At 47.7% G+C, this 54,232-nt stretch carries 67 protein-coding genes and 3 pseudogenes (2 of these 70 running past the window's edge); 65 read left to right on the top strand and 5 right to left on the bottom strand.

All coding sequences use genetic code 11. The features are described from left to right. Window positions 1–522, bottom strand: partial view of a DNA mismatch repair protein MutS gene (gene mutS / locus A2F46_RS02470; protein ID WP_231867685.1) — the 5' portion only. The gene continues 2,082 nt to the left of window position 1, outside the view; only the first 522 of its 2,604 coding nucleotides appear in the window; the start codon lies at window positions 520–522; its stop codon lies beyond the left edge, outside the window. A gap of 163 nt (window positions 523–685) precedes the next feature. Between mutS and A2F46_RS02475 the strand changes: the two genes are divergently transcribed. From A2F46_RS02475 to rpoH, 7 genes are all read left to right on the top strand, one after another. Further along, window positions 686–1,996 carry a murein transglycosylase A gene (locus tag A2F46_RS02475; protein WP_066566159.1) on the top strand — a complete coding sequence of 437 codons (1,311 nt, stop codon included), beginning with the start codon at window positions 686–688 and terminating at the stop codon, window positions 1,994–1,996. 104 nt (window positions 1,997–2,100) lie between these two features. Next, window positions 2,101–3,588, top strand: coding sequence for a hypothetical protein (locus A2F46_RS02480; protein WP_082783544.1), 1,488 nt, complete (start codon window positions 2,101–2,103; stop codon window positions 3,586–3,588). A gap of 119 nt (window positions 3,589–3,707) precedes the next feature. Then, on the top strand, window positions 3,708–4,817 hold the full coding sequence (locus A2F46_RS02485; RefSeq protein WP_156471538.1) for a hypothetical protein: 1,110 nt from the start codon (window positions 3,708–3,710) through the stop codon (window positions 4,815–4,817). Window positions 4,818–4,838: 21 nt separating this feature from the next. Then, window positions 4,839–5,375, top strand: coding sequence for an ATP/GTP-binding protein (locus A2F46_RS02490; protein WP_066566164.1), 537 nt, complete (start codon window positions 4,839–4,841; stop codon window positions 5,373–5,375). Window positions 5,376–5,383: 8 nt separating this feature from the next. Beyond that, the gene (locus A2F46_RS02495) at window positions 5,384–6,040 is read left to right on the top strand and encodes a peptidase M23 (protein ID WP_066566167.1); all 657 of its coding nucleotides are present in this window, start codon (window positions 5,384–5,386) and stop codon (window positions 6,038–6,040) included. Window positions 6,041–6,067: 27 nt separating this feature from the next. Then, on the top strand, window positions 6,068–6,433 hold the full coding sequence (locus A2F46_RS02500; RefSeq protein ID WP_066566170.1) for a roadblock/LC7 domain-containing protein: 366 nt from the start codon (window positions 6,068–6,070) through the stop codon (window positions 6,431–6,433). A gap of 209 nt (window positions 6,434–6,642) precedes the next feature. Next, a complete protein-coding gene (gene rpoH, locus A2F46_RS02505; RefSeq protein WP_066566172.1) occupies window positions 6,643–7,488 on the top strand; it encodes an RNA polymerase sigma factor RpoH in 846 nt (281 codons plus the stop codon). Window positions 7,489–7,566: 78 nt separating this feature from the next. On the opposite strand, the gene A2F46_RS02510 is transcribed toward rpoH, so the two are convergent. Next, the gene (locus tag A2F46_RS02510; RefSeq protein WP_066566472.1) at window positions 7,567–8,403 is read right to left on the bottom strand and encodes a GNAT family N-acetyltransferase; all 837 of its coding nucleotides are present in this window, start codon (window positions 8,401–8,403) and stop codon (window positions 7,567–7,569) included. Between the two features lie 663 nt (window positions 8,404–9,066). Here A2F46_RS02510 and A2F46_RS02515 point away from each other — a divergent pair. After that, window positions 9,067–9,405: a P-II family nitrogen regulator gene (locus tag A2F46_RS02515; protein WP_066566175.1), complete on the top strand. Its 339-nt coding sequence runs from the start codon at window positions 9,067–9,069 to the stop codon at window positions 9,403–9,405. Window positions 9,406–9,444: 39 nt separating this feature from the next. Further along, window positions 9,445–10,767, top strand: coding sequence for an ammonium transporter (locus tag A2F46_RS02520; protein WP_066566473.1), 1,323 nt, complete (start codon window positions 9,445–9,447; stop codon window positions 10,765–10,767). Between the two features lie 124 nt (window positions 10,768–10,891). Here the strand turns inward: A2F46_RS02520 and A2F46_RS02525 are convergent, their stop codons facing one another. From A2F46_RS02525 to orn, 3 genes are read right to left on the bottom strand one after another with little or no spacing between them, the layout of a single operon-like run. Then, entirely contained in the window at window positions 10,892–11,362 is a 471-nt protein-coding gene (locus A2F46_RS02525; protein WP_066566178.1) for a CinA family protein, read from the bottom strand. Next, complete coding sequence (gene pgi / locus A2F46_RS02530) at window positions 11,349–12,998, bottom strand: glucose-6-phosphate isomerase (RefSeq protein WP_066566181.1); 1,650 nt, start codon at window positions 12,996–12,998, stop codon at window positions 11,349–11,351. Before pgi ends, A2F46_RS02525 begins: the two co-directional genes overlap by 14 nt. A gap of 46 nt (window positions 12,999–13,044) precedes the next feature. Beyond that, window positions 13,045–13,587: an oligoribonuclease gene (gene orn / locus A2F46_RS02535; RefSeq protein WP_066566183.1), complete on the bottom strand. Its 543-nt coding sequence runs from the start codon at window positions 13,585–13,587 to the stop codon at window positions 13,045–13,047. A gap of 192 nt (window positions 13,588–13,779) precedes the next feature. Here orn and A2F46_RS02540 point away from each other — a divergent pair, with 192 nt between their 5' ends. The 56 genes and pseudogenes from A2F46_RS02540 to A2F46_RS02810 all read left to right on the top strand — a co-directional run. After that, entirely contained in the window at window positions 13,780–15,057 is a 1,278-nt protein-coding gene (locus A2F46_RS02540; RefSeq protein WP_066566185.1) for a M48 family metallopeptidase, read from the top strand. 189 nt (window positions 15,058–15,246) lie between these two features. Beyond that, a complete protein-coding gene (locus A2F46_RS02545) occupies window positions 15,247–16,674 on the top strand; it encodes an MBOAT family protein (protein WP_066566188.1) in 1,428 nt (475 codons plus the stop codon). A gap of 113 nt (window positions 16,675–16,787) precedes the next feature. After that, the gene (locus A2F46_RS12875; protein WP_231867686.1) at window positions 16,788–17,726 is read left to right on the top strand and encodes a hypothetical protein; all 939 of its coding nucleotides are present in this window, start codon (window positions 16,788–16,790) and stop codon (window positions 17,724–17,726) included. Between the two features lie 23 nt (window positions 17,727–17,749). Next, window positions 17,750–18,079: a hypothetical protein gene (locus A2F46_RS12880; RefSeq protein ID WP_231867687.1), complete on the top strand. Its 330-nt coding sequence runs from the start codon at window positions 17,750–17,752 to the stop codon at window positions 18,077–18,079. Window positions 18,080–18,097: 18 nt separating this feature from the next. Beyond that, complete coding sequence (locus A2F46_RS02560) at window positions 18,098–19,297, top strand: GDSL-type esterase/lipase family protein (protein ID WP_066566193.1); 1,200 nt, start codon at window positions 18,098–18,100, stop codon at window positions 19,295–19,297. Between the two features lie 437 nt (window positions 19,298–19,734). Beyond that, window positions 19,735–20,814: a calcium:proton antiporter gene (locus A2F46_RS02565; protein WP_066566195.1), complete on the top strand. Its 1,080-nt coding sequence runs from the start codon at window positions 19,735–19,737 to the stop codon at window positions 20,812–20,814. Window positions 20,815–20,828: 14 nt separating this feature from the next. Then, window positions 20,829–21,695, top strand: coding sequence for a ribosome small subunit-dependent GTPase A (gene rsgA / locus A2F46_RS02570; RefSeq protein ID WP_066566478.1), 867 nt, complete (start codon window positions 20,829–20,831; stop codon window positions 21,693–21,695). 352 nt (window positions 21,696–22,047) lie between these two features. Next, window positions 22,048–22,692 carry a 50S ribosomal protein L3 gene (gene rplC, locus A2F46_RS02575; RefSeq protein ID WP_066566198.1) on the top strand — a complete coding sequence of 215 codons (645 nt, stop codon included), beginning with the start codon at window positions 22,048–22,050 and terminating at the stop codon, window positions 22,690–22,692. Continuing rightward, entirely contained in the window at window positions 22,692–23,312 is a 621-nt protein-coding gene (gene rplD / locus A2F46_RS02580; RefSeq protein WP_066566200.1) for a 50S ribosomal protein L4, read from the top strand. The genes rplC and rplD overlap by 1 nt, the downstream gene beginning before the upstream one ends. Beyond that, entirely contained in the window at window positions 23,309–23,623 is a 315-nt protein-coding gene (rplW, locus tag A2F46_RS02585) for a 50S ribosomal protein L23 (RefSeq protein WP_197457533.1), read from the top strand. The genes rplD and rplW overlap by 4 nt, the downstream gene beginning before the upstream one ends. A gap of 5 nt (window positions 23,624–23,628) precedes the next feature. Then, the gene (gene rplB / locus A2F46_RS02590) at window positions 23,629–24,465 is read left to right on the top strand and encodes a 50S ribosomal protein L2 (RefSeq protein WP_066566206.1); all 837 of its coding nucleotides are present in this window, start codon (window positions 23,629–23,631) and stop codon (window positions 24,463–24,465) included. A 5-nt stretch (window positions 24,466–24,470) separates the two neighbouring features. Next, a complete protein-coding gene (rpsS, locus tag A2F46_RS02595; protein ID WP_066566207.1) occupies window positions 24,471–24,746 on the top strand; it encodes a 30S ribosomal protein S19 in 276 nt (91 codons plus the stop codon). A gap of 10 nt (window positions 24,747–24,756) precedes the next feature. Then, window positions 24,757–25,086, top strand: coding sequence for a 50S ribosomal protein L22 (gene rplV / locus A2F46_RS02600; protein ID WP_066566209.1), 330 nt, complete (start codon window positions 24,757–24,759; stop codon window positions 25,084–25,086). Between the two features lie 10 nt (window positions 25,087–25,096). Beyond that, the gene (gene rpsC / locus A2F46_RS02605) at window positions 25,097–25,798 is read left to right on the top strand and encodes a 30S ribosomal protein S3 (protein WP_066566211.1); all 702 of its coding nucleotides are present in this window, start codon (window positions 25,097–25,099) and stop codon (window positions 25,796–25,798) included. Next, entirely contained in the window at window positions 25,782–26,198 is a 417-nt protein-coding gene (rplP, locus tag A2F46_RS02610) for a 50S ribosomal protein L16 (RefSeq protein WP_066566219.1), read from the top strand. Before rpsC ends, rplP begins: the two co-directional genes overlap by 17 nt. Beyond that, complete coding sequence (gene rpmC / locus A2F46_RS02615; protein ID WP_066566221.1) at window positions 26,198–26,389, top strand: 50S ribosomal protein L29; 192 nt, start codon at window positions 26,198–26,200, stop codon at window positions 26,387–26,389. Before rplP ends, rpmC begins: the two co-directional genes overlap by 1 nt. Then, window positions 26,389–26,652 carry a 30S ribosomal protein S17 gene (gene rpsQ, locus A2F46_RS02620; protein WP_066566222.1) on the top strand — a complete coding sequence of 88 codons (264 nt, stop codon included), beginning with the start codon at window positions 26,389–26,391 and terminating at the stop codon, window positions 26,650–26,652. Before rpmC ends, rpsQ begins: the two co-directional genes overlap by 1 nt. A 230-nt stretch (window positions 26,653–26,882) precedes the next feature. Beyond that, window positions 26,883–27,251 carry a 50S ribosomal protein L14 gene (gene rplN, locus A2F46_RS02625; protein ID WP_066566224.1) on the top strand — a complete coding sequence of 123 codons (369 nt, stop codon included), beginning with the start codon at window positions 26,883–26,885 and terminating at the stop codon, window positions 27,249–27,251. Between the two features lie 11 nt (window positions 27,252–27,262). Then, the gene (gene rplX, locus A2F46_RS02630; protein ID WP_066566226.1) at window positions 27,263–27,586 is read left to right on the top strand and encodes a 50S ribosomal protein L24; all 324 of its coding nucleotides are present in this window, start codon (window positions 27,263–27,265) and stop codon (window positions 27,584–27,586) included. Window positions 27,587–27,596: 10 nt separating this feature from the next. Further along, the gene (gene rplE / locus A2F46_RS02635; RefSeq protein ID WP_066566228.1) at window positions 27,597–28,136 is read left to right on the top strand and encodes a 50S ribosomal protein L5; all 540 of its coding nucleotides are present in this window, start codon (window positions 27,597–27,599) and stop codon (window positions 28,134–28,136) included. Window positions 28,137–28,138: 2 nt separating this feature from the next. Next, window positions 28,139–28,444, top strand: coding sequence for a 30S ribosomal protein S14 (rpsN, locus tag A2F46_RS02640; RefSeq protein ID WP_066566231.1), 306 nt, complete (start codon window positions 28,139–28,141; stop codon window positions 28,442–28,444). A gap of 16 nt (window positions 28,445–28,460) precedes the next feature. After that, on the top strand, window positions 28,461–28,853 hold the full coding sequence (gene rpsH / locus A2F46_RS02645; protein ID WP_066566232.1) for a 30S ribosomal protein S8: 393 nt from the start codon (window positions 28,461–28,463) through the stop codon (window positions 28,851–28,853). Between the two features lie 11 nt (window positions 28,854–28,864). Next, the gene (gene rplF, locus A2F46_RS02650; RefSeq protein ID WP_066566233.1) at window positions 28,865–29,398 is read left to right on the top strand and encodes a 50S ribosomal protein L6; all 534 of its coding nucleotides are present in this window, start codon (window positions 28,865–28,867) and stop codon (window positions 29,396–29,398) included. A 13-nt stretch (window positions 29,399–29,411) separates the two neighbouring features. Further along, window positions 29,412–29,765 carry a 50S ribosomal protein L18 gene (gene rplR / locus A2F46_RS02655; protein ID WP_066566234.1) on the top strand — a complete coding sequence of 118 codons (354 nt, stop codon included), beginning with the start codon at window positions 29,412–29,414 and terminating at the stop codon, window positions 29,763–29,765. A gap of 23 nt (window positions 29,766–29,788) precedes the next feature. Next, window positions 29,789–30,307, top strand: coding sequence for a 30S ribosomal protein S5 (rpsE, locus tag A2F46_RS02660; protein WP_066566237.1), 519 nt, complete (start codon window positions 29,789–29,791; stop codon window positions 30,305–30,307). After that, window positions 30,300–30,485 (top strand): 50S ribosomal protein L30, encoded by a 186-nt coding sequence (gene rpmD, locus A2F46_RS02665; protein WP_066566243.1) that lies wholly within the window; start codon window positions 30,300–30,302, stop codon window positions 30,483–30,485. Before rpsE ends, rpmD begins: the two co-directional genes overlap by 8 nt. Before the next feature lies 1 nt (window position 30,486). Then, window positions 30,487–30,921 carry a 50S ribosomal protein L15 gene (gene rplO / locus A2F46_RS02670; RefSeq protein ID WP_066566245.1) on the top strand — a complete coding sequence of 145 codons (435 nt, stop codon included), beginning with the start codon at window positions 30,487–30,489 and terminating at the stop codon, window positions 30,919–30,921. Between the two features lie 13 nt (window positions 30,922–30,934). Next, complete coding sequence (secY, locus tag A2F46_RS02675) at window positions 30,935–32,242, top strand: preprotein translocase subunit SecY (protein WP_066566248.1); 1,308 nt, start codon at window positions 30,935–30,937, stop codon at window positions 32,240–32,242. 6 nt (window positions 32,243–32,248) lie between these two features. After that, window positions 32,249–32,467: a translation initiation factor IF-1 gene (infA, locus tag A2F46_RS02680; protein ID WP_037585332.1), complete on the top strand. Its 219-nt coding sequence runs from the start codon at window positions 32,249–32,251 to the stop codon at window positions 32,465–32,467. A gap of 18 nt (window positions 32,468–32,485) precedes the next feature. Next, complete coding sequence (rpmJ, locus tag A2F46_RS12015) at window positions 32,486–32,599, top strand: 50S ribosomal protein L36 (RefSeq protein ID WP_003697674.1); 114 nt, start codon at window positions 32,486–32,488, stop codon at window positions 32,597–32,599. Between the two features lie 56 nt (window positions 32,600–32,655). Next, entirely contained in the window at window positions 32,656–33,018 is a 363-nt protein-coding gene (rpsM, locus tag A2F46_RS02685; protein ID WP_066566251.1) for a 30S ribosomal protein S13, read from the top strand. A 17-nt stretch (window positions 33,019–33,035) separates the two neighbouring features. Then, window positions 33,036–33,428: a 30S ribosomal protein S11 gene (rpsK, locus tag A2F46_RS02690; protein ID WP_066566253.1), complete on the top strand. Its 393-nt coding sequence runs from the start codon at window positions 33,036–33,038 to the stop codon at window positions 33,426–33,428. Between the two features lie 17 nt (window positions 33,429–33,445). Then, window positions 33,446–34,066 (top strand): 30S ribosomal protein S4, encoded by a 621-nt coding sequence (gene rpsD / locus A2F46_RS02695; RefSeq protein ID WP_066566259.1) that lies wholly within the window; start codon window positions 33,446–33,448, stop codon window positions 34,064–34,066. Between the two features lie 24 nt (window positions 34,067–34,090). Then, window positions 34,091–35,077 carry a DNA-directed RNA polymerase subunit alpha gene (gene rpoA / locus A2F46_RS02700; RefSeq protein ID WP_066566260.1) on the top strand — a complete coding sequence of 329 codons (987 nt, stop codon included), beginning with the start codon at window positions 34,091–34,093 and terminating at the stop codon, window positions 35,075–35,077. Window positions 35,078–35,095: 18 nt separating this feature from the next. Continuing rightward, the gene (rplQ, locus tag A2F46_RS02705; protein ID WP_066566261.1) at window positions 35,096–35,479 is read left to right on the top strand and encodes a 50S ribosomal protein L17; all 384 of its coding nucleotides are present in this window, start codon (window positions 35,096–35,098) and stop codon (window positions 35,477–35,479) included. A gap of 120 nt (window positions 35,480–35,599) precedes the next feature. Continuing rightward, window positions 35,600–36,013, top strand: a complete 414-nt coding sequence (locus tag A2F46_RS02710) for a hypothetical protein (protein ID WP_066566263.1) — start codon at window positions 35,600–35,602, stop codon at window positions 36,011–36,013. Window positions 36,014–36,016: 3 nt separating this feature from the next. Continuing rightward, window positions 36,017–37,345 (top strand): tRNA (N6-isopentenyl adenosine(37)-C2)-methylthiotransferase MiaB, encoded by a 1,329-nt coding sequence (gene miaB, locus A2F46_RS02715; RefSeq protein WP_066566266.1) that lies wholly within the window; start codon window positions 36,017–36,019, stop codon window positions 37,343–37,345. Window positions 37,346–37,504: 159 nt separating this feature from the next. After that, the gene (locus tag A2F46_RS02720; protein WP_066566269.1) at window positions 37,505–38,818 is read left to right on the top strand and encodes an NCS2 family permease; all 1,314 of its coding nucleotides are present in this window, start codon (window positions 37,505–37,507) and stop codon (window positions 38,816–38,818) included. Between the two features lie 123 nt (window positions 38,819–38,941). Continuing rightward, window positions 38,942–39,514, top strand: coding sequence for a carbonic anhydrase (locus A2F46_RS02725; protein WP_066566273.1), 573 nt, complete (start codon window positions 38,942–38,944; stop codon window positions 39,512–39,514). After that, window positions 39,511–40,154: pseudogene (gene nadD, locus A2F46_RS02730) on the top strand (nicotinate-nucleotide adenylyltransferase). Before A2F46_RS02725 ends, nadD begins: the two are co-directional and overlap by 4 nt. Before the next feature lie 50 nt (window positions 40,155–40,204). Continuing rightward, a complete protein-coding gene (rsfS, locus tag A2F46_RS02735) occupies window positions 40,205–40,594 on the top strand; it encodes a ribosome silencing factor (RefSeq protein WP_066566275.1) in 390 nt (129 codons plus the stop codon). 15 nt (window positions 40,595–40,609) lie between these two features. Beyond that, window positions 40,610–41,056: a GNAT family N-acetyltransferase gene (locus A2F46_RS02740; protein WP_066566276.1), complete on the top strand. Its 447-nt coding sequence runs from the start codon at window positions 40,610–40,612 to the stop codon at window positions 41,054–41,056. Then, a complete protein-coding gene (gene rlmH, locus A2F46_RS02745; protein ID WP_066566277.1) occupies window positions 41,053–41,523 on the top strand; it encodes a 23S rRNA (pseudouridine(1915)-N(3))-methyltransferase RlmH in 471 nt (156 codons plus the stop codon). Before A2F46_RS02740 ends, rlmH begins: the two co-directional genes overlap by 4 nt. A gap of 167 nt (window positions 41,524–41,690) precedes the next feature. Beyond that, window positions 41,691–43,589, top strand: a complete 1,899-nt coding sequence (gene dxs, locus A2F46_RS02750) for a 1-deoxy-D-xylulose-5-phosphate synthase (RefSeq protein WP_066566278.1) — start codon at window positions 41,691–41,693, stop codon at window positions 43,587–43,589. 56 nt (window positions 43,590–43,645) lie between these two features. Continuing rightward, entirely contained in the window at window positions 43,646–44,389 is a 744-nt protein-coding gene (locus tag A2F46_RS02755; RefSeq protein WP_197457534.1) for a beta-ketoacyl synthase chain length factor, read from the top strand. Then, window positions 44,371–45,155: pseudogene (locus A2F46_RS02760) on the top strand (lysophospholipid acyltransferase family protein). Before A2F46_RS02755 ends, A2F46_RS02760 begins: the two are co-directional and overlap by 19 nt. Then, on the top strand, window positions 45,152–45,421 hold the full coding sequence (locus tag A2F46_RS02765; protein ID WP_066566283.1) for a phosphopantetheine-binding protein: 270 nt from the start codon (window positions 45,152–45,154) through the stop codon (window positions 45,419–45,421). Before A2F46_RS02760 ends, A2F46_RS02765 begins: the two are co-directional and overlap by 4 nt. 24 nt (window positions 45,422–45,445) lie before the next feature. Then, the gene (locus A2F46_RS02770; protein WP_066566286.1) at window positions 45,446–45,709 is read left to right on the top strand and encodes an acyl carrier protein; all 264 of its coding nucleotides are present in this window, start codon (window positions 45,446–45,448) and stop codon (window positions 45,707–45,709) included. Window position 45,710: 1 nt separating this feature from the next. Beyond that, window positions 45,711–46,253 carry a hypothetical protein gene (locus A2F46_RS02775; protein WP_066566288.1) on the top strand — a complete coding sequence of 181 codons (543 nt, stop codon included), beginning with the start codon at window positions 45,711–45,713 and terminating at the stop codon, window positions 46,251–46,253. Next, window positions 46,246–47,952 (top strand): AMP-binding protein, encoded by a 1,707-nt coding sequence (locus tag A2F46_RS02780; protein ID WP_066566289.1) that lies wholly within the window; start codon window positions 46,246–46,248, stop codon window positions 47,950–47,952. The genes A2F46_RS02775 and A2F46_RS02780 overlap by 8 nt, the downstream gene beginning before the upstream one ends. After that, on the top strand, window positions 47,949–48,671 hold the full coding sequence (locus tag A2F46_RS02785) for a glycosyltransferase family 2 protein (protein WP_066566292.1): 723 nt from the start codon (window positions 47,949–47,951) through the stop codon (window positions 48,669–48,671). Before A2F46_RS02780 ends, A2F46_RS02785 begins: the two co-directional genes overlap by 4 nt. Beyond that, window positions 48,668–49,618, top strand: coding sequence for a glycosyl transferase family 2 (locus tag A2F46_RS02790; RefSeq protein WP_066566294.1), 951 nt, complete (start codon window positions 48,668–48,670; stop codon window positions 49,616–49,618). Before A2F46_RS02785 ends, A2F46_RS02790 begins: the two co-directional genes overlap by 4 nt. Continuing rightward, window positions 49,596–50,060 (top strand): thioesterase family protein, encoded by a 465-nt coding sequence (locus A2F46_RS02795; RefSeq protein WP_066566295.1) that lies wholly within the window; start codon window positions 49,596–49,598, stop codon window positions 50,058–50,060. Before A2F46_RS02790 ends, A2F46_RS02795 begins: the two co-directional genes overlap by 23 nt. A 60-nt stretch (window positions 50,061–50,120) precedes the next feature. Then, window positions 50,121–50,711, top strand: coding sequence for an outer membrane lipoprotein carrier protein LolA (locus A2F46_RS02800; protein WP_066566480.1), 591 nt, complete (start codon window positions 50,121–50,123; stop codon window positions 50,709–50,711). Further along, window positions 50,686–53,085, top strand: coding sequence for an MMPL family transporter (locus A2F46_RS02805; protein ID WP_066566297.1), 2,400 nt, complete (start codon window positions 50,686–50,688; stop codon window positions 53,083–53,085). Before A2F46_RS02800 ends, A2F46_RS02805 begins: the two co-directional genes overlap by 26 nt. After that, window positions 53,078–54,232, top strand: a pseudogene (locus A2F46_RS02810) (NAD(P)/FAD-dependent oxidoreductase) (it continues 92 nt past the right edge of the window). Before A2F46_RS02805 ends, A2F46_RS02810 begins: the two are co-directional and overlap by 8 nt.

Genomic DNA, 54,232 nt, shown 5'->3' on the forward strand with positions numbered 1-54,232 from the left:
AATTTCGGCGGCTTGAAGTCGGGCCAACTCATTAGCCAGCGCATTGATATGAATCAGCTTGGTTTTGAATTCGCCACTTTGCAACGAGAGCCATGCCAGGCCCAATTGCTTTTTGGTGGGGCAAATGGCCACTATGCGATTGATTTCTTTATCAGCCAAAAGGGCGTTGTCGGTGAGGGTGCCGGGGGTGATGATGCGTACGACTTTGCGTTCCACTGGTCCTTTGCTGGCACCTACTTCGCCAACCTGCTCACAAATAGCGACGCTTTGCCCCAGTTTTACCAGCTTGGCCAAATATTGCTCTACCGCATGATAGGGTACGCCCGCCATTTTGATGGGTTGCCCATCGATTTGGCCGCGGGAGGTGAGTGTGATGCCGAGCCATTTTGCGGCCTGAACAGCGTCATCTAAAAAGAGTTCGTAAAAATCACCCATGCGGTAAAACAACAGCTTATCGGCATGTTCGGCTTTGATGGACAGATATTGTGCCATCATGGGTGTTAAGGTGGGTTTGCTGCTCATAGGGGGAAAGGTACGTGCTCAGATGAGCCTATTGTAGCAGAGTCAAAACTGGGTAGATGACTTGCAAATGAATGCAAAAAGCGCTTTGCGTAACCGGCAGTGCTGGTCGCCAAGAACGGTAATCGGTAATATGTGGGGTTGTTGACACGTGAATGGGTATCCGATGAAATCAGCTGTGCAAATTCGATATGGGTTGCTGGGCGGGGTGGTTGCGCTATTAGCAGCGTGTAGCAGCACTACGCCGACAACATCTTCAACTTCGATTGGAACGGGCTCTTGGTTACCCACGGGCCAGTCTTTGCCACTTAATTATGTGTATGCTCCTGGTAAAGGTGGGGTCAGCTATCGGGTGGTTGATTATCGCGAGTTACCACAATGGCAACAGCAATCTTTTGCGGACAGTTTGAAATCATTTAAATCGGGCTGCCTGAAATTGCAAAATATGCCATCTTGGCAGGTTGTTTGTCGGCAGGCGCAGCAAACGGCTGCTCGCAATCATGACGCTAAATATTTTTTTGAACATTACTTCACCCCTTGGCAGGTTAGTCAAAATGGCCAAGTTGCCGGTACGGTAACGGGTTATTACGAACCCATATTGTTGGGCGATGCAAAAGCCACAACACAAGCCAGATACCCTATTTATGGGATGCCCAATGATTTTGTGGTGGTGCCCTTATCGGCCAATCAACGACAAGGCGTAGTGCGTATCCGTTTGACGGGCAGTAACAGCGGCGTCATCAGCAGTGATGGGGCTTATGCTGCAGACCTGTCTACATTCCCCCTTAATGCCAAAACGACCAGTTTGAAAGGGCGTGTATCTGGGAATCAGTTTGTGCCGTATTACACGCGCGCTCAAATTAATGCAGGCGCATTAAATGGCAAAGCACCCATATTGGGTTATGCCAATGATCCAGTAGAGCTCTTCTTTTTGCACATACAAGGTTCTGGTCGCCTGAAGACACCGGATGGTCGCTTAATCCGCTTGGGTTTTGCTGCCAAAAATGATTATCCTTATGTGTCAATCGGGAAATATATGGCGAATAAGGGGTATTTGCCTTTGGCTCAAACATCCATGCAAGGCATCAAAGGATGGTTACAAAAAAACCCGCAAAAATTGGGAGAAGTATTAGGGCAAAATCCGAGCTATGTTTTTTTTCAAGCCCAATCGGAAGGCAATGATGGCCCAATCGGCGCTTTGGGGGTACCTTTGATGGGCGGTTATGCTGGCGCGGTAGATCGGCATTTCATTAGCTTGGGCGCGCCACTGTTTTTGGCTACTACACACCCAGTCAGTGGTTTTGGGCTTAATCGCTTGATTATGGCGCAAGATACAGGCAGCGCTATTAATGGGGCCGTGCGGGTGGACTATTTTTGGGGGTATGGTGATGATGCAGGTGCAACAGCTGGTAAGATGAAGCATACGGGCTATGTTTGGCAATTGCTGCCCAAAGGTATGCTTCCTGAAGTAAAATAACAAAGTACTCGAGATTTGCAATATAGATAACCATCTATAATGGATTTGAGTTGATTGTTTTTATGGAAAAAATATGAATTTAATAACACGAGCAGGGAAGTGAAATGGATAGTTACTTACTCATCCCACTTTTACTGGTGTTTTTGGTTGTCCTGATTGTTGTTAATAAGCGACAAAAGGCAGGTGGATCAAAAGCGGCGCCAGCAGCACAGCAATCGCGCTCGACAGTGGGAAAAAAGAGCAAAAAGAGCAAAGCTGTCAGTTTGGCAACAGAGCAGCCCGCCATTGATGCTGATGGCGTTAGTCAAGCAACAGCTTCTGCTGAAGCGCCACATGAATCAGATGATTGGAATTGGCAAGCACCCGCTTCAGAGGCCAATACCGTTTCTGTAGAAACGGTTGATCACTTGACTGAATACAAAGTCTATAAGCAATTTGGCTATTTTCAAAAAGCAGCTGATTCATTGTCTATATATTTAAAAGGCAATGCTGTAGGGTTAAGCCAAGGTATGCGAAATACTCTGGTGTTGGAATTGGCAGAACTTTACTTGGATGCGAAAAATCCTGACCAATTAGCTGAAGTCGTTGACCATTATCGGGATGAATTAACCCCAGAAAATCACGAAGATCTGATTCGACGCGGGTTACAACTGGATAATAATAATTTGCCATTGCGTGTTTTGGCGGAAGATTTATTGGGCTGGGGTGTGCACAAGGCGGAGCAGGAGGTCGGCTTGGTGGATGATGTGCTGAGTGCAGAAGGAGAACAAGCACCCAATCATCCAGAAAACAAAGAGATTGGTTCTGCATTCGATGAGACCGAGTCACGTATTCCTCTGGTTGAAGGGAATGTAAATTTCTTTCAAGTGCATGGTGATGAACAAGAGGTACTGCTGAGCTTCACTAAGCCCGAACAAAGCTATCAATTACTCAAAGGGCAATTGCCTTATGATGCAGCCGTACGCTGCCTGAATAAGGCCATCAAACAAGTAGACAAGCCTGCCAGTCTGATTATTGACGCTTTGGCGTTGGATTACAGGCATCATAATGTTAGTGTGTTTGCACAGCATTTGTGGCGTTTGTATTACTCTCTTGGGCAGTATGGTCAAAAAGTCAAAGATCGTATGCTGGGCTGGGGTTATAACTTGGGCCACCATCCTATGTTTGATGAATTGGCCAGTCAGCCTACTGAGGTCCAATTGCGCGAAATTGGCATTAATCAAGGCTTTTTACAGGTTGGCAGCAGTGCCATGAAGGCGAAGAGGTTGCCTGTGGTCGATGCCGTAGGACAGGAAAATGGCGAAGCCAAAACACCTGCCGATCTGGTACTGAGAGATGCAGAAGCCTTGTTAACCTATGGCCAGTTAGATCAAGCATTTGATTTGCTGGAAGAATCTATTCTCAAATATCCACAAGAATCACAGTTGTACATCACGTTATTTGATTTGTATGAACGTGCGGAAGACTGGCCCCGTTTGCAGAAAATGCTACAGACCATCCGTGCTGAAATCAAAACGCCTCCCGAAGAAGTGGTGCTGGCGATGAGTCAGTTATTGCAACGAATTAACCACAATGGTGTGCAAAACAAATGATGAATTCGGACTTACCTAAAGTTAAAACTGTGGGTGTTTTGCTTGTCAATGTCGATGATCGGCAATTTGCGATGTTGCGCATGGCATTCAAAATGCACAACACCATTAGCTACCAGTTATTGAATGATGGTGCTACCAGCACACCTGACTTGATTTTGGTGGATGGGGACTCCACTGGCGGCAATGAACAGTATCAATTGGCTAAACAGCGTTATCCTAGCGCTCGTGTGGTGTATTTTTCGCGTAAGCCACCCGTTTTTACTGCGCCGTATTTGGCGAAACCCATTAAATTTGACACGTTATTCGCAAACTTGCGCAATCTGCAACAGGGGAATGGCGTTTGGCTGCCGAATGGGCGGCACCCAGCTGAGAGTGAGTTGCCCCCTTCTGAACCACCTTTGATTAAAACTGCTTCAGTGCATGCTCAAGGTATGCATATTTTTCAAAGGCAAGATAAAGAATTTTCATTTACGCAGGAGCGGGAACATCCAATACGAGGGGAAATAAAGCAACAACAAGAGAGTGGAAATCTTACTGAAGAGCCTCACTTTACACACAACCAATCCATATCCATCACGCGGTTCAATGTGCAACCTACTTTGCTGGGGCATTTATTAGAGGTGTCTCGCCAAGAACAAGATATGGCTCTGATGGTAGATGGTAAACCTGTGTTGTTGGTATTTCCTAGTGTCAAAAAAGTCTTGTTGGCTGCGGAAAGTGATGTGCTGCAGCGCTTATGCGAAAAAAATGCCCTGGTAGCAACTACGCGCCCAGTTCCAGAAAATGGGCAATTACAAGAGAAAGCAAAAATATCTTTACAATCATGTATTTGGCAACTTGCTATTTGGACGTCTCAAGGTCGTCTTATTGAACCTATTTTACCAACTACGGTGTTGAGATTAAAAGCTTGGCCTAATATGACTCGATTGGCATATTTACCAGATGCTATCCGACTTTCAGCTTTTTTGGTGCGTGCACCTGTGACATTGGCTGCTTTGTACAAGTTGTTACCGATTGATATGGGTAATTTACTCAATTACGTTACTGCCACTTATACCACGGGTTTCTTGGATATAGAGCAGTCCCTTGATCAGAAAATTCGAGAGTCTGATTATAGTGAGTCCGTAGTAATGACCAGAGGACAGCAACAGGAGCAACAGACTTCTGGCGAAACCAAGCAAGTTAAAGGTTTATTATCACGTCTGATGAGCCATCTTAAGGGTAAGTAATGAAAAACAGAGATATGAGTCATGATAGAAAATAAAATTATATTTACCGGCCCTGTGGGTGTGGGGAAAACAACTGCGATTGCTGCCTTATCAGATGATCCGCCAGTACAAACAGATGCCAGCGCATCTGATATGACACAAGTGCGGAAAGGGTACACTACTGTCGCTATGGATTATGGTGTTATTCGTCTGGATGACCAAACGAAAGTGCATTTATATGGAACGCCGGGACAGGAACGATTTGATTTCATGTGGGGAATTCTCAGTAAAGGAAGCATGGGTTTAATTCTCCTATTGGATAATACTCGACCTAATCCATTGAAAGATTTAAAATTTTTTCTAACTTCGTTCAGTGATTTGATTCATGATGCACCAGTAGTAGTGGGGGTGACGAAAATGGATTTGCATAATCAACCCGGAGTAGATGTATATCAGCAGTATTTAGCACAACATAATTTAAATGTGCCAGTTTTTGAAGTTGATGCGCGTAACGCAGATGATGTTAAGCAATTGGTTACTGCTATGCTTTATAGTATAGATCCTGGTTTGGAAGGGTAAGAGCAGACATGGAATCCACATTATTATTGCACAATAACTTGTACCCGAAAGTAACACCTGCTGGTGCTTATTACGCGGTTTCAAGCCCCAGTCACAGTGCTAGTCGTATGCTGTTGGCGAATCTTTTGCAGGCAGGTGTTGAAGAAGTGTTGACCGAAGAACACTTAAAAAAATGGGCGGAAACCGAAGATGCTTATACCGCCTTAAATTTGCTTTATCGTTTGCAGCGCTTGGAGTTTCTCTATGGAGAAGAAACGCCCAGCTCTCAGTTAATCAAGGTTACTTCAGATGCGTTTGAAGACATTCTTGGGCAATTGTCAGACACGCATAAAGCGCTTTTGGTTGATCAGGATGGATTTTACTTTGCTAATATTGGTTTTAACCATGAAACCGCTGAAGAAGTGGCTAATTTGGCCAGTGAAGCCACGAGATTAACGGAGAAGCACAGCTTATTGATTAAAAACAACTTGAATATATACAACACAGCATTGGGTATTTGCGATCCTACTGGGCAAAGTGAATTAACATTCTTTCCTTTGTATGTAGGGAAGGCCAAAAATATTTTGGTCACCGCCGGACAGCCTTTGCTAAACAGCGAATCATTTGTGACCCTAGTTCGGGGGCTGTATGTGTTGGCTGGTGAAGATATCCATCTTGATAAATAGGCTGATTGAATAAGGGAAAATTCGAGAATGCAAGAAAAATTATTAACGTCTATCTTAAGTGATTTAAACAGTTCCTCTACTGATATTACAGCTTCTGCTGTTATTTCTACCGATGGGTTGCCAATCGCGGCATTGCTACCAGGAGGAGTAGATGCTGATCGTGTGGGTGCAATGTCTGCTGCACTACTAGCACTCGGAAATCGAACATCTCGAGAGCTGCAGTGTGATGAGCTAGAGCAGGTGATGGTGAAAGGCAAGCATGGTTATATTCTGTTGATTCAAGCAGGGGATGATAATGTATTGGCAGTGACGGCTAAAGAGAGTGCCAAATTGGGTTTAATTTTATTGGATGCCCGACGCGCTGCTAAAAGTATTGTGGATGTCTGTCGTTAAAATGTTGTGGTTTTGTGTTTCTAGGTATGGCAGTCATGAAATAAATTAGTTACATAAAAATATAAAACTTTACTTGCTATAAACGAACATCAAAATTATTTTGCTGTCTATAGCAATAGAATAAAGAAAATATCCCTATCTAGAAATACCATCAAGTAATGATTGTATAGCTGGATATGGCACACAAATACATAATAGAAAGGAAAGGTATGAATAGCATTTTGTCATTGCCAGTACCAAGTGGAAATGGGAGTTTAGAGCAATACATTCATACCGTTAATAGCATCCCAATGCTGACGCCTGAACAGGAATACAGCTTGGCTGAACGGCAGCTTGAAGGTGACTTGGAAGCGGCAAAGCAGTTAATTTTATCTCACTTGAGGGTAGTGGTGTCGATCGCTCGTGGCTATGATGGTTATGGTTTGAATCAAGCCGATTTGATCCAAGAAGGGAACATTGGCCTTATGAAGGCCGTGAAGCGATTTCAGCCAACTCGCGGCGTGCGCCTATTCTCGTTTGCGGTACATTGGATTAAAGCTGAAATCCATGAATTTATTTTGCGCAATTGGCGGTTGGTCCGTGTAGCCACTACGAAGCCACAGCGGAAATTATTTTTTAATCTACGCAGTATGCGTAAGTCTATGTCTGCTTTGAGCGATCAAGAAGCACGAGAGATTGCCGATGACTTGGGTGTTAAAATGTCGGAAGTGCTCGAAATGGAGCAACGGATGACAGGCAAAGACATGGCATTGATCGCAGAGAATGATGACGATGATGGTTTTGCGCCAATTGATTGGTTGGCAGATAATGACACTGAACCCATGCAAATGATGGCTCAAAAAGCCCATTATGAGTTACAGACAGAAGGCTTGCAGCAGGCATTGGCTAAGTTGGATGACCGTAGCCGCCATATTGTCGAAAGTCGATGGTTGGCTGATGATAGTGGTTTAACCTTGCATGATTTAGCTACCGAATATGGTGTATCGGCAGAGCGTATCCGGCAAATCGAAGTAAAGGCAATGCAAAAATTACGTGGTTATTTAAATCAAGATTAAAATCATTAATTTATTAAGACAGAAGCCCATCAATAGATGGGCTTCTGTCTTAATACTGGGGTATAAAAATTAGAAGATTTATCCTGGTATATAGCTGAAATGGTGGCAGCTAATCATAAAGCCATGTTTTAAATATAGTCGATGCGCATTATTCCTGCTCGGGTCAACACGTGAGTCTGCATGCACAGAACCGCATCCTTCTGCGCTGGCAATGTTTTTAATTTCTTCAAGCAGCTGGCTGGCATAACCTTTACGAACTGAGTCTTCACTGGTGACAAGGTCGTCAATGTGTAAATAGCGCCCAGATGCAAAGTTGGTGCTGATGCGAAAGCCACAAACAGCGACTGCACTTTGCTTTCCTTCTTCAAAAATCCCCAATAGGCGGTAACCTTCTGCTTGTTGAATAGTAACCATATCTTGGAATTGGGCCAAATCTCGAATATTGGGACGCAATACATGCATGACACCAAAAGCCGTACTGATTTCGTTGGGCAATAGCTCGCGAATTTGGGTTTGGAGTGCTGGTATTTCTGCGTTTTTGCTTATTTCTATCGGAGGCAGTATTGGTTGCTCTTTTTGTTGAAGGGCCGCTTCTAGAGAAACGGGTTGATCCTCTTGGCCTTGTTCTTCCAAAAGTGATTTGCAATCAATAATTCGAAGATCATTGTCATGGGCAAAATCCATGAGGAAATGAAACATGGCGGGGTTAATTTGTTCCAATTTTCTGTCTACAGCAACACATCGAATTTGTTCAACCAAGATAGGACGAACCCATTGATGATAAGAAAGACGATGTCCTTGATCAAATGAGGAAAGGACGCCACACAGACGCTCAGCCCAATCGCTGGGGCGAAATTTTTTACCACTCTGGGTAAGGCCTTGAATCACGATTTCATAAGGATTGCAGATTAGCATATTGCCCTCTTGGTCAATCGTCAGCATGTGCATGAGGCACACTAGAAATTAAATATCCTATTATACCCGAATGATGGCGCAATTTTATGCTTCAGGCTATGGGCTTGTGATTCCTTCTCCCAACTTTGCTTGAAATATTTTTATGTAGCTGATGTTAAATCTGTATTTGGGAAATGATGGTATTGATGAAGACTACTTTGGTCTCATGCCGAGTTGGTTTAATTTCATGTTTTAAAATGGATTTATAAGATATTGGTGAAAGTGATTTTTTATTGCATCTGAAAATCATATTTATCAATACAGTTCTGGCAGCCAGCGGTTTCCATTAACAATATTATAAATTTAGAGATGGTGTAGTGATTGAGTAGTACCCCAAGGTTGTTTGCAATGTTATTTGGTCGGTTAGTGGGTCAATCTGAGTTGTTTTTGTAATGGTAGAAAGAATTATTAGAAATAGTTGAGAATATATGCTTCATTATTAAAATATTTTGATACATCTGTGCAAATTTAATTTAAAGATGTATTAATCTGGAGGTTTTTATTGCAATGCAAAAACAAAGTGAAGTATGGTTAATAAACAGTAAACAGTCTGATAAGCGAGTTAGATTGTTAATGAGTCAATCTGGCAAATATTTGTGACACGTGATTTTGGGAGAACGGAATATGAAGCAAATCACAGCGATGATTAAGCCCTTTAAGCTGGATGATGTGCGTGAAGCACTAGCTGAGGTAGGCGTACAAGGGATGACGGTGAGTGAAGTAAAAGGATTTGGCCGTCAAAAAGGACATACTGAGATTTACCGCGGTGCTGAATATGCGGTCGATTTTTTACCAAAAATTAAAATTGAAATTGTTTTGGCCGATGATCTGGTTGAACGTGCGGTGGAGGCTATTATTCAAGCTGCCAAAACAGGCAAAGTGGGCGATGGAAAGGTTTTTGTTTCGCCTGTGGAACAGGTTGTGCGCATTCGCACTGGTGAAACTGGTGATGCCGCGGTTTAAACCGATTATTCAAGTTATGTAATTTATGAGGGGTTGATGATGAATAAACATGTGTTGAGCGCTGCGGCTTTATTGGCTGCAATCATGCCTGCGATGGCCATGGCAGATGGTGTGGCCGATTGGTGGAAGCCAATTTCTGAGATTAATGCTGGTGATACTGCGTGGATTATGACGTCTGCTGTATTGGTGCTGTTTATGACAGTGCCAGGCTTGGCTCTGTTTTATGGTGGTATGGTACGTAAGAAAAATGTTTTGGGCACCATGATGCAAAGTTTTGCAGTAGCCGCTTTGGTTAGTGTGGTGTGGATGGTGGTGGGGTATTCATTTGCGTTTACACCTGGTAATGCTTTCATTGGGGGCTTTGACCGCTTTTTCTTAAGTGGCATGGGTGTAGATATGGCTAAGGAAATGACCACAATTTATGGTGGCAGCGGTACTGTCCCAGAAACAGTGTTTATGTTTTTCCAAATGACCTTTGCCATTATTTCTACCGCCATTATTACTGGTGCTTTTGCCGAGCGCATGAAGTTTTCAGCCATGTTGCTGTTTTCGGCTGTTTGGGCTGCTTTGGTGTATGCACCTGTGTGCCACTGGGTATGGGGTGGCGGTTTCATGGGTGAAGGCGGCGTTTTGGATTTTGCTGGCGGTACTGTTGTACACATCAATGCAGGTGTGGCCGGTTTGGTGGCTGCAATAATGATAGGCAAACGCTTAGGTTACGGCAAAGAAGCGATGGCGCCGCACAACATGACCTTAACCTTAACGGGTGCTGCTATGTTGTGGGTCGGTTGGTTTGGTTTCAATGCCGGTTCTGCTGGTGCAGCAAATGCTTCTGCGGGTATGGCCATGGCTGTCACCCAAATTGCTGCAGCTTCGGCTGCTTTAACTTGGATGCTGTGTGAAAAATTGGCAGGTCACAAACCTTCTGCTTTGGGTATGGCCTCCGGTGCCGTTGCTGGGTTGGTGGGGATTACGCCTGCTGCTGGTTTTGTAGGTCCGCAGGCAGCCTTGGTGATTGGGATTCTGACGGCCGCCGGTGCTTACTTCGCTTCTGTCGTAATTAAACGTAAGCTGGGTTATGACGATTCTTTGGATGCTTTTGGGATTCACGGAGTGGGCGGCATCATTGGTGCTATTCTGACGGGTTTGCTGTTCACTAACTCCATCTTTGGCGGTGACGCATCAGCGGGTAGTCAAGTTCTAACGCAGCTGAAAGATGTGGTGATCACCATTGTATACAGCGGCGTGGCAACATTCATTATTCTTAAAGTGGTGGGTCTGATTTGTGGTGGTTTGCGCGTGGAAGCAGATGCAGAGCGTGAAGGCTTGGATTTAACCACCCACGGTGAACGAGTTGAATAATCCCTATTAGAATGAAATAAGTGTTTTAAAAGCCTGCTAAACAGCAGGCTTTTTGGTATTTGGGCTGCCTGAAAAGCAGGCTGATGATTTGTGGAGCAATAACGTTGCAAGGCGATTGCATGCTTCAGCGATGCAAGTAGCTGTGTAGAAATTGCAGGGCAAATTCGACGGCTTGTTGCCTGATGTCGCTACGATCGCCAGCAAAGATTTTGTGTTTGGCCCAAATGCGCTGCTTAGAGGCCAAACCAAACCAAACCAAACCCACAGGCTTGTCGGCCGTGCCTCCAGTGGGGCCCGCTATGCCGGAAATAGAGAGGGCATAATCGGCCTTGGCGTCTATCAATGCGCCTAATGCCATTTCGCGTACACATTCTTCACTAACAGCACCATAATGGCGCAAAGTGGTTTCATTGACGTTGAGTAATTTCGTTTTGGCATGATTGCTGTAGGTAACATAGCCCATGTTAAACCAAGCAGAACTGCCCGATAGCCGAGTGAATTCCGCTGCCAATAGACCGCCCGTACATGATTCCGCGCACGTCACCGTGTGATTCAGCGTCACCAGTTCTTGGGTAATCGTTTCAAGCATGCTCATGATGGTGTTCCCTGAAATAATCAATCAGACCGTTGGTAGAGGCGTCATGTGCCAATGGATCGGTATTGCTCAGTTGAGGCTCAATTTTTTTAGCCAACACTTTGCCATATTCGACGCCCCACTGATCAAAAGAATTGATGCCCCAAATGACACCTTGCACAAAGACTTTGTGTTCATACAAAGCCAATAGCATGCCTAAATTAAATGGTGTTACCGCATCCAGTAATAAAGTATTGGATGGCTGGTTGCCCGGAAACACCTTTTGTGGGGCCAGCATGTCGCGTTGTTTGTTGTCGAGATGGGCCAGTTCAGCATAGGCCTCATCCAGTGTTTTGCCTCGCATCAGGGCTTCAGTTTGCGCCAAGGCATTGGCCACCAAAACCTTATGTTGCTCGCTGACGTGGTAAAAACTATTCATCGGGACGATGAAATCAGCCGCAATCAATCGTGGCCCTTGATGGAGAAGTTGAAAAAAGGCGTGTTGGCAATTGACGCCTTCTTCTCCCCAGATGACGGGCCCAGTATCGAAGTCCAGATGTTCGCCATACCGCCCCGTTTGTTTGCCATTGCTTTCCATGTCCAATTGTTGCAAGTGCGCAGGAAGACGGCGTAATCCATGATCATAAGGAATGATGGCTTGGCTGGTGGTGGCGTAAAACGTGTTGTACCACAATCCAATTAGGCCCATCAAAACGGGCATGTTGTGTCGCAGTGGGGCATGGAAAAAATGTTCATCCATGGCATGACCGCCTGCTAAGAAATCACGGAAATGCCGCGTCCCGATGGCGCACATAACAGATAAGCCGATGGTGGACCACACTGAGTATCGGCCACCCACCCAGTTGAACATGGCAAAGACGTTTTCAGGCGCGATGCCAAAAGTTTGGGCTTTATCAACATTGCTGGAAATGGCCACAAAATGCTGGGCAATGTCGGCTTCAGTGAAGCCTTTCTGTAAAAACCACCGTCGGGCCGTTTGTGCGTTGAGTATGGTTTCCGGCGTGGTGAACGATTTGCTGGCGACAATGAATACCGTAGTGGCCGGGTTAATGTGATCCAATACCCGCATTAAGCTGGCGCCGTCGACATTGGCTACGTAATGGATATTGATGTTTTGGTGAAAAGGGCGCAGAGCCAATGTCACCATTTGTGGCCCCAAGTGTGACCCGCCAATGCCGATATTAACCACGTCGGTGATGCGTTCGCCGTGGGCACCGCGATGGATGCCGTTGTGTAACGATTCAGCAAAAGCCAAGGCGCGGTTGAGTTCGCGGTGGATGTCGGGCACCACATTGTGGCCGTCGACATACACTTCAGCGCCTTCAGGCAGCCTCAGTGCTGTGTGTAAGACGGCTCGGTCTTCGCTGACATTGATTTTGTCGCCCCTACGCATTTTGTCCATCCAGCTATGCAAATCAGCGGCTTGTGCGAGTTCAATCAGCAAAGACAACGTGTCTTCGGTGATGCGGTTTTTGCTGTAATCCAACAGCAGACCATTGAGTTTTTCGTGCATGCGCGCAAAGCGTTGCGTATCTTGTTCAAACAAGGCACGCATGTGTAAAAATCGGGTACTGCGCTGATGTTGGTGCAGCTGTGCCCAAATGGCGGTTTGATTGATGGGGCACTGTCGATTCATAATGGATTCATGGCAGTTGGTGGGCAATTCGTGTGGGCTTGTAATCTCACACCTTTAAAAAATGGGCGCGATAGTATTTCATCTCTTCGATGCTTTCCTGAATGTCATCTAATGCTTGATGTGCCCCTTTTTTAACCACCCCTTTGGCGATGGCTGGATTCCAGCGTTTGGCCAATTCTTTTAAGGTAGATACGTCTAGGTTGCGGTAGTGAAAGTAGGCTTCCAGCTTGGGCATATAGCGTGCCATGAAACGTCGATCTTGATGAATGGAGTTGCCACACATGGGCGAGGCTTTTTCAGGCAGCCATTGGCTTAAGAAGTTCAATAAATTTTGTTCGACTTCAGCTTCTGTGAGCGACGATGCTTTGACCTTGGCCACTAGACCCGTACGGTTATGCGTGGCCGTATTCCATGCATCCATGTGGTCAATAATCGTGTCGGGTTGATGGATAACATAAACATCGGATTGGGCCAATACGTTTAAATTGGCATCGGTGATGATCATGGCCACTTCGATGATGCGATCAGTGTCTGGATTGAGGCCGGTCATTTCCATGTCCAGCCAGGCGAGGTTGTTGGGATTTTGCATGCGGATGGATTCGCTTATTTGTTGAGTTAATGGTGCTCATTCTATCACTTTGTATTGTAGACGCACGAATGCCCCATTCAACCGCATTGGAGTTGCCTGAAAAACCGTTCATTTCCCTGAGCTGCTTGCGGTAAAATGCACTTAGATTCATTATGTATTGATACGTCGCACCCATTTAGGATATTCACGCGCATGCTCACCTCGCTTTCTGCCAACACAGTATACCTGTTGTTTTTGTTGTTTTTTGCCATCAGCGTTTTAGGGCAGCTGTGGCTCTCCTTTCGCCAAAGTAAAACGGTGTTGGCTCATCGCGCCAACGTGCCCGCGGCTTTTGTGGGTGTCGTGTCTTTGTCGGAGCACCAAAAAGCAGCCGACTACACGTTGGCCAAACAACGTTTGGCGCGTTATGAAATTTTGTTTCAAGCAGGCTTGTTGCTGGTGTTTACCTTGGGTGGTGGCTTAGATGCATTGGCGCGAGTCAGCCAACTGCTGGTGGCACAGCCGATCATGCAAGGAGTGGTCTTGATTGGGCTATTTGCGTTGGTTAGTATGGTGCTGTCGTGGCCGTTGGCGCTCTACCGCAGTTTTCGCCTGGAAGCGCGTTTCGGATTTAACCAAATGCGATTGGCTACGTTTGTGCTTGATCAGCTCAAAGGCGTGATGTTGGCGGTGGTAATTGGCACACCGCTGCTGTTTGCGGTGATTTATTTGATGGGTGCAATGGGGCGTTGGTGGTGGTTGTATGTGTGGTTGCTGTGGGTCGCGTTTTCGTTGTTGCTGATGTGGGCCTATCCCAAATGGTTGGCACCTTTATTTAATCAATTTGTGCCCTTGACGGATGATGCATTGCGTATGCGCATCGACAACCTATTGCAGCGCACAGGGTTTCGCAGTGACGGTATTTTCGTGATGGATGGCTCCAAACGCAGCGGCCATGGCAACGCCTATTTCACTGGTTTAGGTAAGCACAAACGCATTGTTTTTTTTGATACCTTATTGAAAAACATGTTGCCTGAAGAGGTTGAAGCTGTCTTGGCACATGAGCTGGGTCATTTTGCGCACAAGCATGTTTTCAAACAGATGCTGATGACGTTTGTACTGGCCTTGGTGTTGTTGTTTGTATTGGGGCTATTGTTGCCGCAAGCGGGGTTTTATCTGGGCTTGGGTGTACATTTTCCCAGTTACGCCATGGCGTTATTGCTGTTTATGCTGGTTTTGCCCGTGTTTACTTTTCCTTTCTCTCCTTTGACCAGCGTATTGTCGCGCAAAAATGAGTTTGAAGCTGATCGTTTTGCAGCTCAATATGCCCAAGCGCAAGATTTAATCCATGCCCTCACAAAATTGTATCGGCACAATGCGGCCAGTTTGGTGAGTGATGTCTGGTATTCTCGATTCTATGATTCACACCCCGGTGCTGATCAACGCATTCAGGCTTTGCAACAGGCGCCTCGACCACATTTGCCTAAGTAAAAACAGATTATGCTATGTGCAATTATGTTAAAATTTTGCCGCATTTTGATGGCATTTGATCAAGTCATTTCTTGGATTGGATAAACCATGGTCTCTGATGGTCATGGCCAAACGTCAGTTGAATAGATTGGCGCCTTGGTGAGCATTTGATCGTGCTTCTTTAATTGATATTTTTCCTGTTGCTGCCCGATGCCACTCATTTCCCTTGAATTTGCTTTATTTTTTATTGTGTTTTTTGTGGTGTATTGGCTGTTGCGGATGCATCCTCGAATTCAGAATTTGCTGCTATTGGTGGCTTCTTTGGGCTGGCTTCTGCACATCAGCACTGCTTTTGTGGTGGCGGTTGTGGTGTTTGCATTGATGGTGCATTGGTGTGGTCGCCAAATCATACATGCCGCAGAACCGTCAAAACGAGGATGGTTGGCCATTGGAATTGTTGTGGCTGTGGCCAATTTGGCTTTGTATAAATATTGCGACTTTTTTGTGCCCGTTCTGAAAACTTGGTTGCAGACCGACGTGTTAGATATCATCATGCCGTTGGGTTTGTCCTATTATACCTTTCAAGGTGTTGCTTATTTGGTGGGCTTATACCAAGGTAAAACCGAGCACCTGAAATTTTTCAATTTGCTGCTGCATTTCTCCTTTTTCCCGACCATCACTTCAGGGCCAATTATCCGTGCCGGTGCCTTTCAGTCGATTGAGGGTTGTAATCCTGGGGCGGCCGCTCAATTGCAAACCTCCCAGCCACGCCATATCATTCGTCCTGCTCTGGCGGTCTCGCTGATTTTATTGGGCATTTTAAAAAAATGGTGGTTGGCTGGGTTCTTGGGCGAAAACTGGGTGGACCCCGTGTTTGATAACCCTTTGCAATATGATGGGGTATCGTTGTTGACCGCTATTTATGGCTATACCGCCCAACTCTTCTTTGATTTTTCAGGCTACAGTGATTTGGTCATTGGTATGGCTATGCTTTTGGGGTTTAAATTGCCCGCCAATTTCATGATGCCGCTCACCGCCATCAATATCCGCGATTTTTGGGCGCGTTGGCACATTACGCTTTCCACTTGGATAAGGGATTATATCTATATCCCACTGGGTGGCAGTCGCAAGGGATTTGTGCGCCAACAAATTAACGTGATGGCCGCGATGGTGCTTTCCGGGATATGGCATGGCTATGGTTGGAATTTCATGTTGTGGGGGGCATTACATGGCACGGCGCTGGTGCTGCTCAACGTCAAGCATCGGTTATGGCCAGTTACCGCATCGCCACGCCCGCAGTCAATTATATTGAGCCAATGGTTGACGCTTACTTTCGTGTGCGCAGCATTTGTGGTATTCCACACGGCCAGTTTGGCCGCAGCAGGTAGTGTATTTCAATCTCTGTTGCAGGGCAGTAATTGGGTGATGCCTATTAATGTTGGTGCTTTATCGATGTTGCTGCTTTTGGGTGTGTGCTGGTTTTTTTATCCTTGTTGGGTGAGCGGCTTTCAAGGCTTTGTGGGGCTATTGGAAAAAATACCGATGTGGGCGTGGCCTATTCCTGTGGGCGCAATTTTGCTGCTAATCTATTTCATGGCGCCAGCGGGCATTCCCGGTTTTATTTATGCGAATTTTTAAGGACGCATGGTGAGTAGGAAAAACAGAAAGCGGCGTACCCAGAAAAAAACAACGCCAGCGCGCCCACAATCTGGGCCATTACGCGATCAGCAAACGGCGGCGCTTCATTGCTCATGACCGGCTCTTCTGCAACCAATCTTGCGGATTCAGCCAAATCGGCTCCGATTGTCACCACAGGATTGACGCCAAGCGCGAGCACAGGTAAGCCAACTCTGGCAGTGATTGTTGAGCAGAAAGAGCGAGCCCAGATTGGCCGCTCAGCCTCTCAATCACCTCCACCAGCAGAGACTGAGCGGAGGACGCTTTCTTTCCAGACATTTAACCCTACGCCGAAGGTGAATAATCGCAGCCAATCAATAGGCGATGCATCGTCTTCAGCATTACCATCAACACGATTGCTGCCAATGACTTGGTTGCTATTTTCTGTGGCTCTATTGGTGATATGGGTGGCACAAGGTTCCATCAATGCTTATTGGCAGCAAACGTATCATCGTGCCAGCCCTTTGGAGTATTTTAATCGGTTTGACTTTTGGCAGCGCGGAGGGCAGATACAAGCGAACTTAAGTGAACGTATTGGCCAGATGCAAGCCGATTTTCTATCTTTAAATGAGGAACAGTTGCAATTTCGCCGCAGCAACGCGCAGGCAGCCTCTATACCTGAGTCGAGTACCGGCGTAGCAGCGAACTCTGCTCTGCAGCCCAATGCATCATCTACAGTCACGAAAAATACACCACAGCCTTTAATGATAGAGGCGAATTCAGGCAAGCTGGCCATTTTAAAACCGGGTGATGAAGCGCTGTTTGCGGGCGATTCGCTGATGCAAGGTGTGGCGCCGTTTGTGCAGCAAAAACTCAAACAAGATTATGCGATTAATTCGGTTAATTTGAGTAAACAAAGCACGGGTTTGTCTTACCCCAGTTTTTTTGATTGGCCAAAAACCATTGAAACCACGCTGGCCGCGAATGCGCGTATTAAACTAATGGTTGTGTTCTTAGGCCCAATGATCCTTGGAATTTCCCCAACCCCGAGCAGCCTCAAGGGCCTTATTTAAGCTTTAAAAGCCAGCCTTGGGAAATGGTGTACCGCAGCCGTGTGGCTCGTATTTTGGCGGCGGCAGAGGCACATCGAGTCCAGGTTATCTGGATGGGTGTGCCAGCGATGCGTAAACCGTTGTTGGATGAACAAATGAATTATCTCAATGGGGTATTGTCAGATGCAGTGGCCGGGAAGGCCATTTGGTTGCCCACCCAGCCAGTGCTGAATACCAGTTCGCGTTATGCGGATTCGATGTTGATTGATGGAGCACAGGTTAAGCTGCGCAGTAAAGATGGGATTCATTTTTCACTGGCCGGACAGAAACGATTGGCGCAAGATGTATTCAAACACATTCAATATCATCCTTAAATGAGGAAATCGTATCTGATGACCCACCCTTATACCCCGCCCAAACGGTTGCTTTGCCTAACCCTTGGTTCTTTATTGATGAGTTGTGGATGGGCAGAGACAGGCAATGTGGCTGCCCCAACATCGGTAGTGGCGCTTCAGGATTTTTCAGGCAGCCAGAAGGTGGCTTGGAAAAATCAGCTGGCTGATTTTTTGCGTGGCAAGCGTGATAAATTACGCATCATTCAATTGGGTGATTCGCATACGGCGGGTGATTTTTTTTCACAAGAAGTACGCCAAAGGTTGCAAGCACAATATGGTAATGGTGGTATTGGCTGGGTGTATCCCGGACAAGTTGCCGGGCAGCGGATGGCGCAGGTGACCTATCAGATGGGTGCTTGGCAGACCATTACCAGCAGACGCAATACCGATGATTTTCCCGCCGGCGGCATCATTGCCCAGTCGTTGGGCCGTGGCGGTGACGTGACAATACGTTCGCGCATGCCAATCGAAGGGTTGCAATCAATAACAGTGTGGCTAAAGCCACAACAAGCCCAAGAGCCATTGTTTTGGCAAGATGGTTCAGGCAACCGGTATGTGCTCAATGCGGATGTGCACAAGGCCGATTGGCAACGGGTCACGATACCCGCTACTTTGCCTTTTACCTATGGTGCAAATAATGGCGATGGCTGGCAGGTGGGCGGTGTCAACATTGAAAACACCCAACGTGGCGTGGTGTATTCGGCGATGGGGATCAATGGCGCACAGTTGTCTCAAACCAGTCGTTGGCGTGCATCATGGCTGGCTGATTTGGTCAGTTTGCGGCCAGATGTGGTGGTGGTTTCGTTTGGTACCAATGAGGCGTTTAACGGTCAGTTGGATATCAATGCCATGAAAAGTGAGTGGTTACGGTTGATTGGCGCGATGCAAAAGCAGCTGCCACAAAGTGCGATTGTGATTGTGGGTGCGCCGGAGTCACTTACGTCGTTGAATGGGGAATGTGGCGTCCGCCCCGCTAACCTTACTGCTGTGCAACAGGCACAAAGGGCGATTGCCGAGCAGGTACATGTCCTATATTGGGATTGGCAGGCTGCAATGGGTGGTTCGTGTACCATGAAAACATGGGTTGCCCAAAAATGGGGGCGGGCTGACGGCGTTCATTTCTCGGCTATCGGCTATGAAAAAGCAGCTGGTATCTTGGCCCAAAGCTTGATTCAATATCTCAATATGCAAAAATAATGTTTTTATTGCCTTCAAAGGGGCAGGAAGCCAAATTCATTGTTGCCCATTAATGAAGTTATCTTCGGTGGTCGTTCTCAATATTCATAACCACATGGCTTGCTGTTTGATTGGCTATTTTTGCATTGTTATGGCATGGCGCAAAGGCTCTAATGCCAGCCGTAGGGTGCTTCGGTGAGTCCGGCAAACGGACATCAATTGAATAATCATTGCCGGCATTCGATTTGAGCCAATTCAGGCAGCCTGCAATCTGATTATTCGGCAATTTGTTTACATGCCATCTTGCTTAATCTTAATAATGCCTTGCATTGTTGATCCGAGATTGATCTTGAATCTTACCATTCATTTTAGGTAGCCAGCCTATTCGGCTTGGTAGTCTGTACAATAAGCGGCACTTGGCGTTGCCGCTGCTTAACCATTACTTTGAAAGGAATCGCGTGAAATTAAGCCCTTCTTTGCCTTTGTGGAGTTTGGCCCTGCCTTTGGCGGCCACGGGTTACTATTTATTGGGTTGGACCGCTGCCAGCAATTTGGCCAGCATAGTTGGCGCTTTATTGTTAATGGGCAGTGTACTTTCCGCGGTACATCATGCTGAAGTTGTGGCTCATAAAGTGGGCGAACCATTTGGTACCATTATTTTGGCTTTGGCCATCACCATTTTGGAAGTGGGGCTGATTGTATCGATGATGATGGCTGGTGGCGAAGATGCCACGGTATTGGCTCGGGATACGGTTTTTGCTGCAATCATGCTTATTTTAAATGGTATTTTGGGGATCAGCCTGCTGATAGGCGGTGTCAAGTATCGAGAGCAATATTTTGGTCAAAATGGGGTAGGAACAGCGTTGGTGGCGTTGGTTGCCATTCTGACGCTGTGCTTAATTCTGCCCAATTTTACGTCCTCTTCGCCAGGGCCTACTTACAGCATGGCACAAATGTTGCTGGTAGCCATTGCGTGCTTGGTGATTTATGGCACGTTTATTTTGGTGCAAACGGTACGCCATCGTGATTATTTTTTGGATGACGATGATGAAAGTGGGGATCACCATGCCGAACCACCCAGCGTTAAAATTGCTTTAATTAGTTTAATTTTTTTGCTCATCTGTTTGGCGGTCGTGGTGTTGATGTCAAAAGCCTTATCGCCTTTGATTGAGGGCATGGTGAAAGGCATGGGTGCGCCCGTGGCATTGGTGGGTGTGATTATCGCGGCGGTGGTTTTGTTGCCAGAAGGATTGGCTGCGTTGCGCGCCGCTCGCCGCAATCGGTTTCAAACCAGTTTGAATTTGGCCTTAGGGTCTGCCCTTGCGAGTATTGGTTTAACCATCCCGGCAGTGATTGTGGTTTGTTTGGTGATGGACATCCCGTTGATTTTGGGACTGACTTGGAAATCCATGATTTTATTGAGTTTATCTATTTTTACGGTGATGTTGTCGCTCAATCAAGGCAAGACCAATATTCTGTATGGCGTGGTTTTGCTGGTTAATTTAGTCATTTATGTCTTTACCGTGATTGTCCCTTAAGGCAAAGGATGGGTATGGATTTAGAAGCGCAAATCATCACCAGTTTTGGCCGCCGTTTTGTGGTGCGGACCAAAGAGGGTAAGGTGTATGAGGCGACCACGCGCAAAAAACGTGTGGATTTTGCTTGTGGTGACAGAGTGTACATTGGTCACATCAATCACGAGCAAGCGGTTATTGAGGATTATTTACCACGGCAAAGTTTGTTGTTTCGCCAAGATGCTTCGCGCAGCAAACTGATTGCAGCCAATGTTACGCAGATGCTAATTGTGTTGGCGCCTGTGCCTACGCCCAGTGAGATGTTGCTGCAAAGGGCTTTATTGGCGGCGGAGGCCAGTAATATTGCGCCAGTGATCGTGCTCAATAAAGCAGATTTACCGAGCAGTGCGGCGTGGCAGGAAAAATTGGCTTTTTATCAAACTATGGGCTATCTCTTATTGAATGTGAGCGCGTTGGGTGATGTTTCGTTATTGCGGACACAGTTACATGGCCAATGTAATATTTTTATGGGGCAGTCAGGCATGGGGAAATCTACCCTCACCAATGCACTTTTGGGCAATCAAATTGCCCGTGTGGGTGATATTTCTCAAGCTTTGGACTCGGGTCGCCACACCACTACACATGCACAGCTTTACGATTTGGATGCACAGACGCAGTTGATTGATTCACCCGGATTGCAGGCTTTCGGCCTGCACCACTTAAATGCCAATGATCTATTGCATTATTTGCCTGATATGCGAGCGTATATTGGCTTGTGTCGGTTTCATAATTGCACACACCGCCAAGAGCCGGGCTGTGCAGTGAAAGATGCTTGCACGCAAGGAATCATTAAGCCCGAGCGTCTGGCTTTTTTACAGCAAGTGAGTGATGAATTGCGACGTTGATTCGGAGGCCTAGTTAAGATAATGCGCCGCAATGGGCAGGTTGCCTGAAAGCAACCAATGGTGGTTTTTAGTGGTTTTATTTCTAATAATTTGATATTCAGTGAATTATTTAAGATTACCTATGTTGTTTTTGTTGATGCACTCGTTGTTTAAACCGTCTAAATACACTTAATTGAGAGAGTGTCGTAAAAATGGCATGATATGTTTAAGTGCTTATTCTCATTTGTGAAATGCTTGCGAGCGTGGTTTTGTGTGTGGTACTATCGTCGTCTTGCCGATTTTTTGGCAAGATTCTTTTTTTGTGCAATAAGGCCAATCAATCGTAATTGGTCCCTTGTTAAAGGAAATAACTATGACTTTAGGTCTGGTTGGGCGCAAAGTGGGCATGACGCGCGTGTTCGATGAGAACGGCGCTTCCATTCCAGTTACTGTGCTGGATATGTCTGCTAATCGCGTCACTCAACTGAAATCCGAAGATACCGACGGTTATACTGCCGTTCAGGTTACCTTTGGTCAGAAAAAAGCCAATCGTGTGAATAAGGCTGAGGCAGGTCACTTTGCTAAGGCGGGCGTTGAAGCCGGTCGTGGTTTGGTAGAATTTGTCGTTTCTGCAGAAAAATTGGCTGAATTGAAATCCGGTGAAGAAGTAACTGTCGGTATTTTCGAAGCAGGTCAATTGGTCGACGTTACTGGCACCAGTAAAGGTAAAGGCTTTTCAGGTACTATTAAACGTCATAATTTCGGTTCACAACGTGCTTCTCACGGTAATTCCCGTTCGCATAAAGTGCCTGGTTCTATTGGTATGGCGCAAGACCCGGGTCGCGTATTTCCGGGTAAGCGTATGGCCGGTCAATATGGTAATACTCAATCCACCGTACAGCATTTGCAAATCGTGCGCATCGACGCCGATCGTCAGTTGTTGCTGGTGAAGGGTGCCGTGCCGGGTGCGGTTAACAGCGACGTTGTCGTGCGTCCCAGCGTGAAAGTAGGTGCGTAATGGAACTGAAATTGATTGATGCCAAAGGTCAGGTAGCCGGTTCTGTGGCTGCATCTGATGCTTTGTTTGCGCGTGAATACAATGAAGACTTGGTTCATCAGCTGGTAACCGCCTTTTTGGCGAATGCCCGTTCAGGCAACCGCAGTCAATTGACGCGTGCTGAAGTAAAACACTCCACCAAGAAGCCATGGCGCCAAAAAGGTACTGGTCGTGCCCGTTCTGGTATGACTTCTTCACCAATCTGGCGTAGTGGTGGTCGTGCATTCCCAAACAAACCAGATGAAAACTTCACCCAAAAAGTGAATCGCAAAATGTTCCGTGCTGGTATGGCCGCCATTTTGTCCCAACTGGTACGCGACGAACGCTTGTTTGTGATTGACGAATTGTCTGCTGAAACTCCAAAAACCAAAGCATTTGCTGATCAAGTCAAAGGTTTGGGTTTGGAGCAGGTGTTGTTCATCACCAAGCAATTGGATGAAAACGTTTACTTGTCTAGCCGCAATTTGCCGAATGTATTGGTATTGGAAGCGCAACAAGCCGATCCATACAATTTGCTGCGCTTTAAGAAAGTGGTGCTGACCAAAGCGGCAGTGGCCCAACTTGAGGAGCAATGGGTATGAATCAACAACGTTTAACACAAGTGATTTTGGCACCTGTTGTTTCAGAAAAAAGCAATATGCTGGCTGAAAAACGCAACCAAATGACTTTCAAAGTATTGCCAAACGCAACCAAGCAAGAAATTAAAGCTGCGGTTGAAATGCTGTTTGACGTGAAAGTGGATACTGTAACCACCACGATCACCAAGGGCAAAAGCAAACGTTTTGGCCGTACCATCGGTAAGCGCAGTGATGTGAAAAAAGCCTATGTCAGCTTGGCTGCTGGCCAAGAGCTTGACATTGAATCTGCTGCTGCTTCTGCAGATAAGGAATAAGCATTATGGCTATTGTTAAAATGAAGCCGACATCTGCTGGTCGCCGCGGCATGGTTCGCGTCACCACAGAAGGCTTGCATAAAGGTGCACCGCATGCACCGTTATTGGAAAAACAATCTTCAACAGCGGGTCGCAACCACAATGGTCGCATTACCACTCGCCATAAAGGTGGTGGTCATAAGCATCATTACCGCGTTGTGGATTTTAAGCGCAACGACAAAGACGGCATCAAAGCTACTGTTGAGCGTATTGAATACGATCCAAACCGTACAGCACATATTGCATTGTTGTGTTTTACAGATGGTGAGCGTCGTTACATCATTGCGCCGCGTGGCATTCAGGCAGGTGCGGTATTGGTATCAGGTTCGGAAGCGGCGATTAAAGCTGGCAATAATTTGCCAATTCGCAATATTCCGGTAGGTACCACCATTCACTGTATTGAAATGAAGCCGGGCAAAGGTGCACAAATTGCACGTTCTGCTGGTGCCTCTGCTGTGTTGCTGGCGAAAGAAGGCGCGTACGCTCAAGTTCGTTTGCGTTCTGGCGAAGTGCGCAAAATTTTAATTGACTGCCGCGCCACTATTGGTGAGGTGGGCAATGAAGAACAAAGCCTGCAGAAACTGGGTAAAGCTGGTGCTAAGCGTTGGAAGGGCATTCGTCCGACCGTGCGTGGCGTGGTTATGAACCCGGTAGATCACCCGCATGGTGGTGGTGAAGGCCGTACTGGCGAAGGTCGTGAACCGGTTAGCCCATGGGGTACGCCGTCTAAGGGCTACCGCACTCGTCGCAATAAACGCACCGACAACATGATTGTTCGTCGCCGCTACTCAACTAAAGGTTAATTGACATGGCTCGTTCATTGAAAAAAGGCCCGTATGTCGATCTGCATTTGCTGAAAAAAGTAGATGCGGCTCGCGCCAATAACGACAAGCGCCCGATTAAAACGTGGTCACGTCGTTCAACCATTTTGCCTGATTTTATTGGTTTGACCATTGCTGTTCATAATGGCCGCACGCATGTGCCGGTGTTTGTGAGCGACAATATGGTTGGCCATAAATTGGGTGAATTCTCATTGACCCGTACCTTTAAAGGCCATTTGGCCGATAAAAAGGCTAAGAAATAAGGGATAAGACATGAGAGTGACTGCACAACATAAAAATGCCCGTATTTCTGCTCAAAAGGCCCGTTTGGTGGCTGATCAGATCCGTGGCAAGGATATCGCCCAAGCGTTGAATATCTTAACGTTCAGCCCTAAAAAAGGTGCTGCATTAATTAAGAAAGTACTGGAATCTGCGGTGGCCAATGCCGAGCATAATGACGGTGCTGATATCGACGAATTGAAAGTGGTTACCATCAATGTGGACAAAGGCCCAAGCTTGAAACGGTTTCAAGCGCGTGCCAAAGGCCGCGGTAATCGCATTGAAAAACAAACTTGTCACATCAACGTGATTGTGGGCAACTGAAGGAAAAGCGATGGGACAAAAAATTAACCCTACAGGCTTTCGCCTGGCAGTGAACAAAGATTGGTCTTCCAAGTGGTTTGCCAAAAGCGGTGATTTTTCAAAAATCTTGAAAGAAGACATCGATGTACGCAATTTTTTGCGTAAGCGCCTGCACAATGCTTCAGTAGGTCGCGTTGTCATTGAGCGCCCGGCCAAATCTGCCCGCATCACCATTTACAGTGCTCGTCCGGGTATTGTGATTGGCAAAAAAGGTGAAGACATTGAGGTATTGAAACGTGATTTGCAAAAATTGATGGGCGTGCCTGTGCATGTCAACATCGAGGAAATTCGCAAGCCAGAATTGGATGCACAAATCATTGCTGACAATATTGCCTCTCAGCTGGAAAAACGAGTGATGTTCCGCCGTGCCATGAAACGCTCTATGCAAAATGCCATGCGTGTCGGTGCCAAAGGCATCAAGATCATGTCTTCTGGTCGCTTGAATGGTATTGATATTGCGCGTAGCGAATGGTATCGCGAAGGTCGCGTGCCGCTGCATACTTTGCGTGCCAATGTGGATTATGCAACCAGTGAAGCCAAAACCACTTACGGCATTATCGGTATTAAAGTATGGGTTTACAAAGGTGAATTGACGCCGGGTGAAATCCAGGCGAAGCCGGAACAAGACAAGAAACACAGAAAGGCAGGTGGTCGAAATGCTGCAGCCAACTAGAATGAAATACCGCAAACAGCAAAAAGGCCGCAACACGGGTATCGCTACGCGCGGTAACAAAGTGAGCTTCGGTGATTTTGGTCTGAAAGCGGTTGGTCGCGGTCGTTTGACAGCACGTCAAATTGAAGCAGCACGTCGTGCCATGACGCGTCACATTAAACGTGGTGGTCGCATTTGGATTCGTGTGTTCCCTGATAAACCAATTACGGAAAAGCCGATTCAAGTACGTATGGGTGGCGGTAAAGGTAACGTTGAATACTACGTGGCCGAAATCAAACCAGGCAAAATGCTGTATGAAATGGATGGTGTTGATGAAACGCTGGCTCGTCAGGCTTTTGAATTGGCCGCAGCCAAATTGCCGATTCAAACCGTGTTTGTTAAGAGACAGGTAGGTCAATAATGAAAGCCAGTGAATTGAAAGACAAATCTGTTGAGCAGTTAAACGAAGAGCTGGTTGGCCTGATGAAAGCGCAGTTTGGTTTGCGCATGCAGCACGCCACAGGCCAATTGGCGAAAGCCAGTGAGCTGAAAAAAGTGCGTCGTGATATTGCTCGTGTGAAAACCATTTTGCGTCAAAAGGATGGTGAATAATGACGACTGCACAAAATGTTCGTACTTTGCAAGGCAAAGTGGTTAGTGACAAGATGGACAAAACCGTAACGGTTTTGGTAGAGCGTAAAGTAAAACACCCGTTGTATGGCAAGGTGATACGCCGTTCTACAAAAATCCATGCGCATGATGAACAAAACCAGTATGGTATTGGCGATGTGGTGGTGATTGCTGAATCACGCCCGTTGTCAAAAACCAAAGCTTGGGTGGTAACTGAACTGGTGGAAAAAGCACGTACTGTGTAAATCACACAACATAAACGTGTTTTTGGGAGCGAAGTCTTGCAGCAATAGATAATTGCCTGTAAACTTCGTTCCTTATCTTTCAGATTCTTGAAAGCGCCTAGTTTTCACTGGGTATTCTCCCTTCGGGACCCAAGACTGGTTTACTAGAACCGTTAGCGGTTTCAGGCAGCCTTAAAAGTAGGCGGCTGCATGAAAATGGTAAATTAAGTTGGATTTTTAAAGGTATTAACATGATTCAAATGCAGACCATCTTAGATGTGGCTGACAACTCTGGTGCGCGTCGCGTGATGTGCATTAAAGTGTTGGGCGGATCTAAGCGTCGCTACGCTTCTGTTGGCGACATTATTAAAGTGGCCGTAAAAGATGCAGCCCCACGTGGCCGTGTAAAAAAAGGCGATGTGTATAACGCCGTTGTTGTGCGCACTGCAAAAGGTGTGCGCCGTAATGATGGTGCTTTGATTAAATTCGATACCAATGCTGCTGTGTTGTTGAACACCAAGTTGGAGCCTATTGGTACTCGTATTTTTGGCCCGGTAACCCGTGAGCTGCGTACTGAGCGATTCATGAAAATCGTTTCATTGGCTCCTGAAGTATTGTAAGTGAGGTTACAATGAATAAGATTAAAACTGGCGATCAAGTGATCGTTATTGCCGGCAAAGACAAAGGCAAACAGGGCAAAGTGGCACGTGTTTTGGGTGAAAAAGTGGTTGTTGAAGGTGTGAATCAAGTGAAGCGCCACCAAAAGCCAAATCCAATGCGCGGTGTTGAAGGTGGTGTTGTCACCAAAAGCATGCCTTTGGCCATTTCAAATGTAGCCATCTTTAATCCAGAAACCCAAAAAGCCGATCGTGTTGGCATCAAAGTGGAAACGGTAGACGGTAAAGTAACGCGTACCCGTGTGTTTAAATCCACTGGTGCTGCGGTAGGTGCATAAGGAGAAATCAATGGCTCGTTTAAAAGATTTTTATACCAGCACCGTGGTTCCTGAATTGACCAAGCAATTCGACTACAAATCCGTTATGGAAGTGCCTCGCATTGAAAAAATCACCTTGAATATGGGTGTAGGCGAAGCGGTAGCCGATAAAAAGGTAATGGAGCACGCTGTTGCAGATTTAGAAAAAATCGCTGGCCAAAAACCGGTGGTAACAGTAGCGCGCAAATCAATTGCGGGCTTTAAGATTCGTGATAACTATCCGATTGGATGCAAAGTCACTTTGCGCCGTGAACGTATGTTTGAGTTCTTGGATCGTTTGGTATCGATTGCTTTGCCGCGTGTTCGTGACTTCCGTGGCGTTAATGGTAAATCTTTCGATGGTCGCGGCAACTACAATATGGGTGTGCGTGAACAGATCATTTTCCCAGAAATCGAATACGATAAGATCGATGCTCTGCGTGGTTTGAACATCACCATCACCACTACCGCGAAGACTGATGCAGAAGCTAAAGCCCTGCTGTCTTTGTTTAAGTTTCCGTTTAAGGGTTAATTATGGCTAAGAAGGCACTTATTAATCGTGAGCTGAAGCGTGAAGCTTTGGCCAAGAAATATGCTGCAAAACGCGAAGCCATTTTCGCTGTCATCAATGATGCCAATGCGACTGATGAAGAGCGTTTTGAAGCCCGACTGAAATTACAAACTGTTCCGCGCAATGCTGCGCCGATTCGGCAGCGTCGCCGCTGCGCTTTAACCGGCCGTCCTCGTGGAAACTTCCGTAAATTCGGCTTGGGTCGTACCAAAATCCGTGAAATTGCCATGCGTGGTGAAATCCCGGGTGTGATTAAAGCCAGCTGGTAATAGGAGTATATAAAGAATGAGTATGCATGATCCTATTTCCGATATGTTGACCCGTATTCGCAATGCTCAGCGTGCGAATAAAGCAACAGTTGCCATGCCATCTTCTAAGCTCAAAGTAGCCATTGCCAAAGTCTTAAAAGACGAAGGCTATGTTGAAGATTTCGCTGTGAATGCTGATGCCAAACCGACATTGGAAATTCAATTGAAATACTACGCCGGCCGTCCTGTGATTGAGCGCATTCAACGCGTATCACGTCCTGGTTTGCGTGTGTATAAAGGCTCCAACGACATTCCATCTGTAATGAATGGTTTGGGCGTTGTGATTGTAAGTACCTCTAAAGGCGTAATGACTGACCGCAAAGCTCGTGCTAATGGCGTGGGTGGTGAGTTGTTGTGCGTTGTGGCCTAAGGAGTACAAACATGTCTCGTATAGCAAAACATCCGGTAGTTGTACCCACTGGTGTAGATGTGAAGTTTTCTCCCGATGCCATTATTGTTAAAGGCAAATTGGGCGAACTGTCTTTGCATCAGCACAATGAAGTTAAAGTTGCTTTGGAAGATGGTCACTTGGTGATTACTGCTGCCGACCAAAGTACTCAAGCCAACGCGTTGTCTGGTACCGTACGTGCGTTATTGCACAATATGGTGGTGGGCGTAACTGAAGGCTTTGAAAAGAAACTGCAATTGATTGGTGTAGGTTACCGTGCTCAGGCTCAAGGCAAAGTATTGAACTTGTCTTTGGGGTTCTCACACCCGGTTAACTATGAGTTGCCTGAAGGCATCACTGCGGTTACGCCGTCACAAACTGAAATTGTGATTAGTGGTGCCGACAAACAGGTTGTTGGTCAGGTGGCTGCGGAGATTCGTGGCTATCGTCCACCTGAGCCTTATAAAGGCAAAGGTGTTCGTTATGCTGATGAACGCGTGGTTATTAAAGAAACCAAGAAAAAATAATTGAGGCTCACTGATGGATAAGAAAGCAGCAAGACTCCGCCGTGCACGTAAAACCCGTGCCAAAATAGCGGATTTAAACAAAGTGAGATTGTGCGTATTCCGTACCAATAATCACATTTATGCCCAAGTTATTAGCGCTGAAGGTGACAAAGTTTTGGCTTCTGCCTCTACGCTAGAAGCTGATGTTCGTTCCGACATCAAATATGGCAGTAACACAGATGCAGCTGCTGTTGTAGGCAAGCGCATTGCTGAAAAAGCCAAAGCCGCAGGTGTTGAAACAGTGGCTTTTGATCGCGCTGGTTTCCAATACCATGGCCGAGTTAAAGCTTTGGCTGAGGCGGCACGTGAAAACGGCTTGAGCTTCTAATAAACTGTGGAGATACCATTATTATGGCAAAACATGAGATTGAAGAACGCGGTGACGGCCTGATCGAGAAGATGGTCGCCGTTAATCGCGTGACCAAAGTGGTTAAAGGTGGTCGCATCATGGCCTTCTCCGCTTTGACTGTTGTGGGTGATGGTGATGGCCGTATCGGCATGGGCAAAGGCAAATCTAAAGAAGTGCCAGTTGCTGTGCAGAAAGCCATGGATCATGCTCGTCGCAATATGATTAAAGTGCCTTTGAACGGCCGCACAATTCACCATGAAGTAATTGGCAAACACGGTGCAACCCGAGTGTTTATGCAGCCCGCTAAAGAAGGTAACGGTGTGAAAGCCGGTGGCCCGATGCGCTTGGTATTTGATGCCATGGGTATCCATAACATTTCTGCTAAAGTGCATGGCTCAACCAATCCGTATAATATTGTGCGGGCTACATTGGATGGCTTGTCTAAATTGTACACGCCTGCAGAAATCGCGGCTAAACGTGGTTTGAGCGTAGAAGACATTTTGGGAGAAGGACATGAGTGAAGCGAAAACCATTAAAGTAACATTGGCGAAAAGCCTAATTGGTACCATCGCTGCTCACCGTGCTTGTGCTCGCGGTTTGGGTTTACGTCATCGTGAACATACCGTAGAAGTGTTGGATACCCCGGAAAATCGTGGCATGATCAATAAGATTAGCTACCTTTTGAAAGTGGAGAAATAATATGTTGCTGAATACCATTCAGCCTGCTGAAGGTGCCAAACACGCGGGCCGCCGTGTGGGTCGTGGCATCGGAAGCGGTTTGGGCAAAACGGGTGGTCGTGGTCATAAGGGTCAAAAAAGTCGTGCCGGTGGTTTTCACAAGGTAGGCTTTGAAGGCGGCCAAATGCCATTGCAACGTCGTTTGCCGAAACGTGGCTTTAAATCTTTGTCAGCTGGCTTGAATGCAGAAGTGCGTTTGAGTGATTTGGCTAAAGTGGCTGTTGAAGAAATCGATGTTTTGGTGTTGAAACAAGTGGGCTTGGTGTCTGCTTCTGCTCAAAACGTTAAAGTAATTGCTTCAGGCAGCATTGATAAAGCAGTAACTTTAAATGGCATTAAAGCCACCAAAGGTGCGCGACAAGCCATTGAAGCTGCTGGTGGCAAAGTAGCAGAATAAGGCGAAAATTAAAGTGGCTAATCAACAACCCTCAACTGGACTGTCTAAGTTTGGTGATTTAAAAAATCGTTTGTTGTTTTTGCTGGGTGCGCTGATTGTGTTCCGTATTGGTTCCCATATCCCAGTGCCTGGTGTAGACGGGGCCGCTTTAGCAAAATTGTATGAGAGTTCTGGCGGAGGTGTATTGAATATGCTCAATATGTTCTCCGGCGGCTCTTTGCAACGCTTCAGTATTTTTGCTATCGGAATTATGCCGTATATTTCAGCGTCCATTATCTTACAATTGGCATCAGAAATTATTCCTTCTTTGAAAGCTTTAAAAAAAGAAGGCGAATCTGGTCGCCGAGTGATTACCAAATACACTCGTTATGGCACAGTTATTTTGGCTACTTTACAAAGCTTCGGCGCGGCAGCCTTTGTTTATCAACAAGGGGTTGTGGTAGCTAGCCAGTATGAGTTTTATCTGTCGACCATCGTTTGCTTGGTTACCGGCACCATGTTTTTGATGTGGTTGGGTGAGCAGATTACCGAACGGGGTTTGGGTAATGGTATTTCGTTGATTATTACGGCAGGGATTGTTGCTGGCATGCCGTCTGGTATTGGCAGGTTGCTGAATTTGGGTAGTCAAGGTTCATTTTTGATGCCTATTGCAATTCTTGTGGGCGCTTTGTTGTTGACTTATTTTGTTGTGTACATTGAAAGTGCACAGCGTAAAGTGCCGATACAGTATGCCAAGCGCCAAATGGGTAATCGCATTATGCAGGCCCCGGCTTCATTTATGCCGTTTAAGCTGAATATGGCTGGTGTGATTCCGCCGATTTTTGCGTCTAGCATCATTTTGTTCCCAACCACGTTATTAAGCTGGTTTGGCGGTAGTAATCAAGACGGTGTCTTGCAAAAATTAGCTGGATATTTGCAGCATGGTCAGCCTGTATTTGTTTTGCTGTATGCCGCTACTATTATTTTCTTTTGTTATTTTTATACAGCGTTGGTATTTAGCCCACGTGAAATGGCTGAGAATTTAAAGAAAAGTGGTGCTTTTGTACCCGGTATTCGTCCTGGTGAGCAAACCAGTCGTTATTTAGAAAAAGTGGTATTGCGCCTGACTTTTTGGGGTGCAATCTACATCGCTGTGGTGTGTTTGATTCCAGAAGTGTTGACTTCGGCGATGAATGTGCCGTTTTATTTGGGTGGTACCTCACTGTTGATTCTGGTGGTGGTTACTATGGACTTTAGAACGCAAATCGCGTCATACATGATGAGTAGTCAGTATGATCATCTGATGAAGCGATCTAACATGAAATCATTATCCCGTCGTTAATGCATCATGGCAAAAGAAGACACCATACAAATGCAGGGTGAAATTTTAGAAACCTTGCCCAATGCAACTTTTAAAGTAAAGCTTGAAAACGATCATGTGGTTTTGGGTCATATTTCTGGGAAAATGCGGATGCACTACATCCGTATTTCTCCGGGCGACAAAGTGACTGTAGAACTGACTCCGTACGATTTATCTCGTGCACGCATCGTTTTCCGCGCCCGTTAAGAGTAGAAAGGAAACATTATGCGCGTTCAGCCTTCGGTAAAGAAAATTTGCCGCAATTGCAAAATCATTCGTCGTAATCGTGTTGTTCGAGTGATTTGTACTGACCCTCGTCACAAACAACGTCAAGGCTAATTGGATAAAATAAGTCTTTGTGTTATAGTGACGAACTTTTGCCCTGAGGAAAAAATATGGCTCGTATTGCAGGGGTAAATATCCCCAACAACGCCCATATCGTAATTGGTCTCCAAGCCATTTATGGTATTGGTCCGTCTCGCGCCAAATTGATTTGCGAAGCTGCCGGTATTGTGCCGAGCACTAAAGTAAAAGATTTGGATGAGACTCAGCTGGATTCTTTGCGTGAGCAAGTCGCCCACTTTCATGTAGAAGGTGATTTGCGCCGTGAAGTGACCATGAACATCAAACGTTTGATGGACATGGGTTGTTACCGTGGCTTGCGCCACCGTCGCGGCTTGCCGTGTCGTGGTCAACGCACTCGCACCAATGCACGTACCCGTAAGGGTCCGCGTAAAGCGATTGCTGGCAAGAAATAATTGTTTAAGGAATTAGAATGGCTAAAGCAAACACAGCTCGTGTGCGCAAGAAAGTACGTAAATCCGTAAGTGAAGGTATTGTGCATGTACATGCATCATTCAACAATACCATCATTACCATCACCGATCGCCAAGGCAATGCATTATCTTGGGCTACCTCTGGCGGCGCTGGTTTTAAAGGTTCGCGTAAAAGCACACCATTTGCCGCACAGGTAGCGGCAGAAGCAGCTGGTAAAGTTGCCCAAGAGTATGGCGTGAAGAATTTGGAAGTTCGCATCAAAGGCCCGGGCCCCGGACGCGAATCTTCAGTACGTGCGCTCAACGCTCTTGGTTTTAAGATTACCAGCATTACAGACGTTACGCCGATACCGCACAACGGTTGTCGTCCGCCTAAAAAACGTCGTATCTAAACTAGGAGTATTCGAGTATGGCACGTTATACCGGCCCGAAATGTAAACTGGCCCGTCGTGAGGGCACTGATTTGTTTCTGAAGAGCGCACGCCGCTCTTTGGATTCAAAATGTAAAATTGATACTGCTCCTGGTCAGCATGGCGCTAAAAAACCGCGCTTGTCTGGCTATGGTTTGCAGTTGCGCGAAAAGCAAAAAATTCGCCGTATTTATGGTGTGTTGGAACGTCAATTCCGCCGTTATTTTGCTGAAGCAGAACGTCGTAAAGGTTCGACTGGCGAGTTGTTGTTGCAATTGCTGGAATCTCGCTTGGACAATGTGGTTTACCGTATGGGCTTTGGTTCTACCCGTGCGGAAGCCCGTCAGTTGGTTTCGCACAAATCCATTACTGTAAATGGGCAACTCGTCAACATTCCTTCTTTCCAAGTGAAAGCGGGTGATGTGGTGGCTGTTCGTGAAAAAGCCAGGAAACAAGTACGTATTCAAGAAGCCATGGGCTTGGCTACTCAAATTGGTTTGCCGAGCTGGGTGTCTGTGGATGCCGACAAGTTTGAAGGTGTGTTTAAAAACATGCCTGATCGTGCTGAATTGAGTGGCGATATTAATGAACAGCTGGTGGTAGAGTTCTACTCTAAATAACGCCAGTTAAATGAGGACAGTTAAATGCAAAACACATCCGAATTTTTGAAACCGCGTCAAATCGACGTGGACACTTTGTCCGCTACTCGAGCCAAAGTGTCTATGGAGCCTTTTGAGCGAGGCTTCGGTCATACCTTGGGTAATGCTTTGCGTCGTATCTTACTGTCATCAATGAATGGTTATGCGCCAACTGAAGTTTCCATTGAAGGCGTGTTGCACGAATACTCAACCTTGGACGGTGTTCAGGAAGATGTTGTTGATATCTTGCTGAACCTGAAAGGGGTGGTATTCAAGTTGCATGGCCGCCATGAAGTGACTTTGACCTTGAAAAAATCCGGTGCTGGCGCTGTTACTGCTGCTGACATCGAGTTGCCCCATGATGTAGAGATTATTAATCCCGATCATGTAATTTGTCACCTATCTGACAATGGCAATCTCCATATGGAAATTAAAGTGGAGCTGGGTCGTGGCTATCAATCTGTTGCAGGTCGTCGTCAGAAAGATGATCAAAACCGCATTGGGGCCATTCAGTTGGATGCAAGCTTTTCGCCCATCAGTCGTGTCAGCTTTGAAGTAGAACCCGCTCGTGTGGAGCAGCGCACCGATTTGGACTGTTTGGTTTTGGATATCGAAACCAATGGCGCCATTGATCCGGAAGAAGCTGTACGCAGTGCGGCACGCATTTTGATCGACCAAATGTCGATTTTTGCTGATTTGCAAGGTACACCGGTTGAGGTGGTAGAAGAAAAAGAGCCGCCTATCGACCCAATTCTGTTACGTCCTGTTGACGACTTGGAATTGACTGTGCGCTCAGCCAATTGCTTGAAAGCTGAAGACATTTACTACATTGGCGATTTGATCCAGCGTACTGAGACTGAGCTGTTAAAAACCCCGAACTTGGGGCGTAAGTCTCTGAATGAAATCAAGGAAGTTTTGGCTTCTAAAGGTTTGACGTTGGGTTCAAAATTGGAAGCGTGGCCCCCGGCCAGCTTGGAAAAGCCACAAGTTTGATGATTAAAGGATAATGACATGCGTCATCGTAATGGTAACCGCAAATTAAACCGCACCAGCAGCCACCGTGCTGCCATGTTGCGTAACATGGCCAACTCTTTGTTGACCCATGAAACCATTGTAACCACTTTGCCCAAAGCGAAAGAGTTGCGTCGTGTGGTTGAACCCCTGATTACTTTGGGTAAAAAACCATCTTTGGCTAACCGTCGCCTGGCATTTGACCGTACCCGTGATCGTGATGTGGTGGTTAAATTGTTTGACGAATTGGGTGGCCGTTTTGCGGCACGCAATGGTGGTTATATTCGTATTTTGAAATATGGTTTCCGTCAAGGCGACAATGCACCGTTGGCTTTGGTTGAGTTGGTGGACAAGGCTCCGGAAGCAGAAGAAGCTGCTGAGTAATTTAAATGCTTCGATAAGCCAGCCTGATTTTGGGCTGGCTTTTTCTTTGTATTGTGGTCAGGCTGCCTGAAGTGTTGGTGTTGCGTATAATGCATCTTCATTGTATGAAAGGTGACGAACATGAATAAAGCCCGTATTTTGCTGTGTATTTTTTGTTTGACGTTTGCTTTTTCCGCATTTGCTGCTCGGATAATTCCCACCAATATGCAAGTTGCGGTTTTAAAGTCCGCATCGGGTAATCAAGTGGTTTTGGGTAATGATAAATGGTCGTGGTTGAAAGTACTGACGTTGGGTTGGCTTGATGGCTCGAAAGCTTATGATTTAAATGCCAGCGTGCGTGTGCGTAATCAAAATAATTTGTTTGTGACTTATGGCCAGCTGCCCCGGTTTGCTGGCGAAGCAGTGGCGGTTCGCTTTAATACAGCCAACTCAGGCATAGATGAAATTTGGATTTTAACACCGCAAGAGCGTGAGCAATTGGCCCAACGGGCTGAACGCATGCGAGCACGGATGCAACAATTACAGAATCAATAATTCATGAAAAAAGTTTTTATACGCACATTTGGCTGTCAGATGAATGAATATGACAGCGATAAAATGCTTTCTGTTTTGGCAGAAGGTGATGATTTGCAACGCACGGACAACGTTGAAGATGCTGATATTATTCTATTCAATACCTGCTCCGTGCGTGAAAAGGCGCAAGAGAAGGTGTTTTCTGATTTGGGCCGTGTTCGACCGCTTAAGGCCAAAAATCCCAATTTGATTATTGGTGTGGGCGGTTGTGTGGCTTCTCAAGAAGGGGACGCCATTGTCAAACGGGCGCCTTATGTGGATGTTGTTTTTGGACCACAGACCTTGCATCGGTTGCCGCAATTGATTGCCGATAAAGAGACTACGGGCCTTTCACAGGTTGATATTTCCTTCCCTGAAATCGAAAAATTCGATCACCTGCCACCTGCTCGAGTGGAAGGGGGCGCCGCTTTTGTATCCATTATGGAAGGCTGTTCCAAATATTGTAGTTTTTGTGTCGTGCCCTATACCCGTGGCGAGGAATTTTCACGCCCTTTGAATGATGTGCTTACTGAAATTGCCAACTTGGCTCAGCAAGGTGTCAAAGAAATCAATTTACTCGGCCAAAATGTAAATGCCTATCGTGGTGATATGGGTAATGGTGAGCTGTGCGATTTTGCCACCTTGTTGCGTATCGTGCATGAAATCCCGGGCATTGAGCGGATGCGTTTTACGACTAGCCATCCTCGAGAGTTTTCTGATGCCATTATTGAGTGTTACCGCGATTTGCCTAAGCTGGTTTCACACCTGCACTTACCCGTGCAATCAGGCTCTGATCGGGTGTTGAGTGCCATGAAACGTGGGTACACTGCTTTGGAATACAAACACATTATTCGCAAGCTGCGTGCGATTAGGCCCGAGTTGTGTTTGAGTTCAGATTTTATTGTTGGTTTCCCTGGTGAAACCGAACGTGAATTTGAACAAACTTTGAAGTTGGTTAGGGACGTGGCTTTTGATTTGAGTTTTGTGTTTATCTACAGCCCACGTCCTGGTACACCTGCAGCCAACTTACCTGATGATACTGCGCATGAAGAAAAGGTGCGGCGGCTGGAAGCTTTGAATGACATCATTGAAGCGGAAACAATGCGCATTAATCAAACCATGGTGGGCTCGGTACAGCGCTGCTTGGTGGAAGGCGTATCCAAAAAAGACCCCACCCAATTGCAGGCGCGCACTGCCAACAATCGTGTGGTAAATTTCACTGGCCAGCCAAGGCTCATCAATCAAATGGTGGATTTGACCATTACCGCCGCACATACTTTTTCGTTGCGTGGTGATATGGTGCTGGCCGATTAACCTTCAGGCAGCCTAACTACCCTCTTTGCATCCCAGCCATTGGCTGGGATTTTTGCGTTTCCGGCGATGCCATTATTGCATTGCAAAACAAAATGTAATGACTGAAACAATCGCTTTATAATAACTCGTCATTTTGCACACACATTCAAGGGAGCGGTTATGAGTGCAGCGGATTCGTCCTTTTTGGATCGATTTTTTAAAATAAGAGAGAACGGCAGCAGCGTCCGTACCGAAGTTTTGGCTGGTCTCACCACTTTTTTGGCCATGAGCTATATTATCGTGGTGAACCCCACCATTCTGCATGAGGCGGGGATGGATTTTGGGGCTGTGTTCGTGGCTACCTGTATTGCGTCTGCTATTGGTTGCATGATGATGGGCCTGATTGCCAACTACCCCATCGCTTTGGCTCCGGGCATGGGACTGAATGCTTATTTCACCTATGCGGTTGTCAAAGGCATGGGCATCCCTTGGCAAGTTGCATTGGGGGCGGTATTTGTTTCCGGTGTAATTTTCGTGGCACTGAGTTTTTGGAAAGTGCGTGAGGCCATTGTTAATGCCATTCCGATGTCGCTTAAACTGTCGATTACCGCTGGTATTGGCTTGTTTCTGGCCTTGATTGCTTTGAAAAATGCAGGCATTGTGGTCGCCAATCCAGCCACTTATGTTGGTTTGGGTGATTTGCATGCCCCGCAAGCACTGATGGCTTTTTTGGGTTTTTTCATGATTGTGGTATTGAATCACTATCGTGTTCGCGGCGCCATCATCATCAGTATTTTGGTGGTAACCATTTTGGCTTCGGTATTGGGCTTCAATGAGTTTCGTGGGGTTTATGGTGCAGTACCTTCATTGGCACCCACTTTCATGCAATTGGATTTTCATGATTTATTCACTGCTGGTATGGTGGGCGTGATCTTCGTATTTTTTTTCGTCGACTTGTTTGATAGTACGGGTACCCTTGTGGGCGTGGCGCACCGAGCTGGGTTGTTGGTAGACGGTAAATTGCCGCGCCTGAAAAAAGCCTTGTTTGCTGACTCCACCGCCATTGTGGCTGGTGCTGGGTTGGGTACTTCTTCTACAACGGCATATATTGAATCGGCAGCTGGTGTGTCTGCTGGTGGTAAAACAGGGCTGACTGCGGTGGTAGTGGGTGTGCTGATGCTGTTGAGCCTATGGTTTTCGCCATTGGCTTCCAGTGTGCCTGCGTATGCCACTGCGCCCGCTTTGTTGTATGTGGGCGTATTGATGATTCGCGGCTTGGCCGAAATTGATTGGGATGACATCACCGAAGCAGCACCGGCATTCATGACGGCGATTTTTATGCCGTTTGCCTATTCCATTGCCGATGGCATTGCCATGGGGTTCATTAGTTATGCGGTCATCAAACTCTTTTGCGGTAAAGCCAAGGAAGTGCCGTATATGATTTGGATTATTGCATTGCTGTGGGCCGCCAAATTTGCGTGGATTGGCGCTTAAGTTTAACTTTGATGGTTTTCAGGCAGCCTGTGCAGCATACATGCAGGCTGCCTGAATGTTTTTGGACGGCTTGGTATAATGGAAAACAGTGGCAATCGCACCACAACAAAAAGGAACACACACATGTCAGTGATGAATGAAATTTTAGACTTCAATAATCAATTTGTTGAGGCGGGTGAATATGAGCAGTTTTTTACTGATAAATACCCCGAAAAGCAGTTGGCTATTGTGTCTTGCATGGATGCGCGCATCTTAGATTTATTGCCGCGGGCACTGGGTTTGAAAAATGGTGATGCCAAACTGATTAAAAATGCCGGTGCTCTGGTCACCCACCCTTGGGGGTCGGTGATGCGCTCTTTGCTGGTGGCTGTATTTGAATTGAAAGTCACCGAAATCATGGTGATTGGTCATTACGACTGCGGCATGCAAGGCTTACATGCGCCAGATATGCTTAACCGCATGCGCGCTAAAGGCATCAGTGATGAGCGCATTGATGTCCTAGAGAATGCGGGCATTGATTTGGATAAGTGGTTAACAGGTTTTTCTCGTGTCGAAGACGCGGTATGCCACTCAGTCAACATGATACGCAAACACCCGCTAATGCCCGCCAACATCAAAGTACACGGCTTGGTGATTCACCCCACTACTGGTCAATTGACGGTAGTGATTGATGGCAATCAGGAACGTGCTGAATGAAACGCGTGGGCTTGTTTGGCGGTACTTTTGATCCGATACACAATGGTCATTTGCACATTGCGCGTGCTTGCGCCGATGAACTGGCGTTGGACGTGGTGATTTTTATTCCGGCTGGGGATCCGTATCACAAAGACCAGCCACTGGCACGCCAGCGGCACAGCGCTTGGCTATGGTGGAATTGGCTATTGCCGATGAGCCGCGTTTTGCTGCCTCAGATTGCGACATGGTACGCATCGGCGCCACTTATACGTTTGATACTGTTTCTATTTTTCGTCAAGCCTATCCGCAGGCGCAATTGTGGTGGCTGATGGGTATGGACTCGCTGCTGCACATTCACCAGTGGCAGCGTTATCAGGCTTTGTTGCAGCAAGCCAATTTTGCGGTGGCGCCGCGCGGTGAAGGGCGATTGGCTGCCGTGGCGCCGGCGGTACAGCAATGGTTGCCTGAAGCATTGGCCAAAGCAGTGCGGCAGCCGCAAGGCCACGATGGTGGACGTTTACACTTACTGCAAACGCCTTATTGGCCGATTAGTTCAACTGAGATTCGGGCGCAATGTGGGCATGGTCGGGCTGGTGTGCAAGAGGTGTTGCCTGCCGCTGTGGCTGCTTATATCGCCAAAAACCATTTGTATCAGGCATAATGCGTTCAGGCAGCCTGTAAAAATTTAATAATTAAGGATAAAAATTTAACATGACCGATCAGTATGCAGCCGATTTGGATAAGATGGTGGCCGTGGCCGTGAATGCGTTAGAAGATATTAAAGGCAAAGACATTACTGTGCTGGATACCTCCGCGCAGACATCATTGTTTTCACGCATGATCATCGCCAGCGGTGACAGTACACGTCAAGTCAAAGCACTGGCCAATAATGTGGCAGTGGATTTGAAAGAAGCTGGTTTTGAAATTTTGAGTTCGGAAGGTTTGGACAGCAGTGAATGGGCGTTGGTGGATGCTGGTGACTTGGTGGTGCACGTGATGCAGCCGGCGGTGCGCGATTATTATGATATCGAGGCATTGTGGGGCGGCGAGAAACCTTCTTTCCATACCGGTGCCGCCAAACCTTGGCATGCTGCTGATTAAGAGCCGCGATCTACCATGACCATTCGCCCGCTACACGCTGATGATTATGTCAACTGGCTGCCTTTGTGGCAGGGCTATTTGCAGTTTTATCATGCAATACTGACCGCGGAGGTTACAACACAAACGTGGCAGCGGCTTACTGGTGCTGAGGCCAATATGCAGGCACTGGGTGCATTTGATGATGACGATGCATTGTGTGGCTTTGCACACATTGTGCTGCATCCCAATACTTGGGATACTCGCCTGAGTTGTTATTTGGAAGATCTATATGTGGCCAAGTCTCAACGCGGAGGCGGAGTTGGACGCCGTTTGATTGAAGGCGTGTATGCGTTTGCCGAAGTGCGCCAATGTTGCCGCGTTTATTGGATGACGCAGGCAAGCAATGTGGTGGCGCAACGACTTTATGATCGGTTGGCGGATCGCACTGATTTCATCCAATATCGGGCAGACAGGCAAGCATGAATATCACAGTTTTGGCGGTGGGTACCAAGATGCCGCGTTGGGTAGATGAAGCGGTTGCCGATTATGCCAAACGCTTTGGTCGTGAGATCCAATTTCAACTCAAGGAAATCAAGCCGGAAAAGCGTGGATCGGGGGTGAATGCAGAGCAGGGCATGGCTGCAGAAGAGGCACGCATTATTGCGGCCATTCCGCCTAAAAATTTTTTGGTGGTGCTGGATGAGCATGGTAAGGCACCAACATCCATGGCGTTGGCTGATTGCTTGAATGAATGGCAGCGCAATGGTGATCATGTTTGCTTTGTGATTGGCGGGGCAGATGGTATGACGGCGGCGCTGAAAGCGCGAGCCAACATGATGATGCGGTTGTCTAGCCTCACCTTGCCTCATGGCATGGTGCGGGTATTATTGACTGAGCAATTGTATCGAGCTCAGTCGATTTTGCATCATCATCCCTATCATCGGGAGTAGTACGTTTGCCATCGAGGTGATGTTGCTTGAGTATGGAGGTATACAGGCTGTCTGAATGGTTTCAGGCAGCCTTTTCTATCTCAGCAATGGTGTCCCCCCGTAATAAACTGAACTTGTTATAATGTCATCACTTAAGGCGACACCGCCCACATAAGAAAAGCCACACCATGACACCGACACCCTTGCTCGATACCATCGACTTGCCGCAAGACATACGCCGTTTAGATAAAAATCAGTTGCCGCAATTGGCGGATGAGTTGCGCGCATTTTTGTTGGCATCCGTGGGGAAAACGGGGGGGCATTTTGCCAGTAATCTTGGTGCCGTGGAATTAACGGTAGCACTGCATTATGTCTACCACACTCCTGAAGATAAGCTGGTGTGGGATGTGGGCCACCAAAGCTATCCGCACAAAATCCTGACAGGGCGGAAAAACCGCATGGACAGCATGCGCCAATATGGCGGGCTCGCTGGTTTTCCGAAGCGCGCTGAATCCACTTACGACGCTTTTGGTGTGGGTCATTCTTCAACATCGATTGGCGCTGCATTGGGCATGGCTGTGGCGGATCAGTTGCAGGGTAAGCCCAATCGCAGTGTGGCCATTATTGGGGATGGTGCAATGACGGCAGGACAGGCATTTGAAGCCTTAAATAACGCCGGCGATATGGACATTAATTTATTGGTTATTTTGAATGACAATGAAATGTCTATTTCACCCAATGTGGGGGCGCTACCAAAGTATCTGGCCAAAAATCCACTGCGTGAAATGAAGGATTTGGTTAAATCCATCAAGCAGAAATCGGAAAAAATGCTCACGATGGTACCGGGTGCATTGGATGTGGCTCAGCGAGTGGAAAGCAAAATCAAAAATTTGATCGAAGAGCGCCATGCGCCAGCCGCTTTGTCGTTGTTTGATAATTTTGGTTTTGACTACACGGGTCCGATAGATGGACATGATGTGTTGCAACTGGTGGCGGTGCTACAAGATATGCGCACCCGTAAAGGCCCGCAATTGCTGCACATTATCACCAAAAAAGGGCAAGGGTATAAGCTGGCGGAGAATGATCCAGTGGCGTTTCATGCGGTGGGTGTATTTGACCCTAAAATTGGCCCACAAAAAAGCACCAAGCCCGCAGCGCCTACCTATACCCAAATTTTCGGGCAATGGTTGTTGGATCAGGCTACTCATGATGAGCGGCTGATTGCAATTACGCCGGCGATGCGTGAAGGCAGTGGCTTGGTTGAATTTCAACAACAGTTCCCGCAGCGTTATTTTGATGTGGGCATCGCCGAACAGCATGCGGTGACTTTTGCTGCAGGCTTGGCCTGTGGCGATATGAAGCCGGTGGTGGCCATCTATTCCACTTTTTTACAGCGCGCATACGATCAACTGATTCACGATGTGGCTTTGCAGAATTTACCGGTACTTTTTGCTATCGATCGTGCCGGTATTGTGGGGGCGGATGGGCCCACACATGCGGGTGTGTATGATTTGAGTTACTTGCGTTGTGTACCCAATTTGGTGGTGGCTGCACCCAGTGATGAACGAGAGTGCCGGTTGCTGCTGACCACTTGTTATCAGCTCAATCAGCCTGCTGCAGTGCGTTATCCCCGCGGTGCAGGAATGGGTGTGGTTGCCGGTGATGATTTGACCGCTGTGCCGGTGGGACGTGGGGTGTTGAGACGAGAAGGGGTGAAGCTGGCTTTGATTGCCTTTGGCAGCATGGTCCAACCCGCTTTGTCTGTTGCTGATGACTTGAACGCCACAGTGGCCGATATGCGTTTTGTCAAACCACTTGATGAAGATCTGATTGTGCGATTGGCGCAACAGCACGCTCATTTAGTGGTGTTGGAAGAGAATGCTGTTGAAGGTGGGGCGGGCAGTGCCGTATTGGAAGTATTGGCTCGGCATAATTTGCATAACCCGACTTTGCTGGTGGGCGTGCCGGATGTTGTGACTGAACATGGTGACCCCAATCAGATTAAAGATGATTTGGGTTTGAGTGCCCAGAAAATAGCCGCACATATACGTGGTTGGTGGCCGCACGGTGAGACTGATGTGGGTTGAACTGAAATTGTTGATACAAAAGGAGGCTGGCTGATGAGGTCAGCTTTTTTATGGACATGAGTGAATTTTATTTTAACGTCATGGATTGGCGTGCAGCGGGTGCTTGCATTGCCGATAAAGCCGACTGGCAACAATGGGCACAAGTACCTGGGTGGCTGGATGGGCGCGCACCCTATCGGCCCACATTGGCATTTTTGCCGGCGATGCAGCGGCGCCGGTTGAGTTATGCCGCGCGATTGATGTTTGATGCCGCATGGCCACTTTTGGATTCGCAAGCACCTTGTCCTGTGGTATTTGTTTCCCATGATGGCGAGATCAATCGCAGTTTTGATTTGTGGCAGTCATTGCTGCGTGAGCAGACGGTGTCGCCGACTTCATTTGCTTTATCGGTGCACAATGCTTTGGTTGGGCAATGGTCGATGATGCGTCAGGATATGTCGGAAAATACGGCCTTGTGTGTTCATCATGATGGCTTTGAAATGGCTTTTGTCGAAGCTTATTGCTTGCTGCAGGAGGGGGCATCTCGGGTATTGGTGTTGGCTGTGGATGAGCCTTTGGATGAGCATTATGAGATAAAGGGTGTGGTGCGGTCACCTTTCGCCTATGCGTTTGCCTGTGTGGTGAGCGCCGGAAATCAGTGCGCCTTGCGCTTTGAGTCTGCGCCCGCACTTTCAGGCAACCTGAATTATGCGGGGGCGCTGAGTTGGATTCGGCAAGTGGTATTGGCACCCGCTGATACTTCAATTTCTTTTGAGCATCATTATCCGAATCGACAATGGCAATGGACTTGGCAGCCATGACGGGGCGGCAAAAAATGGATTGGGTTCGCCGTTTTCTGGGCACGCTGTTGGGGTTTGTGTTTTTTGGGGTGGCGGGTATTGTTTTTAAATTAGTGCTGTTGCCGTATACCGTTGTTGGTACTGCAAATCAGGTATCCAGGCAAGTGCAGGCCCGTCGTTTGGTGGCGTGGATATGGCGCTTTTTTTTGCGTTTTTTGGAAAAAGCAGGGGTTTTGCAATATGAATTGCATGGGTTTGAACGCTTAGGCCGCCCAGGGCAGTTAATTTTGGCCAATCATCCTTCTTTGTTAGACGTGTTGTTTATGGTGGGTTATGTGCCCGCCATTAATTGTGTGGTGAAGCAAGAATTGTTGTCCAATCCGGTGATGAAAAGCCCGATTTTGGCTTGTGGCTATGTGCCCAACGATGAATCAGAGGCGTTGATGGAGCGTGTGCACCGTATTTTAGGGGGTGGCCAGTCATTGTTAATCTTTCCCGAAGGCACGCGTACGGGTTGGGATGGGGTAGTGCATTTTCATCGAGCGCGGTGTCACTGGGTTTGCGCAGCGCCCACGTGATTACGCCGGTGGTGATTCGGCAAACGCCACCCAATTTTAAAAAAGGACAGGCTTGGTATAAAATACCGAAAGTTAAAATTTGTTATGATTTGACGGTGGGTGAGGATATTGATCCACAAGCATGGCTGGCTGAAAAACCGTTGCCCATTGCTTCTCGTCGTTTAAATAATTATTTACAAGACTATTTCAATCGGGAAACCAGAATATGACTGCGCTGGAACAGCAAATCAAAGCATTGATTATTGATAGCTTGGGTTTAGAAGACATGGACGTTGATGACATTGACTCAATGGCGCCTTTATTCGGTGATGACGGCTTGGGACTTGATTCTGTCGATGCTCTGGAATTGGGATTGGCGGTACAGAAAGCATTTGGCTTTACGCTGGATAACGACAGCGCCAGTGTGCGGTCATATTTTTATAGCGTGCAAACTTTAGCGCAGTTTGTGGCCAGTCAACAATCGGCTCAGCGTTAAATCGCTTTGCAACAGGAGACTAATATGCTCGACCGTGAAGCCGTTGCTCGTTTATTGACTCAAGCATTAGAAGAGTTGTTTGAAATTGATCCTGAGCGCATTCATCCGCAAACCAATTTGTATGAAGAGCTGGAAATTGACAGTATTGATGCGATTGACTTGATTGATTACATCAAGCGCAATACAGGCTATAAACTGATGGCGGATGATTTCCGCAGCGTGCGTACCATAGATGATGTGGTTGATGCGGTTATGAACAAAATGCAGCAAACGCCGCCGGCTGAATAGCATGTTGCGCATAGTGTTGGCGCTGTTGAGTATGGCCTATCCGTTTTTATGGTATTGGGGCCGTGACAATGGCGCTTTTGTTTATCTGGCTCTGGGCATGGGGGTGTTGTGGCTGTTTCGGGCTTGGCAAAGTCCCACCTGGGGTTCGCGCCTCATGGCTTTGGTGGTGGCACTGTTTTTTGCAGCCGTGTGCATGTTGCGGCAGCCTCAAGCCATGTATTGGTATCCAGTAGGGGTAAGTTTATTGATGTTGTTGGTGTTTGGCGGCAGCTTGTGGGCCAAGCAAACGGTGATTGAACGATTGGCACGGTTACGCCAGCCAAATTTGCCCTTAGCGGCGGTGGTCTATACGCGCAAAGTAACCCAAGTATGGTGTGCCTTTTTCATCCTCAATGCAGTTATTTGTGGGGGCTTGGTGTGTGCACAAGCGTGGTCGGCGTGGACTTTTTACACGGGGGTCGTGGCTTATTTGCTCATGGGCCTTCTGCTGGCTGGAGAGTGGCTGTATCGCCACTGGGTTGTTTTGAAAGACACTAATGAGTGAATCCATGCGCTGCCTAGCCCCATGGCCACATCCTTGGCTGCATCCAAATATGGCGTTGGCACCGTCTTGGTCTGGCGCTGATTTTCAGGCAACTGTGTTTGCCTGGGCGGCGCAGTTACGCCAAGCTAAAATTGAACATGCTGCTGTGTGGTTTGAGGATGCGGCGCTGATGGCAGCGGCGTTGTTGGCATGTAATTTCGCCCGCGTACAGGCATGGCTGCCTGGGCAGCTGACTCCAGCCAATCGGGTTGCCGTTGATGAGCAGGTCGGGGTATGGCTGAGTGACAGCTTAATGGCCGATGTGCACCGTCCTTGTTGGCTGTGGGATATTGATGCCGCCAGTGTAGCCCGTACACTGGCTGCCGATTCAGGCTCGACAATCGATGGCGCTGTGGCTTTGGTGCTGCAAACTTCGGGCTCAACTGGCGCCCCAAAATGGGTGTCTAAGCCATGGTCGGCTATGTTGGCGGAGGCGGCTGCTTTGGCCGCATTACCTTGGCCCCAAACAGTGAGTGCGCTCTGGGGCAGTGTTTCTCCACAACATCTTTATGGTCTGACTTTTCGTATTTTTATGCCATTGATTCAAGGGTGGCCGATTTGGCGAACTACTGTGCGCTATCCGGAAGATGCGGCTCAATTGTCGGCCAGCTATCCCGCCACATTGGGCGTGGTCAGCCCCACTTGGCTGCGTGCTTGGGCAGCCCATGCCCAGGACAAGAGGGGTATGCGCCAAACCCAATTTATTTGTGCTGGTGGCATGCTGTTGCCTGATCTGGCACAGGCAGTCTCTGATGCGGGGTTGCCTGCTGTTCAAGAAATTTATGGCAGTACGGAAACGGGTGTATTGGCATGGCGACGACGCCATCAACATCAAGCATGGCAATTTTTGACTGGGGTCGATGCGCAGGTTGATGAAATGGGGCAACTGAGTGCGCAGTCTGAATGGAGTGGTGGCAGACAGGCTACGGGTGATGTCATTCAATGTGATGGTGCATTTTTTGATTTAGTGGGTCGGTGTGACCGCATTGTTAAAGTTGCCGATAAGCGAGTTTCCTTGGCTCAGATTGAACAGCAGTTGATGACGCAAGCAGGAGTGGCTGATGTCGTTTGCGCCCCGCATCCCAATTACCCTCGTCTGGGCGCGTGGGTTGCGTTGAATGAGGTGGGTGTCGCAGCATACCGAGAACATGGCCGAAAAGCTTTGGTGGCCAAGCTGAAACACGACCTAGGGCGTCATATCGACCGTGTGGCAATTCCACGCTATTGGCGATTTACTACCCAGCTGCCGCGCAATGCCCAAGGCAAATTATCGAGTGAGGCATTAACCGTATTGTGGCAGCCGCGACCGAAAAATATGTGTTGGACTCAGCAAGCATGCGAAGGTCATACTTGGACCTTGCAATCAGTGGTGCCGCTGGATTTAATTTATTTCAGTGGCCATTTTGATGCGTTTCCATTGGTGCCTGGTGTGGTGGAGTTGCAATGGGTAATAGATGCTTGGCAAGCGGTGACAGGGCAAACGGTGCAGGTGCAAGGGGTGGAAAATTTGAAATATCAGCATTTTTTGCGACCCGCTGATGAAGTGGTATTAACACTGCAATGGCTGCCTGAAAAAAATAAATTGCGGTTTCAGCTGCATACGCCTGAAGCCGTCTGTGCCAGTGGTCGGGTGGTTTTGTGCGAGGGGCCCAAGCCGTGAAATTATTGGTGGTGATTCCTCATTACAACCACCCGCAGACTATTGCGTATGTGGTTGGCGAGATGCGATCGCATGGCTGGCCTGTGCTGGTGGTGGATGATGGTTCGGATGAGACAGCCAAAGCGGTGCTGCACGCAGTGGCTGAAGCCGATGCGCAGGTTCAGATCGTGTGGCGTGCCCACAATGGGGGCAAGGGTGCTGCGGTCAAAGATGGGCTTCAGGCAGCCTTTGATCAGGGTTATAGCCATGTGTTGCAAGTCGATGCCGATGCCCAGCATCAATTGAGTGATGCGCTGAGCTTGGTGGCTGCTGCCAAGTCGCAGCCAGAAGCCGTGGTGTGTGCCGAGCCGATATACGGCGACGATGCGCCAAAGGCGCGCCTGTATGGCCGTCAATTGACCAATTTTTGGGTATGGGTGAATACCGGTAGCCGCGCGATTCGTGATGGGATGTGTGGCTTTCGAGTGTATTCTTTGGCCGCTGTGATGCCCGTATTGGCGCACGCCAAAATGGGCAATCGCATGGATTTCGATGCGGATATTTTGGTGCGGCTGGTGTGGGCACGCGTGCCTTTGCTGTGGTTGCCCACACCCGTGCGCTATGCAGCAGACGGAGTCTCTCATTTTCAGGCATGGCGAGATAACTTCTTGATTGCCAAGATGCACGCACGTCTGTTTTTTATCATGGTGTGGCGTTGGATAAGGCATGGGTCACGATGATGTCACCGCAGCATTGGGCACGCCAGCAGGAACGCGGTAGTGCTTTTTTTCTTCAATTAACGGCCTGGTTGGTCAAGCACAGTCCATCTTGGTTGTTGGCTGTGTGCGCGCGTGTGGTGGTGGCGTATTTTTTCATCACGTCACCCACGCAGCGGCAGCATATTCGGGCCTATCAGCGGCGCTTACGGCAAACATTTCCCCTCGTGGTTTTGCCTCGTACATTGCCGGTATGGCGGCAATTTTTGGCATTCGCACACGCCATTACCGATCGCTTTGCGGTATGGCAAAATGCGATTCATTATGCTGATTTGCGCGTGGATGATGCCGATGGGGTGTATGAAGACATCCAGTTGAGTGCACAGCAGCAGCAAGCGGGCGCCATTTTGGTGTGTAGTCATCTGGGCAATGTGGAAATCTGTCGGGCTTTGGTTAATCATCATCCGAAATTTGTGCTCAATGTGTTGGTCTACAGTGCTCATGCCCGAGCCTTTAATCAAGCCATGCAATCTGCGGGTGCAGATGGCATGAATTTAATTCAGGTAACGGACTTGGATGCCACGCTCATGTTGGATTTACAACGCCGTTTGGCGAGGGGAGAGTGGCTAGCGATTGCTGCTGATCGCGTGCCAGTACGTGGTGAAAAAACCGTTTCTGCATCTTTTTTAGGGGATGTGGCTGAGTTTCCGCAAGGCCCTTGGCTGATGGCGGGGCTATTGCGCGCACCCTTGATAACGGTTTTTTGTCATCGACAGCAAGGGCATTATCATTTGCATTTGCGCCGTTTTGCCGCTGCGCCTCAATGGCAACGGCATACGCGCAGCACCGTGGTGGCCGCATTGGCGCAGCGGTTTGCCAATGTGCTGGCAACAGAATGCGCCCGAGTGCCGCTGCAATGGTTTAATTTCTATGATTTCTGGAATGACGATGGCTCAAAAACAACCCTTTGACGCGCAAAAAAAACAGCCAGTGTTTTGTGAATTTGCCACTGAAATTCGAGTGCCTTTCTTTGATGTGGACAGTATGGAGATTGTTTGGCATGGGCATTATGTGAAATATTTGGAAGAAGCCCGCTGCGCCTTTTTAACGGCTTTGAATTACGATTACAATGTCATGCGCAAAGAAGGCTATGCATGGCCAGTGGTGCATTTGCAGTTGAAATATGTGCGCCCAGCACAGTTTGGTCAACTTTTGCGCGTGGTGGTGAAGTTGGTGGAGTTTGAAACGTATTTAAAGTTGGACTATGAAATTAGAGATGCACACGAGGATACGCGCTTAACGCTAGGCAGTACCACGCAAGTGGCGGTGGCTATGGCGACGCGGGAAACGCAAATACAAACACCGGCTTCTTGGCAAAATGCCGTGCGGGACTATTTGCATCAGGCTGCCTGAAAGGATTGGGGCAGGCGGAGATTTTGCCAGATGATGGGAATCAACATGAAACAGAAACAAATGTGGTGTTGGGTAATTTTGATGTTGTTGTGTTGTGGCTGGACACAGGCTTTTGGTTTGGCTGAGTTGAGCCGGCAATTGCAAAGCCCAGGCAATGTACAAGGGGCATTTGTGCAACAACGGTATTTGAAATCATTAACCAAGCCATTAACCACCGAAGGCAAGTTTGCACTGGTGCCGAAAAAAGCCTTGTTTTGGCATTTGCAAAAACCGTTTGTGCAACAGCTGCGCGTGCGTCCCGATGGGGTGTGGCAGTTCAATGGTGGCAGCTGGCAAAAAACCACCAGTCATGCCGCTGGCCAGCAGCGGCAAATGCAATTATTTTTAGACTTGTTGGGTGGCAATGCCCAAGGGCTACAGAATCAGTTTGAAACCAAACTCAGCGGCACTGCCCAGCAGTGGCACCTGGTTTTATTGCCGAAAACGGCATTGATGAAGCAGATTTTTAGCCGCATCGACATCCAGGGTGATCAAGCAGTACGCATGGTGAGCATTTTGGAAAAACAAGGTGATAAAACGGTGATGCGGTTTGTGCAAGTGCGCCTGAATGTACCGTTGAGCGGAGATGCCGCACGTGCGTTGGCTGCCTGACGTCGGGTTGTGGCGACGCACCCGTTGGCTATTGGGGCTGGTGTGCGTGCTGGCGGTGGGCGTATTGCTTTGGTCTGTTTTGAGTGGGCGGGCATGGCTCATTACCGACATGAGCGAATTATTGCCATTTGACAGCCAACAAAGTGTGTCGCAGCGACAAGCGCAAAAACAACTGGAGCAGCAGTTAAACCAACAAATTGTGGTGTTGGTAGGTGCTGTTTCTGCGGATGATGCAAAAACCGGGGCGCAGCGCATTGCCCAGCAGTGGCAGAAAAGTGGTCTTTTTAACACCGTAACTTTATCCGTCAATCCCGATTGGCCTCAATGGCAACAATGGGCTCGGCAATTACAGCTGGCTTTATTGCCAACACAGCAAGTGACGCTGTTGCAAACAGCGCCGAAACACTATTTTGATCAGCGTGCGCAGGATTTAGCCAATCCATTTGCTGCCCCATCAATATTGCCAGCCAGTGATGATTGGCTGGGTTTTGGCCGATTTATTTTGCCCAAGTTGCAGCCCCTTAACAGCAAAATGCAATGGGATGCCAGCAGCGGATTGTTGTATACCCAAGCACAAGGTCGTTATTGGGTCATGCTGGTGGCGCGGTTACCACAGCAGGCTGGTTTGGTTGGTATCCCTGATGGATTATTGCCGCTTTTGCAGGCCACTGAACAAGAGGCTGGCCAACATCACTTGCAGCTGCGCATGGCTGGTGGGGCATTATTTGCTGCAGAGGCAAAAGCACAAGCGCAATTTGAGAGCACGTGGATGAGCGTGGCCGGTGTGGTGTTGACCTTTATGTTGTTGCTGTACTTATTTCGCTCATGGCGCGCGCTGTGGGTGTTTATGCCTGTAATCATCGGCTGGTTAGCGGGCTTGGCTGCCTGTATTGGCGTATTTGGGCACGTGCATATACTGACTATGGTAATAGGTACCAGCCTGGTGGGGATATTGATGGACTTTCCTTTACACTGGCTGGTTCCCAGCATAATCAACCGCCGCGAACCCATGTCACAAAATTTACATCATTTGTGGCCTATTTTTGCTGTGGGTTTTGTGGTGACGTCTGTCGGTTATGTGTTGTTGATGGTGGCGCCATTAGCTATTTTACGGCAAACCGCAGTATTTTCTGTGGCCGCATTGGGGATGGCGTTGTGGGCCACTTTGGCTTGGTTACCGATGGTTATCCAGAGGCCATCGTGGCCAATTAATCAACCGCTAGTTCGAATGATTCAAAAAATGGCACAAGGGATACGGCAATTTCAGCTTCGCTGGCACCGACCTTGGTTGTGGGTGCCAGTGGTCGTGGTGCTGGTGTTGGGATGCTGGCATGGACAATGGAAGGATGATGTGCGTACGTGGGCGCATTTGTCGCCACATTGGCTGGCCCAAGCGCAATCTGTGGGCCAAATCAGCGGGGTTATGCCTTCGGCGCAATTTTTGCTGCTGGAAGCACCAACAGAAGCCGCGCTTTGGGAGGTTGATCAACAGATGACGATGCAATTGGCCACATTGCCGGTTGACGTTTTGAGTGGGTATCAGTCGCTGAGTCAATGGACCTTATCGGAAGCACAGCAGCAACAATTGCAACACCAATTAAAAATTTTGTCGGCGCAGCCGCAGACTTGGTCAGCCATGCGCGCTTTGGGTGTGCCAGACGAGGTGATGCAAGCCTCATTGCGGGCTGCTGCTGCCTTGCCAGAAGTGTCTTTATCGCAAAGTGTGCATAATGGGTTGGCGCAAAATAGCCAGAGTTTGTATTTGGGCGAGGTGGTTCCGCACCATTATGTGAGCTTGATTCGGTTGAATGGGGTACAGGATGGCAAAGCGATACAGGCGTTAACGCAAAAAGTACCCGGTGTGCATTGGGAAGACAAGCTGGCGCGTTTAAACCAGCTTTTTGAACAAACACGCAATCAAACTTTGTGGCTGAAATTGGTGTCTTTCGCTGTGGCGTGGGTGCTGTTGCTTGGCTGGCTTGGCAAAAGGCTGGCGACGCGGGTGATTGTCATGCCGCTACTGGCCGCATCGGCTACGGTAGCACTATTGAGCTGGGCGGGTATCCCCATTGGTTTGTTTGTGATGTTTGGGCTATTGTTGGTGTCGGCGATTGGTGTGGATTATGCGTTATGTGTGGCTACTGTGGCCCCCGAACAAGTCACTGAGCGGTTAGCCAGTGTGATGGTGGCCGCCGTGACCACATTAATTTCTTTTGGTTTGTTGGGATTGAGCAGCACGCCCGTAGTGGCGGCTTTTGGTCAAACGGTGGCACTCGGTGTGATTTTGAATTTACTGTTGGCTTTGTGTCTATTACCACAATACCCTGGTCAGCCAGCAACAAGGCTGCCTGAAAGGAAAATAATAAATGAGTAAACAAGTCGTCATTATTGGGGCCGGTCCTTCCGGTTCGGTGGCCGCCGCCTTGTTGCGTCAGCGTGGTCACCGGGTGGTGGTGCTGGAAAAACAGCATTTTCCTCGGTTCGTTATTGGCGAAAGCCTGCTGCCGCACTGTATGGAAATTTTGGCCGAAGCAATATGCTGCATGCGGTCGAAACACAGCCTGGTTTCCAGTATAAAAATGGTGCGGCCTTCACTTGGGGCCAGCAATATGCTTATTTTGATTTCACCGATAAATACACAGATGGCCCAGGCACCACGTTTCAAGTACAACGCGCCGTCTTTGATCAGCGGTTGGCAGAGGCCGCGCAACAGCAAGGTGCCGAGATCCGCTTTGGTGATGCTGTTTGTGCATGGCAGGAACATGATGACGGTGTCACATTAACGGTGCAGCCAGAACAGGGCGCTGATTATACTTTGGCCGCCGATTTTGTGTTGGATGCCAGTGGCTATGGTCGGGTTTTACCGCGGTTGCTGAATCTAGAAACGCCCTCATGTTTACCGCCGCGGCAGGCCGTGTTTACCCATATTGATGATGGGATTGTCGGCGATGACTTTGACCGCAATAAAATTTTGATTTGTACCCATCCGCAATATCGTGATGTTTGGCTGTGGCTGATTCCATTTAGTAATGGCCGCTGCTCGATAGGCGTGGTCGGTAGTGTTGAACGGTTGGGAGCGGTGCAAGAGGGTGATGAATCACACATTTTGCGCGGTTGGGCGAGCGAAATTCCCATGCTGAATCGCATTTTGGCTGAGGCCAAATGGGACAATGGAGTGCCGTTTCGGCATTTGCGCAATTACTCCGCTAATGTCTCCACTTTGCATGGCCGCCATTTTGCATTGTTGGGGAATGCAGCAGAGTTTCTGGACCCGGTTTTTTCGTCTGGCGTCACCATCGCTTTGCACTCAGCTCGGTTGGCCGTGAATGTTTTACACCGGCAATGGCAGGGTGAAAACATCGATTGGGCGCGGGATTACGCCGATCCTTTAATGGTGGGCGTGAATGCCTTCAGGACTTATGTGGAAGGATGGTATGACGGCAGTTTCCAAGATGTGATTTATGCCGATGAGCACCGGGTAAACGCTGATATTCGCCGCAAAATTAGCGCCATTTTGGCGG

It is taken from the genome of Snodgrassella sp. CFCC 13594, assembly GCF_001590725.1.
GTDB lineage: Bacteria > Pseudomonadota > Gammaproteobacteria > Burkholderiales > Neisseriaceae > Snodgrassella.

Excerpts from the sequence above, each read along its gene's own strand:
- A2F46_RS02475 (WP_066566159.1), top strand. The coding sequence starts at position 686 with ATGAAATCAGCTGTGCAAATTCGATATGGGTTGCTGGGCGGGGTGGTT.
- A2F46_RS02480 (WP_082783544.1), top strand. The coding sequence starts at position 2,101 with ATGGATAGTTACTTACTCATCCCACTTTTACTGGTGTTTTTGGTTGTC.
- A2F46_RS02490 (WP_066566164.1), top strand. The coding sequence starts at position 4,839 with ATGATAGAAAATAAAATTATATTTACCGGCCCTGTGGGTGTGGGGAAA.
- A2F46_RS02495 (WP_066566167.1), top strand. The coding sequence starts at position 5,384 with ATGGAATCCACATTATTATTGCACAATAACTTGTACCCGAAAGTAACA.
- A2F46_RS02500 (WP_066566170.1), top strand. The coding sequence starts at position 6,068 with ATGCAAGAAAAATTATTAACGTCTATCTTAAGTGATTTAAACAGTTCC.
- rpoH (WP_066566172.1), top strand. The coding sequence starts at position 6,643 with ATGAATAGCATTTTGTCATTGCCAGTACCAAGTGGAAATGGGAGTTTA.
- A2F46_RS02510 (WP_066566472.1), bottom strand. The coding sequence starts at position 8,403 with ATGCTAATCTGCAATCCTTATGAAATCGTGATTCAAGGCCTTACCCAG.
- A2F46_RS02515 (WP_066566175.1), top strand. The coding sequence starts at position 9,067 with ATGAAGCAAATCACAGCGATGATTAAGCCCTTTAAGCTGGATGATGTG.
- A2F46_RS02520 (WP_066566473.1), top strand. The coding sequence starts at position 9,445 with ATGAATAAACATGTGTTGAGCGCTGCGGCTTTATTGGCTGCAATCATG.
- A2F46_RS02525 (WP_066566178.1), bottom strand. The coding sequence starts at position 11,362 with ATGAGCATGCTTGAAACGATTACCCAAGAACTGGTGACGCTGAATCAC.
- pgi (WP_066566181.1), bottom strand. The coding sequence starts at position 12,998 with ATGAATCGACAGTGCCCCATCAATCAAACCGCCATTTGGGCACAGCTG.
- orn (WP_066566183.1), bottom strand. The coding sequence starts at position 13,587 with ATGCAAAATCCCAACAACCTCGCCTGGCTGGACATGGAAATGACCGGC.
- A2F46_RS02540 (WP_066566185.1), top strand. The coding sequence starts at position 13,780 with ATGCTCACCTCGCTTTCTGCCAACACAGTATACCTGTTGTTTTTGTTG.
- A2F46_RS02545 (WP_066566188.1), top strand. The coding sequence starts at position 15,247 with ATGCCACTCATTTCCCTTGAATTTGCTTTATTTTTTATTGTGTTTTTT.
- A2F46_RS12875 (WP_231867686.1), top strand. The coding sequence starts at position 16,788 with ATGACCGGCTCTTCTGCAACCAATCTTGCGGATTCAGCCAAATCGGCT.
- A2F46_RS12880 (WP_231867687.1), top strand. The coding sequence starts at position 17,750 with ATGGTGTACCGCAGCCGTGTGGCTCGTATTTTGGCGGCGGCAGAGGCA.
- A2F46_RS02560 (WP_066566193.1), top strand. The coding sequence starts at position 18,098 with ATGACCCACCCTTATACCCCGCCCAAACGGTTGCTTTGCCTAACCCTT.
- rsgA (WP_066566478.1), top strand. The coding sequence starts at position 20,829 with ATGGATTTAGAAGCGCAAATCATCACCAGTTTTGGCCGCCGTTTTGTG.
- rplC (WP_066566198.1), top strand. The coding sequence starts at position 22,048 with ATGACTTTAGGTCTGGTTGGGCGCAAAGTGGGCATGACGCGCGTGTTC.
- rplD (WP_066566200.1), top strand. The coding sequence starts at position 22,692 with ATGGAACTGAAATTGATTGATGCCAAAGGTCAGGTAGCCGGTTCTGTG.
- rplW (WP_197457533.1), top strand. The coding sequence starts at position 23,309 with ATGAATCAACAACGTTTAACACAAGTGATTTTGGCACCTGTTGTTTCA.
- rplB (WP_066566206.1), top strand. The coding sequence starts at position 23,629 with ATGGCTATTGTTAAAATGAAGCCGACATCTGCTGGTCGCCGCGGCATG.
- rpsS (WP_066566207.1), top strand. The coding sequence starts at position 24,471 with ATGGCTCGTTCATTGAAAAAAGGCCCGTATGTCGATCTGCATTTGCTG.
- rplV (WP_066566209.1), top strand. The coding sequence starts at position 24,757 with ATGAGAGTGACTGCACAACATAAAAATGCCCGTATTTCTGCTCAAAAG.
- rpsC (WP_066566211.1), top strand. The coding sequence starts at position 25,097 with ATGGGACAAAAAATTAACCCTACAGGCTTTCGCCTGGCAGTGAACAAA.
- rplP (WP_066566219.1), top strand. The coding sequence starts at position 25,782 with ATGCTGCAGCCAACTAGAATGAAATACCGCAAACAGCAAAAAGGCCGC.
- rpmC (WP_066566221.1), top strand. The coding sequence starts at position 26,198 with ATGAAAGCCAGTGAATTGAAAGACAAATCTGTTGAGCAGTTAAACGAA.
- rpsQ (WP_066566222.1), top strand. The coding sequence starts at position 26,389 with ATGACGACTGCACAAAATGTTCGTACTTTGCAAGGCAAAGTGGTTAGT.
- rplN (WP_066566224.1), top strand. The coding sequence starts at position 26,883 with ATGATTCAAATGCAGACCATCTTAGATGTGGCTGACAACTCTGGTGCG.
- rplX (WP_066566226.1), top strand. The coding sequence starts at position 27,263 with ATGAATAAGATTAAAACTGGCGATCAAGTGATCGTTATTGCCGGCAAA.
- rplE (WP_066566228.1), top strand. The coding sequence starts at position 27,597 with ATGGCTCGTTTAAAAGATTTTTATACCAGCACCGTGGTTCCTGAATTG.
- rpsN (WP_066566231.1), top strand. The coding sequence starts at position 28,139 with ATGGCTAAGAAGGCACTTATTAATCGTGAGCTGAAGCGTGAAGCTTTG.
- rpsH (WP_066566232.1), top strand. The coding sequence starts at position 28,461 with ATGAGTATGCATGATCCTATTTCCGATATGTTGACCCGTATTCGCAAT.
- rplF (WP_066566233.1), top strand. The coding sequence starts at position 28,865 with ATGTCTCGTATAGCAAAACATCCGGTAGTTGTACCCACTGGTGTAGAT.
- rplR (WP_066566234.1), top strand. The coding sequence starts at position 29,412 with ATGGATAAGAAAGCAGCAAGACTCCGCCGTGCACGTAAAACCCGTGCC.
- rpsE (WP_066566237.1), top strand. The coding sequence starts at position 29,789 with ATGGCAAAACATGAGATTGAAGAACGCGGTGACGGCCTGATCGAGAAG.
- rpmD (WP_066566243.1), top strand. The coding sequence starts at position 30,300 with ATGAGTGAAGCGAAAACCATTAAAGTAACATTGGCGAAAAGCCTAATT.
- rplO (WP_066566245.1), top strand. The coding sequence starts at position 30,487 with ATGTTGCTGAATACCATTCAGCCTGCTGAAGGTGCCAAACACGCGGGC.
- infA (WP_037585332.1), top strand. The coding sequence starts at position 32,249 with ATGGCAAAAGAAGACACCATACAAATGCAGGGTGAAATTTTAGAAACC.
- rpmJ (WP_003697674.1), top strand. The coding sequence starts at position 32,486 with ATGCGCGTTCAGCCTTCGGTAAAGAAAATTTGCCGCAATTGCAAAATC.
- rpsM (WP_066566251.1), top strand. The coding sequence starts at position 32,656 with ATGGCTCGTATTGCAGGGGTAAATATCCCCAACAACGCCCATATCGTA.
- rpsK (WP_066566253.1), top strand. The coding sequence starts at position 33,036 with ATGGCTAAAGCAAACACAGCTCGTGTGCGCAAGAAAGTACGTAAATCC.
- rpsD (WP_066566259.1), top strand. The coding sequence starts at position 33,446 with ATGGCACGTTATACCGGCCCGAAATGTAAACTGGCCCGTCGTGAGGGC.
- rpoA (WP_066566260.1), top strand. The coding sequence starts at position 34,091 with ATGCAAAACACATCCGAATTTTTGAAACCGCGTCAAATCGACGTGGAC.
- rplQ (WP_066566261.1), top strand. The coding sequence starts at position 35,096 with ATGCGTCATCGTAATGGTAACCGCAAATTAAACCGCACCAGCAGCCAC.
- A2F46_RS02710 (WP_066566263.1), top strand. The coding sequence starts at position 35,600 with ATGAATAAAGCCCGTATTTTGCTGTGTATTTTTTGTTTGACGTTTGCT.
- miaB (WP_066566266.1), top strand. The coding sequence starts at position 36,017 with ATGAAAAAAGTTTTTATACGCACATTTGGCTGTCAGATGAATGAATAT.
- A2F46_RS02720 (WP_066566269.1), top strand. The coding sequence starts at position 37,505 with ATGAGTGCAGCGGATTCGTCCTTTTTGGATCGATTTTTTAAAATAAGA.
- A2F46_RS02725 (WP_066566273.1), top strand. The coding sequence starts at position 38,942 with ATGTCAGTGATGAATGAAATTTTAGACTTCAATAATCAATTTGTTGAG.
- rsfS (WP_066566275.1), top strand. The coding sequence starts at position 40,205 with ATGACCGATCAGTATGCAGCCGATTTGGATAAGATGGTGGCCGTGGCC.
- A2F46_RS02740 (WP_066566276.1), top strand. The coding sequence starts at position 40,610 with ATGACCATTCGCCCGCTACACGCTGATGATTATGTCAACTGGCTGCCT.
- rlmH (WP_066566277.1), top strand. The coding sequence starts at position 41,053 with ATGAATATCACAGTTTTGGCGGTGGGTACCAAGATGCCGCGTTGGGTA.
- dxs (WP_066566278.1), top strand. The coding sequence starts at position 41,691 with ATGACACCGACACCCTTGCTCGATACCATCGACTTGCCGCAAGACATA.
- A2F46_RS02755 (WP_197457534.1), top strand. The coding sequence starts at position 43,646 with ATGAGTGAATTTTATTTTAACGTCATGGATTGGCGTGCAGCGGGTGCT.
- A2F46_RS02765 (WP_066566283.1), top strand. The coding sequence starts at position 45,152 with ATGACTGCGCTGGAACAGCAAATCAAAGCATTGATTATTGATAGCTTG.
- A2F46_RS02770 (WP_066566286.1), top strand. The coding sequence starts at position 45,446 with ATGCTCGACCGTGAAGCCGTTGCTCGTTTATTGACTCAAGCATTAGAA.
- A2F46_RS02775 (WP_066566288.1), top strand. The coding sequence starts at position 45,711 with ATGTTGCGCATAGTGTTGGCGCTGTTGAGTATGGCCTATCCGTTTTTA.
- A2F46_RS02780 (WP_066566289.1), top strand. The coding sequence starts at position 46,246 with ATGAGTGAATCCATGCGCTGCCTAGCCCCATGGCCACATCCTTGGCTG.
- A2F46_RS02790 (WP_066566294.1), top strand. The coding sequence starts at position 48,668 with ATGATGTCACCGCAGCATTGGGCACGCCAGCAGGAACGCGGTAGTGCT.
- A2F46_RS02795 (WP_066566295.1), top strand. The coding sequence starts at position 49,596 with ATGGCTCAAAAACAACCCTTTGACGCGCAAAAAAAACAGCCAGTGTTT.
- A2F46_RS02800 (WP_066566480.1), top strand. The coding sequence starts at position 50,121 with ATGTGGTGTTGGGTAATTTTGATGTTGTTGTGTTGTGGCTGGACACAG.
- A2F46_RS02805 (WP_066566297.1), top strand. The coding sequence starts at position 50,686 with ATGCCGCACGTGCGTTGGCTGCCTGACGTCGGGTTGTGGCGACGCACC.